This window comes from Litorisediminivivens sp. KMU-197, assembly GCF_056858395.1.
Map to the genome: position 1 here is coordinate 1 of NZ_JBXEQG010000010.1, position 56,511 is coordinate 56,511.

54 protein-coding genes (1 of these 54 only partly in view) are annotated in these 56,511 nt (G+C 66.2%); 31 read left to right on the top strand and 23 right to left on the bottom strand.

The annotated features are described in order from the left end of the window. A partial coding sequence (locus AC04PT_RS16785; RefSeq protein WP_482874885.1) for an extracellular solute-binding protein occupies window positions 1-315 on the bottom strand: 315 nt, incomplete at its 3' end. Window positions 316-422: 107 nt separating this feature from the next. Between AC04PT_RS16785 and AC04PT_RS16790 the strand changes: the two genes are divergently transcribed. From AC04PT_RS16790 to AC04PT_RS16825, 8 genes are all read left to right on the top strand, one after another. Beyond that, complete coding sequence (locus AC04PT_RS16790) at window positions 423-1,598, top strand: ROK family transcriptional regulator (protein WP_482874886.1); 1,176 nt, start codon at window positions 423-425, stop codon at window positions 1,596-1,598. Window positions 1,599-1,606: 8 nt separating this feature from the next. Then, window positions 1,607-3,967 carry a PIG-L family deacetylase gene (locus AC04PT_RS16795; RefSeq protein WP_482874887.1) on the top strand — a complete coding sequence of 787 codons (2,361 nt, stop codon included), beginning with the start codon at window positions 1,607-1,609 and terminating at the stop codon, window positions 3,965-3,967. After that, on the top strand, window positions 3,964-4,836 hold the full coding sequence (locus AC04PT_RS16800) for a DMT family transporter (RefSeq protein WP_482874888.1): 873 nt from the start codon (window positions 3,964-3,966) through the stop codon (window positions 4,834-4,836). Before AC04PT_RS16795 ends, AC04PT_RS16800 begins: the two co-directional genes overlap by 4 nt. A 120-nt stretch (window positions 4,837-4,956) precedes the next feature. Further along, entirely contained in the window at window positions 4,957-6,039 is a 1,083-nt protein-coding gene (locus AC04PT_RS16805) for an ATP-NAD kinase family protein (RefSeq protein WP_482874889.1), read from the top strand. Window positions 6,040-6,060: 21 nt separating this feature from the next. Beyond that, window positions 6,061-7,440, top strand: a complete 1,380-nt coding sequence (gcvPA, locus tag AC04PT_RS16810) for an aminomethyl-transferring glycine dehydrogenase subunit GcvPA (RefSeq protein ID WP_482874890.1) — start codon at window positions 6,061-6,063, stop codon at window positions 7,438-7,440. Continuing rightward, window positions 7,437-8,981, top strand: coding sequence for an aminomethyl-transferring glycine dehydrogenase subunit GcvPB (gcvPB, locus tag AC04PT_RS16815; RefSeq protein ID WP_482874891.1), 1,545 nt, complete (start codon window positions 7,437-7,439; stop codon window positions 8,979-8,981). Before gcvPA ends, gcvPB begins: the two co-directional genes overlap by 4 nt. A gap of 86 nt (window positions 8,982-9,067) precedes the next feature. Then, complete coding sequence (locus AC04PT_RS16820; protein WP_482874892.1) at window positions 9,068-9,292, top strand: type II toxin-antitoxin system Phd/YefM family antitoxin; 225 nt, start codon at window positions 9,068-9,070, stop codon at window positions 9,290-9,292. After that, entirely contained in the window at window positions 9,283-9,717 is a 435-nt protein-coding gene (locus tag AC04PT_RS16825) for a type II toxin-antitoxin system VapC family toxin (RefSeq protein WP_482874893.1), read from the top strand. The genes AC04PT_RS16820 and AC04PT_RS16825 overlap by 10 nt, the downstream gene beginning before the upstream one ends. Before the next feature lie 24 nt (window positions 9,718-9,741). Here the strand turns inward: AC04PT_RS16825 and AC04PT_RS16830 are convergent, their stop codons facing one another. The 8 genes from AC04PT_RS16830 to AC04PT_RS16865 form a co-directional block, all read right to left on the bottom strand. Further along, complete coding sequence (locus AC04PT_RS16830) at window positions 9,742-10,452, bottom strand: SDR family oxidoreductase (protein WP_482874894.1); 711 nt, start codon at window positions 10,450-10,452, stop codon at window positions 9,742-9,744. Next, entirely contained in the window at window positions 10,452-11,234 is a 783-nt protein-coding gene (locus AC04PT_RS16835; RefSeq protein WP_482874895.1) for an SDR family oxidoreductase, read from the bottom strand. Before AC04PT_RS16835 ends, AC04PT_RS16830 begins: the two co-directional genes overlap by 1 nt. Before the next feature lie 57 nt (window positions 11,235-11,291). Beyond that, window positions 11,292-12,209: a dihydrodipicolinate synthase family protein gene (locus tag AC04PT_RS16840; RefSeq protein ID WP_482874896.1), complete on the bottom strand. Its 918-nt coding sequence runs from the start codon at window positions 12,207-12,209 to the stop codon at window positions 11,292-11,294. A gap of 18 nt (window positions 12,210-12,227) precedes the next feature. Beyond that, the gene (locus AC04PT_RS16845) at window positions 12,228-13,625 is read right to left on the bottom strand and encodes an aminotransferase (protein ID WP_482874897.1); all 1,398 of its coding nucleotides are present in this window, start codon (window positions 13,623-13,625) and stop codon (window positions 12,228-12,230) included. A gap of 26 nt (window positions 13,626-13,651) precedes the next feature. Continuing rightward, window positions 13,652-14,761 (bottom strand): ABC transporter ATP-binding protein, encoded by a 1,110-nt coding sequence (locus AC04PT_RS16850; RefSeq protein ID WP_482874898.1) that lies wholly within the window; start codon window positions 14,759-14,761, stop codon window positions 13,652-13,654. A gap of 17 nt (window positions 14,762-14,778) precedes the next feature. Continuing rightward, a complete protein-coding gene (locus AC04PT_RS16855) occupies window positions 14,779-15,606 on the bottom strand; it encodes a carbohydrate ABC transporter permease (protein ID WP_482874899.1) in 828 nt (275 codons plus the stop codon). Beyond that, window positions 15,603-16,520, bottom strand: a complete 918-nt coding sequence (locus tag AC04PT_RS16860; protein WP_482874900.1) for a carbohydrate ABC transporter permease — start codon at window positions 16,518-16,520, stop codon at window positions 15,603-15,605. The genes AC04PT_RS16855 and AC04PT_RS16860 overlap by 4 nt, the downstream gene beginning before the upstream one ends. Window positions 16,521-16,599: 79 nt before the next feature. Beyond that, window positions 16,600-17,937: an ABC transporter substrate-binding protein gene (locus AC04PT_RS16865; protein WP_482874901.1), complete on the bottom strand. Its 1,338-nt coding sequence runs from the start codon at window positions 17,935-17,937 to the stop codon at window positions 16,600-16,602. A 167-nt stretch (window positions 17,938-18,104) separates the two neighbouring features. Between AC04PT_RS16865 and AC04PT_RS16870 the strand changes: the two genes are divergently transcribed. Further along, the gene (locus AC04PT_RS16870) at window positions 18,105-18,956 is read left to right on the top strand and encodes an IclR family transcriptional regulator domain-containing protein (protein ID WP_482874902.1); all 852 of its coding nucleotides are present in this window, start codon (window positions 18,105-18,107) and stop codon (window positions 18,954-18,956) included. A gap of 4 nt (window positions 18,957-18,960) precedes the next feature. Here the strand turns inward: AC04PT_RS16870 and AC04PT_RS16875 are convergent, their stop codons facing one another. Genes AC04PT_RS16875 through AC04PT_RS16885 form a run of 3 tightly spaced genes read right to left on the bottom strand, consistent with a single transcriptional unit; the run spans window position 18,961 to window position 22,654 of the window. Further along, window positions 18,961-20,079 (bottom strand): NAD(P)/FAD-dependent oxidoreductase, encoded by a 1,119-nt coding sequence (locus AC04PT_RS16875; protein WP_482874903.1) that lies wholly within the window; start codon window positions 20,077-20,079, stop codon window positions 18,961-18,963. Continuing rightward, window positions 20,076-21,719 carry an FAD-dependent oxidoreductase gene (locus AC04PT_RS16880; RefSeq protein WP_482874904.1) on the bottom strand — a complete coding sequence of 548 codons (1,644 nt, stop codon included), beginning with the start codon at window positions 21,717-21,719 and terminating at the stop codon, window positions 20,076-20,078. The genes AC04PT_RS16875 and AC04PT_RS16880 overlap by 4 nt, the downstream gene beginning before the upstream one ends. Further along, window positions 21,716-22,654, bottom strand: coding sequence for a 3-hydroxyacyl-CoA dehydrogenase NAD-binding domain-containing protein (locus AC04PT_RS16885; protein ID WP_482874905.1), 939 nt, complete (start codon window positions 22,652-22,654; stop codon window positions 21,716-21,718). Before AC04PT_RS16885 ends, AC04PT_RS16880 begins: the two co-directional genes overlap by 4 nt. Before the next feature lie 84 nt (window positions 22,655-22,738). On the opposite strand from AC04PT_RS16885, the gene AC04PT_RS16890 reads away from it, so the two are divergent. Next, the gene (locus AC04PT_RS16890; RefSeq protein ID WP_482874906.1) at window positions 22,739-23,500 is read left to right on the top strand and encodes an SDR family NAD(P)-dependent oxidoreductase; all 762 of its coding nucleotides are present in this window, start codon (window positions 22,739-22,741) and stop codon (window positions 23,498-23,500) included. Window positions 23,501-23,538: 38 nt separating this feature from the next. On the opposite strand, the gene AC04PT_RS16895 is transcribed toward AC04PT_RS16890, so the two are convergent. After that, window positions 23,539-24,225: a glutathione S-transferase family protein gene (locus tag AC04PT_RS16895; RefSeq protein ID WP_482874907.1), complete on the bottom strand. Its 687-nt coding sequence runs from the start codon at window positions 24,223-24,225 to the stop codon at window positions 23,539-23,541. A 336-nt stretch (window positions 24,226-24,561) separates the two neighbouring features. On the opposite strand from AC04PT_RS16895, the gene AC04PT_RS16900 reads away from it, so the two are divergent. Genes AC04PT_RS16900 through AC04PT_RS16910 form a run of 3 tightly spaced genes read left to right on the top strand, consistent with a single transcriptional unit; the run spans window position 24,562 to window position 27,355 of the window. Beyond that, window positions 24,562-25,068, top strand: a complete 507-nt coding sequence (locus tag AC04PT_RS16900; RefSeq protein WP_482874908.1) for a TRAP transporter small permease — start codon at window positions 24,562-24,564, stop codon at window positions 25,066-25,068. Between the two features lies 1 nt (window position 25,069). Further along, complete coding sequence (locus AC04PT_RS16905) at window positions 25,070-26,341, top strand: TRAP transporter large permease (protein WP_482874909.1); 1,272 nt, start codon at window positions 25,070-25,072, stop codon at window positions 26,339-26,341. Window positions 26,342-26,365: 24 nt separating this feature from the next. After that, the gene (locus tag AC04PT_RS16910) at window positions 26,366-27,355 is read left to right on the top strand and encodes a TRAP transporter substrate-binding protein (RefSeq protein WP_482874910.1); all 990 of its coding nucleotides are present in this window, start codon (window positions 26,366-26,368) and stop codon (window positions 27,353-27,355) included. A gap of 118 nt (window positions 27,356-27,473) precedes the next feature. On the opposite strand, the gene AC04PT_RS16915 is transcribed toward AC04PT_RS16910, so the two are convergent. The 3 genes from AC04PT_RS16915 to AC04PT_RS16925 are packed head-to-tail and all read right to left on the bottom strand — an operon-like array spanning window position 27,474 to window position 30,359. Continuing rightward, complete coding sequence (locus AC04PT_RS16915) at window positions 27,474-28,577, bottom strand: NADH:flavin oxidoreductase/NADH oxidase (RefSeq protein WP_482874911.1); 1,104 nt, start codon at window positions 28,575-28,577, stop codon at window positions 27,474-27,476. Beyond that, window positions 28,574-29,512, bottom strand: coding sequence for a dihydrodipicolinate synthase family protein (locus tag AC04PT_RS16920; protein WP_482874912.1), 939 nt, complete (start codon window positions 29,510-29,512; stop codon window positions 28,574-28,576). Before AC04PT_RS16920 ends, AC04PT_RS16915 begins: the two co-directional genes overlap by 4 nt. A 16-nt stretch (window positions 29,513-29,528) precedes the next feature. Next, complete coding sequence (locus AC04PT_RS16925; protein WP_482874913.1) at window positions 29,529-30,359, bottom strand: sugar phosphate isomerase/epimerase family protein; 831 nt, start codon at window positions 30,357-30,359, stop codon at window positions 29,529-29,531. Window positions 30,360-30,456: 97 nt separating this feature from the next. Here AC04PT_RS16925 and AC04PT_RS16930 point away from each other — a divergent pair, with 97 nt between their 5' ends. The 10 genes from AC04PT_RS16930 to AC04PT_RS16975 all read left to right on the top strand — a co-directional run bounded on the left by AC04PT_RS16930 (window position 30,457) and on the right by AC04PT_RS16975 (window position 41,527). Further along, window positions 30,457-31,575, top strand: a complete 1,119-nt coding sequence (locus tag AC04PT_RS16930) for an NAD(P)/FAD-dependent oxidoreductase (RefSeq protein ID WP_482874914.1) — start codon at window positions 30,457-30,459, stop codon at window positions 31,573-31,575. A 91-nt stretch (window positions 31,576-31,666) separates the two neighbouring features. Continuing rightward, entirely contained in the window at window positions 31,667-33,106 is a 1,440-nt protein-coding gene (locus AC04PT_RS16935) for an NAD-dependent succinate-semialdehyde dehydrogenase (protein WP_482874915.1), read from the top strand. 141 nt (window positions 33,107-33,247) lie between these two features. Then, a complete protein-coding gene (locus AC04PT_RS16940; protein WP_482874916.1) occupies window positions 33,248-34,852 on the top strand; it encodes an ABC transporter substrate-binding protein in 1,605 nt (534 codons plus the stop codon). Window positions 34,853-34,878: 26 nt separating this feature from the next. Beyond that, window positions 34,879-35,856 carry an ABC transporter permease gene (locus tag AC04PT_RS16945; protein WP_482874917.1) on the top strand — a complete coding sequence of 326 codons (978 nt, stop codon included), beginning with the start codon at window positions 34,879-34,881 and terminating at the stop codon, window positions 35,854-35,856. After that, on the top strand, window positions 35,853-36,743 hold the full coding sequence (locus tag AC04PT_RS16950; protein ID WP_482874918.1) for an ABC transporter permease: 891 nt from the start codon (window positions 35,853-35,855) through the stop codon (window positions 36,741-36,743). The genes AC04PT_RS16945 and AC04PT_RS16950 overlap by 4 nt, the downstream gene beginning before the upstream one ends. Before the next feature lie 5 nt (window positions 36,744-36,748). Beyond that, window positions 36,749-37,729: an ABC transporter ATP-binding protein gene (locus tag AC04PT_RS16955; protein ID WP_482874919.1), complete on the top strand. Its 981-nt coding sequence runs from the start codon at window positions 36,749-36,751 to the stop codon at window positions 37,727-37,729. After that, window positions 37,726-38,736, top strand: coding sequence for an ABC transporter ATP-binding protein (locus AC04PT_RS16960; protein ID WP_482874920.1), 1,011 nt, complete (start codon window positions 37,726-37,728; stop codon window positions 38,734-38,736). Before AC04PT_RS16955 ends, AC04PT_RS16960 begins: the two co-directional genes overlap by 4 nt. Next, entirely contained in the window at window positions 38,712-39,860 is a 1,149-nt protein-coding gene (locus AC04PT_RS16965; RefSeq protein WP_482874921.1) for a M24 family metallopeptidase, read from the top strand. The genes AC04PT_RS16960 and AC04PT_RS16965 overlap by 25 nt, the downstream gene beginning before the upstream one ends. A gap of 46 nt (window positions 39,861-39,906) precedes the next feature. After that, window positions 39,907-40,659 carry an SDR family NAD(P)-dependent oxidoreductase gene (locus AC04PT_RS16970; RefSeq protein ID WP_482874922.1) on the top strand — a complete coding sequence of 251 codons (753 nt, stop codon included), beginning with the start codon at window positions 39,907-39,909 and terminating at the stop codon, window positions 40,657-40,659. A gap of 16 nt (window positions 40,660-40,675) precedes the next feature. Continuing rightward, a complete protein-coding gene (locus AC04PT_RS16975; RefSeq protein ID WP_482874923.1) occupies window positions 40,676-41,527 on the top strand; it encodes a 3-oxoadipate:acetyl-CoA acetyltransferase in 852 nt (283 codons plus the stop codon). A 185-nt stretch (window positions 41,528-41,712) separates the two neighbouring features. Here AC04PT_RS16975 and AC04PT_RS16980 read toward each other — a convergent pair whose 3' ends face one another. The 7 genes from AC04PT_RS16980 to AC04PT_RS17010 all read right to left on the bottom strand — a co-directional run bounded on the left by AC04PT_RS16980 (window position 41,713) and on the right by AC04PT_RS17010 (window position 48,286). Then, window positions 41,713-42,105 carry a Na+/H+ antiporter subunit G gene (locus tag AC04PT_RS16980; RefSeq protein WP_482874924.1) on the bottom strand — a complete coding sequence of 131 codons (393 nt, stop codon included), beginning with the start codon at window positions 42,103-42,105 and terminating at the stop codon, window positions 41,713-41,715. Then, complete coding sequence (locus tag AC04PT_RS16985) at window positions 42,102-42,386, bottom strand: K+/H+ antiporter subunit F (protein WP_482874925.1); 285 nt, start codon at window positions 42,384-42,386, stop codon at window positions 42,102-42,104. The genes AC04PT_RS16980 and AC04PT_RS16985 overlap by 4 nt, the downstream gene beginning before the upstream one ends. Continuing rightward, window positions 42,383-42,886 carry a Na+/H+ antiporter subunit E gene (locus AC04PT_RS16990; protein WP_482874926.1) on the bottom strand — a complete coding sequence of 168 codons (504 nt, stop codon included), beginning with the start codon at window positions 42,884-42,886 and terminating at the stop codon, window positions 42,383-42,385. Before AC04PT_RS16990 ends, AC04PT_RS16985 begins: the two co-directional genes overlap by 4 nt. A 1-nt stretch (window position 42,887) precedes the next feature. Further along, window positions 42,888-44,432 (bottom strand): monovalent cation/H+ antiporter subunit D, encoded by a 1,545-nt coding sequence (locus AC04PT_RS16995; RefSeq protein WP_482874927.1) that lies wholly within the window; start codon window positions 44,430-44,432, stop codon window positions 42,888-42,890. Continuing rightward, a complete protein-coding gene (locus tag AC04PT_RS17000) occupies window positions 44,429-44,761 on the bottom strand; it encodes a Na+/H+ antiporter subunit C (RefSeq protein ID WP_482874928.1) in 333 nt (110 codons plus the stop codon). Before AC04PT_RS17000 ends, AC04PT_RS16995 begins: the two co-directional genes overlap by 4 nt. A gap of 1 nt (window position 44,762) precedes the next feature. Then, the gene (locus AC04PT_RS17005; RefSeq protein ID WP_482874929.1) at window positions 44,763-47,645 is read right to left on the bottom strand and encodes a monovalent cation/H+ antiporter subunit A; all 2,883 of its coding nucleotides are present in this window, start codon (window positions 47,643-47,645) and stop codon (window positions 44,763-44,765) included. A 125-nt stretch (window positions 47,646-47,770) separates the two neighbouring features. After that, a complete protein-coding gene (locus AC04PT_RS17010; protein ID WP_482874930.1) occupies window positions 47,771-48,286 on the bottom strand; it encodes a winged helix DNA-binding protein in 516 nt (171 codons plus the stop codon). Between the two features lie 92 nt (window positions 48,287-48,378). Here AC04PT_RS17010 and AC04PT_RS17015 point away from each other — a divergent pair, with 92 nt between their 5' ends. The 8 genes from AC04PT_RS17015 to AC04PT_RS17050 form a co-directional block, all read left to right on the top strand. After that, window positions 48,379-49,344: a TRAP transporter substrate-binding protein gene (locus AC04PT_RS17015; protein WP_482874931.1), complete on the top strand. Its 966-nt coding sequence runs from the start codon at window positions 48,379-48,381 to the stop codon at window positions 49,342-49,344. Window positions 49,345-49,399: 55 nt separating this feature from the next. Continuing rightward, window positions 49,400-49,948, top strand: a complete 549-nt coding sequence (locus tag AC04PT_RS17020) for a TRAP transporter small permease (protein ID WP_482874932.1) — start codon at window positions 49,400-49,402, stop codon at window positions 49,946-49,948. Window positions 49,949-49,952: 4 nt separating this feature from the next. Continuing rightward, a complete protein-coding gene (locus tag AC04PT_RS17025) occupies window positions 49,953-51,248 on the top strand; it encodes a TRAP transporter large permease (protein WP_482874933.1) in 1,296 nt (431 codons plus the stop codon). Then, window positions 51,245-51,973, top strand: a complete 729-nt coding sequence (locus AC04PT_RS17030; protein WP_482874934.1) for a 5-oxoprolinase subunit B family protein — start codon at window positions 51,245-51,247, stop codon at window positions 51,971-51,973. Before AC04PT_RS17025 ends, AC04PT_RS17030 begins: the two co-directional genes overlap by 4 nt. Beyond that, complete coding sequence (locus AC04PT_RS17035) at window positions 51,970-53,016, top strand: 5-oxoprolinase subunit C family protein (protein WP_482874935.1); 1,047 nt, start codon at window positions 51,970-51,972, stop codon at window positions 53,014-53,016. Before AC04PT_RS17030 ends, AC04PT_RS17035 begins: the two co-directional genes overlap by 4 nt. Before the next feature lie 190 nt (window positions 53,017-53,206). Then, window positions 53,207-54,007: an alpha/beta fold hydrolase gene (locus tag AC04PT_RS17040; RefSeq protein WP_482874936.1), complete on the top strand. Its 801-nt coding sequence runs from the start codon at window positions 53,207-53,209 to the stop codon at window positions 54,005-54,007. After that, window positions 54,004-55,353: a sensor histidine kinase gene (locus AC04PT_RS17045; protein WP_482874937.1), complete on the top strand. Its 1,350-nt coding sequence runs from the start codon at window positions 54,004-54,006 to the stop codon at window positions 55,351-55,353. Before AC04PT_RS17040 ends, AC04PT_RS17045 begins: the two co-directional genes overlap by 4 nt. A 27-nt stretch (window positions 55,354-55,380) precedes the next feature. Continuing rightward, on the top strand, window positions 55,381-56,511 hold the 5' portion of the coding sequence (locus AC04PT_RS17050; RefSeq protein ID WP_482874938.1) for an NAD(P)/FAD-dependent oxidoreductase. It continues 63 nt past the right edge of the window; 1,131 of the gene's 1,194 nt are visible here — the first part of the coding sequence; the start codon lies at window positions 55,381-55,383; the stop codon falls past the right edge of the window.

Below are 56,511 nucleotides of genomic sequence, written 5' to 3' on the forward strand. Positions count from 1 at the left end.
CGGTTGGATCAGCTCGGCCTCGACATAATCGTTGAGCCAGCCGTAGAACAGCTGCACCACGTCGGGGCCCTCACCCGCCGGAATCGCGGCAGCGACCTTGGTGCGGTAATCGGCGTAGGGGAAATGGGTCATCTTGACCGTGATATCCGGGTTCGCCTCCTCGAAACTCTCGATCAGCTGCTCCATCGCCGTCACGCGCGCGTCGAAGAAATACTGCCAATATTCGATTTCGACGGCATTCGCCACGGAACCCGCAAGTGCTGCGACGCTGGTGGCCGATGCCAGTGCAACGGCCCTCAATCCTTTGAAATTCATGGTTTTCCTCCCCGGTTGTGTCGTCGGCCGCTTATGTCGAGCCGTTTCATGACTGCGATTAACTCAACTGTATTGAGCTTATAAGTCAAGTGTTGTAACCCGAAAGCATGAATTCCACGTCCGACATTGCCATCGGTGCGAACGCGCTTCGGTCGCGCAGCCACAACCGGCAGGTGGTGCTCGGCAGTATTCGGGCGGCGGGCAAGAGCGGCCGCGCCGAGATCGCCCGCGCCTCGGGCTTGTCGATCCAGGCAGTGTCGAACATCATCGCCGAGCTGCTGGACGAGGGGCTGATCGTGGAGCGGGGCCGGCGGGCATCCGGGCGAGGGCAGCCGCCGGTGCTCTATGCGCTGAATGCGTCGGGCGGCTTCGCGCTCGGGGTCGAGATCCGTCCGGACGCCGTCTTTGCCGCCGTGCTGGACCTTTGCGGCGCCACGATCGCCGCTGAACGCGCCCTCCTGCCAGCCACCGACCGAGCGTCGATCACCTGCGCCGTGACCAGCCTCTGCGACCGGGTGCTGGCGGAGGCGGGGACGCCCAGAGACCGCGTGCTGGGTGCCGGGGTGGTGATGCCCGGGCCCTTCGGCAGCACCGGCATCAGCGGCAGCGGCTCGGAATTGCTGACATGGGACGACATCGCGCCCGAGGACTGGTTCTCGCAGGCGCTCGGCCTGCCGGTGGTCGTAGAGAACGACGCCAACGCCGCGGCGATGCGCGAACGGATTGCGGGGGTCGCGCAGGGGCTCGACACCTTTGCGTTTCTCTACTTCGGCTCCGGGCTGGGGCTTGGATCGGTACACAAGGGCCGGCTTGTCGTCGGCGCCTTCGGCAACGCGGGCGAGATCGGGCACATTCCGGTGCCAGCGCAGGGTGGAACGGCACCGCTTGAGAGCATGGTCAGCCGGCTGTCGGTCCGGCGCGCGATGCAGGCGGCCGGGGTCAGTGTAACAACCGGCACGGATCTCGCCGAGCTGCATGCGCAGCGCCACCCGGCGCTGCTGGCCTGGCTCGATGCCGCGATCGAGCCGCTGTCGGCGGCGGTGACCATCGTCGAGAACCTCTGCGATCCGCAGTGCGTGATCCTCGGCGGGGCGATGCCCGATCCGATCCTCGATCACCTTCTGGCCTCGGTGCGCCTGTCCGACCGGTCCGTGGCCCGGCGCGACGATCGAAGCCACCCGCGGCTGCTGCGCGGTGCCTCGGGCCGGATGACGGCGACGCTGGGCGCGGCGGCATTGGTGCTGAACAAGGCCTTCACCCCCCAGATCGCGGCCAAGATATAGGATTTGCCATGTCCACACCCGAACAGGCCCGCATCGACCTAGACCGTGCCCGCCCGCGGCTGATGGAACTGTGGTGGGCGCTTCGTCCGCTAACCTCGGTCCTCCGCTTCATGCAATCGGGCGCGCATCCAGACGACGAGAAGTCCGACATGCTCGCGGCGCTTGCCTTCCGCGACGGGGTGAACCTGTCCTATGCCTGCTCGACCCGGGGCGAGGGCGGGCAGAACGACATCGGCACCGAGGCCGGCGCGGACCTTGGGGCGCTGCGCACGCGCGAGATGGAGCGCGCCTGCGATATCCTCGGAATGCGGATGTACTGGCACTCGGAAAGCCCCGACGATCCAATCACCGACTTCGGGTTTTCCAAGAGCGGGGTAGAGACGCTGGGGCATTGGCGCCACGACCGCACCTTGGCCCGTTTCGTCGAGATCGTTCGGCGAGAGCGGCCGGACATCCTCTGCCCCACCTTCCTCGACGTGCCGGGCCAGCACGGCCATCACCGCGCCATGACGCAGGCCGCGCACGAGGTCATGGCGGCGGCGGCCGATCCCGGGTTTCCGTCGAACCTGCCGCCGTGGCAGATCGCCAAGCTCTACCTGCCGGCCACCTCCGGCGCGGGGCAAGCCTATGACGACGACGAGCCGCCGCCGCCCGCGACGCTGGTGATCGACGGCGCGGGGCGCGATCCGGTGAGCGGCTGGGCATGGGGCCGGATCGGCCAGCAGTCGCGCGCTTTTCACCGCACGCAGGGCATGGGGCGCTGGGTGGGGCTAGAGGCGTCGGACGACTGGCCCCTGCATCTGGCCGAGAGCCATGTGGAGGGTCCGGACACATCGCTGGCCTCCGGTCTGCCGGCCACGCTGCGCGATCTCGCCAAGGTGCCGGGCGCCGCACCGATCGCCGCCGACCTGAGCGCCGCGCAGGACTCCATCGAGCGGGCCATCGCGGGGTTCCTGGACGGGGATGCGGTGGCCCGGGCGGCACTGGAGGCCTTGAAGGCGATCCGCTCGGCCCGCGCGGCCTGCCCCGAGCCCGCTGGCGACGAAATCCTGCATCGGCTGGACGCCAAGGAGGTGCAGCTGGGCCATGTGATCCGCCACGCTCTCGGTGTCGAGGCGCGTTGCCGGCCCGGCGAGGTCTTCGTCGTGCCGGGGCAGAGCACATCGCTGACGGTCGAACTTGCGACGGGCGCGGCCGATGCCGTGGACGCGGCCTTCGATCTGCCGGCGGGCTGGCGTGTCGAAGACGGGTGCCTCACGATCGCCGCGGAGGCCAGTCCCGGCGATCCCTACCGGAGCTTCTACGACCCCGCCGCGCCGCAGGCGCCGGCCATGGTGCTGACGATCTCGGCGGGCGGCACGAAAGTGCAGGCCCGCGTGGCTTTCGAGACTGAGCCGGTGGTGGTGCCCGCGCGCACTGCCGCGCTGGTGCCGGAGGCAACGGTGCTCAACCTGTCCCGAAGCAGGCGCGCGGTGGAGTTTGCCGTGCGCGAGGTGCGGCCTGAGGGGGCGGAGGTGGACGTTGCAGTGCCGGTGGGCTGGCACATGTCGGCAGAGGATGGCACCGCCTCCATCGTGCTGCCCGAGACTGTCGAGGCAGGTCTTTATGAGCTGCCGGTGCGCGTGGACGGGCAAGACGCCTCTGCGCTGCGCCGCATTATGCACGACCATGTGGCGCCGACGGCGCGGGCGCGCCCGGCGGCACTGCGGCTGCGGGTGCTCGACGCTGCCGTGCCAGCGGTGCGGGTCGGCTATGTCGGGGCGGGCAATGACCGGGTGGATCACTGGCTTGCCGCGCTCGGCGCCGATGTGACCACCTTGCGTGACGAGGACCTCGGGAGTGAGGCGGCGTTGGCGGGGTTCGACGCCATCGTGATCGGTATCTTCGCCATGCGCTTCCGGCCCGGGCTGGCCGCGACCATGCCAGCGCTGCATCGTTGGACCGAGGCCGGCGGCACGCTGGTCACGCTCTATCATCGGCCTTGGGACAACTGGGACCCAGACAGCATCCCGCCCCGGAGGCTGGAGATCGGCCAGCCCTCGCTGCGCTGGCGGGTCACCGATCAGACGGCCGAAGTGCGCCAGATCGCCGAGCATCCTGTCCTGCAGGGGCCCAACCGGATCGGCCCCGAGGACTGGCAGGGCTGGGTCAAGGAACGCGGGCTCTACTTCGCGAAAAGCTGGGACGACGCCTATCTGCCGCTGCTCGAGATGTCGGACCCCGGCGAAGACCCGCATCGCGGCGCGCTGTTGGTGGCCGATGTGGGCGCAGGGCGGCATGTCCACACCTCGCTGATCCTGCACCACCAGATGGAGAACCTCGTGCCCGGGGCCTTTCGCCTGATGGCCAACCTTATCGCGCGAAGATGAGCGCGGCCCCCGCGGCCGACAACCTGCGTGGCGGGGTGTGGCTGCTGGCAGACCTGTCGCTGAACATCTGGGCGCTGTCGATCGTCAAATGGCTGGGGGCGGGCTATCCGGCGACGCAGATCGTCTTCTTGCGCGCGCTGGTGGGCCTCGTGGTGATCCTGCCCTTCGTCTGGCGCGGGCGGGCCGCGTTCCGGCATTTGCGCGACCTCAGGCTGCATGCCCTTCGCGTAGGTTTCGCCGTCACGGCGCTCACCGCCAGTTTCTTTGCCCTGCCCAGGGTGCCGCTGGCGACCTTCACCGCAGTGGGCTTCACCCGGCCGCTGATCACCATGGTCCTGGCCGCGCTGTTCCTGCGCGAGGTAATCGGGCCGCGACGCTGGGCCGCCGCCGGGGTCGCCTTCATCGGCATCCTGATCGCGGTCAACCCGCGCGAGGTCTCGGGGGGCTGGGGCCTTGCGGCAATGGCGGTAGTCGTGCTGTCGAGCTCGGGCGCGGTGATCGCGACGCGCCGCCTGCGTGCGGCGCCTGTCGTGGTGATGATGGTGTTCTACACCCTCGGGCTGATGCTATGCACGCTGCCTTTCGTCGCGCTGAACTGGGTGCCGATCCAGCCCGGCCACCTGGTGCCGTTGCTCCTTATCGGGTGTTTCGCACAGACCGCGCAGCTGTGTTTCCTGAAAGCGCATTTTCATGGTGACGCCGGGTTCCTTGCGGTGCTGAGCTACTTGAGCCTTGTGCTCTCGGTCGGCGTCGGAGTGGCTGTCTTCGCTGAGCGTCCGGAGCCGGGCTTCTACCTCGGGGCGGCGCTCGTGGTAAGCGCGGCACTCTGGGTGACGCGGCGGACACGGGAGGCCGGATCGCAGAGCTAGGGGAGCCTTCGCAACTGAGAACATCTGTTCGGATGATGCGCGATTTTGCTTGCGCGCGCGCCGGGGATTCGGCAAGGTTTCATTATGCGAACAAAAGTACGGAAAAGGTGAGCGCGAGGCGTGGCACGGTTGGGCCTGATCATTAACCCCGTTGCGGGGCTGGGCGGGGCGATGGCGCGCAAGGGCAGCGACGAGCCCGACATCGCCGCGCGCGCCGCCGCCGAGGGCCGCGTTCCACAGGCGCCCCTGCGCGCGGCGCGGGCGCTCGCGGCATTTCGACAGGAATGCGGGGCCGAGGTGCTTGCCGGACCGGTGGTGCCTGCTGCCGGCACCGTGTGGCATGTTGGGCCCGACGACCTGCACGGAACAGCCGAGGACACCATGGCCTGCACGCGCGCGATGCAGGGCGAGGTCGACCTGATCCTCTTTGCCGGCGGCGACGGCACCGCCCGCGATATCTGCGTCGCCAACGAGGGTGGCATCCCGATCCTTGGCATTCCGTCGGGCGTGAAGATGCATTCGGGCGTCTTTGCCCGCAGCCCTGAGCGGGCGGGGCGGATGGCCGCCGCCTTCCTCGCGGATCCGCAGAGGCGCACCGAGATGGTCGAGATCCTCGATCTGGACGAAGCGGCGCGGCGCGCCGGCCGGCTCTCGGCGCGGCTTTTCACCGTGGCGCGGACGCCGCAGGACCGGCAGGGCGCGCGGCAGAACCCGAAGGCTGGCAGCACCGATACGGTGGGCGAAATGGACGCGGCGCTCGCCGCCTATTTGCGCGGCATGGCAGGCAACACGCTTTACGTGCTGGGGCCGGGGGCGACGATGAAGGCGCTGAAGGACCGGCTGGGCGGCGGCACGCTGCTGGGCGTCGATCTGGCCGAGGGCGGGCGCATCACCGGCACCGATCTGGACGAGCGCACGCTGCTGGCGCGGGTTGCGGGGCGCAAGGTGCGGATCGTGCTGACGGTGGTCGGCGGGCAGGGCTTCGTGCTGGGCCGCGGCAACCAGCAAATCTCGCCCGCGGTGCTGCAGGCGGCCGGAATGCCGCCGATCGACGTGATCTGCGACGCGGCCAAACTTGCGGAACTCACACCACAGGAGTTGACGATCGACACGGGCGATCCGGCGCTGGACGGCCGGCTTGCGGGCTATTGGCCGGTGATCACCGGGCCGGGCCGCAAGCAGGTGATGCGCGTGGTCGCCTGAACACAATATGAGGAGAGGGACATGAAAGCACATCCATGGATGGCGAGTTCCGGCGGGACGGCCAAGCAGGAGATGCTGGCGGCGCTGGAGGTGAACTCGGTCGAGGCGCTGTTCGCGCAGATCCCCGAGGATCACCGGATGGAGCGGCCGCTTGACCTGCCGCCGCAACTGACATCGGAAGTTGCGCTGTCGCGGCATCTGGACGATCTGATGGCGGCGAACACGGTGTTCCCGGCCGGGTCCTGTTTTCGCGGCGCGGGGGCGTGGCCGCATTATGTGCCGGCCATCTGTGACGAGGTCGTGGGACGCTATGAATGGCAGACCTCGGTGTTCGGTTCGCCGACGTCGGACCACGGGCGCAACCAGGCCTGGTTCGAGTTCACCAGCCAGATCGGCGCGCTGGTGGAAATGGATTTCGTAGGGCTGCCGGTCTATTCCTGGGGCTGCGCGGTGGGGCACGCGGTGCGCATGGCGGCGCGGATGACCGGACGCCGCCGCGTGGTGGTGCCCGAGGTCATGGACCCCGAGCGCCGGATGGTGCTGGAGACCTATTGCGAACCTACCGAGATGGCGCGGCATATCGAGATCGTGCCGGTGAAGGTCGCAGCCGACGGCTGCATCGATCGCGCCGATCTGCGTGAGAAGATCGAGGGCGCGGGTGCGCTCTATGTCGAGACGCCGGGCTATCTGGGCGTTATCGACGGCGATCCCGGGGAGCTTTGTGCCATCGCCCGCGAGGCCGGAGCGGAGGCCATCGTAGGCGTAGATCCGCTGTCGCTGGGCCTACTCGAAGCGCCGGGCGCCTATGGCGCGACCATCGCCGTGGGGCCGACGCAACCGCTGGGCGTGCACATGTACGCCGGCGGCGGTGTCGGAGGGTTCATCGCGAGCCCCGACGACGAGTGCTATGCGCGGGAATACAACACGCTCAACATCTCGATCTCCGAGACGCGGGAGAAGGACGAACACGGCTTCGGGCTGACGTTGTTTCACCAGTCGTCTTACGGGATGCGCGACGAGGGCAAGGACTGGACCGGCAATTCCGTCTACCTGTGGTCGCTTGCCAACGCGGCTTACATGGCGGCGATGGGGCCCGAGGGCTTTGCCGAGATCGGGCGGCTGATCATGGCCCGCGCCGGGGCGGCGGCCAAGGCGCTGGATGCGTTGGACGGCGCGTCAGTGGACCTCACGCGCCCGGTGTTCAAGGAATTCGTCGTGCAACTCGACAAGCCGGTGGCGGAGGTCAACGCGTCCTTGCGCGCGGCGGGCATCCTCGGCGGCAAGGACCTGACCGGCGAGCCGGGGATCGACGGCAATGCGATGCTGGTCTGCGTGACCGAAGTGCATACCGAGGATGACATCGACCGGCTGGTCGCGGCAATGAAGGAGGCGCTGGCATGACCGCTCCGATCAAGGACTACCTGAAACGCTCCACAGGCTTCCACGCGGCTCGATGGGCGGAACCCGTGGTGATGGAGATGACCGGCAGCGGACGCCGTGGCGTGGTCTTCGACGACGCCCCGGCGCCCGACCTGCCGGGCAAGGCCGCGCGCAAGACCGCGCCTGCGCTGCCCGAGATCACCGAGCATGACGCGCTGCGCCATTACCTGCATCTCAGCCAGATGACGATGGGCATGATGGGGGTGTCGCTGTTTGGCACCTGCACCATGAAATACAACCCGCGCATCGGCGAACGCGCGACGCTGGAGCACCTCAAGGGCCTGCATCCGTTGCAGGAGGCCGAGACATTGCAGGGCGTGCTGGCGCTTTACGACAACTTCAGCGATTTCCTGTGTGAAGTTAGCGGCATGGACCAGTTCGTGTTTCAGGCGGGCGGCGGCGCGGATGCGGCCTATACCCATGCCTGCGTGACCCGGGCCTATCACGCCTCGCGCGGCGAGTTGCAGCAGCGCGACCAGATCATCACCACGATCCAGACCCACCCCTGTTCGCCCGCGACGGCCAACACGGCGGGTTTCGAGGTGATCACGCTGTCGCTGGAAGAGAACGGCTATCCCTCGCTGGAGCAGCTGAAATCGGTGGTCGGACCGCGCACGGCGGCGCTGATGGTGAACAACCCTGACGACATGGGCATCTACAACCCCGAGATAACGGAATGGGTGAAGATCGTGCACGAGGCCGGTGGCCTGTGCTTCTACGACCATGCCAACTTCAACGGGGTGATGACGCGGCTGCGGGCGCGGGAACTGGGCTTCGACGCTTGCATGTACATGCTGCACAAGACCTTCGGCGCGCCCAAGGGCGGCGGCGGGCCTGCCGTGGGTGCCTATGGCTGTGCCGAACACCTTGTACCGTTCCTGCCCGGCCCGGTGGTGGTCAAGGACGGTGACCGCTACAAGCTGGACGACGACCGACCCGAAAGCATCGGCCGGGTGCGTGAATTCTGGGGCAACGCGCCGCAGGTGATGAAGGCCTATGCCTGGGCGCGGGCGATGGGGGCCGAGGGGCTGCGCGAGGCCGCCGATATCTCGGTCCTGTCGAACAACTACATGGACTGGCGTCTGGGGCAGGTGAAGGGCGTGACCCGGTCGAACGCAGGCATCGACGCGCCGCGCATGGAGATGACGCGCCATTCGGTGGAGCAGGTGACGCAGGACACCGGCTGTACGATCTTCGAGATTTCCAACCGGATGACCGATTTCGGCATCGATGCGCTGTGGCTGAGCCACGAGCCCTGGGTGGTGCCCGAGCCGTTCACGCCGGAGGCGGGAGAACTCTGGTCGAAGGAGGACCTCGACTACTGGATCGACGTGCTGGAGCATGTGATCGGCGAGGCCTACGAGGACGCCGAAATCGTCAAGACCGCGCCGCACAACGGGCCGATCCACGCGCTGACCTCGGCGCTGGACGAGCCGGGGGTCTGGGCGACGACGTGGCGGGCCTATCAGCGCAAACATTTGAAGACGCTGGCGGCGGAGTAGGGCACTGCGCTCTTGATAAACCGCATGGCGCGGACTAACTTGGTCCAATACCTGGACCAACCGGGTTCCGGGCCGGGAGGTGCGCCATGCAGATGAACATCGCGGAAGCCAAGGCAAAGCTGTCCGAGCTGATCGCGGCCGCCGAACGCGGCGAGGACGTGGTGATCGCGCGCGGTGGCAAGCCGATCGTGCGGTTGGTGTCGGCCAAGGCGCGACCGGCGTTCCGCATCGGCATCGCCGAGGGCACGGTGAGCGGGGTTCCCGATTTCCTTGAACCGATGCCGGACGACGAGACCGCCTTGTGGAACTGAGCACGATCCTGCTCGACACCCACACCTGGGTCTGGAGCCTGTTCAAGCCCGCCGAGTTGTCCGACGTGGCGCGCGACGTGATCGGGCGAGCGAAGACCGTCTATGTCCCGCCCAGCACCTTCCACGAGATCACGGCCAAGCACCGGTCAGGGAAGTGGCCCGAGGTGGGCGAGATTGTCACGCGCCTGCCGCATCTGCTGCGGGCGCAGGGAGGCCTCGTCGCGCCCTATACCGCCGAGATGGCGGTGCTTTCGGGCGGTATGGACTGGGCGCACAAGGACCCCTTCGACCGGATGATCGCGGCCACGGCCATCGAACTTGCCTGTCCGCTGGTATCAAAGGACACGGCGTTTGACGGCTTGCAGGAGTTCCCGGGCTGGGTGGGGCGCGTCTGGAGCGAGGCGCCCGACACAAGCGAGCCATAGAGGTTCGCTCGTATCGGGCCGCGCTCAGATCGTGCTTTCCAGCCGGGTGTTGGCGACGATTTCCGGGATACTGGCCTGGTTGGGCAGGCTCAGCACCAGCGACACGATCGCGGCGACGTCGTCGGGTTGCAGGCGCTCGGCCTTGGGCGTGACGCCTGGAATGCCGTCGATCATCTCGGTGTCGATGGCGCCGGGGCAGATGGCGGTGCCGCGCAGGCCCTCGTCCCAACCGGCAAAACGCACCGCATGGGTCATGGCCAAGAGCGCCTGCTTGGTCATCACGTAGCCCAGCGAGGTGGTGGCATCGCGGTAGCGCTTGGCGTCGGTCGAAGCGATGTTCACCACGCGACCGTTGCCAGCGGCCTTGAGGTGGGGCAGGGCGGCGCGGATCAGGCGGAACGGGCCCTTGACGTTGACCTGCCAGAGTTGGTCGAGGTCGGCCTCGTCGCCACGGGTGAAATCGACCATCTTGAGGATGCCGGCGTTGTTGATCAGCGCGTCGGGCGGACCCATCTGCGCCACCGTGGCATCGACCCAGGCCTGCGCGGTCTCAGGGTCCTCGGCATCGAAACGATGCGCGGTCAGCCGGTCCGGGGAGGTCTCGGGGAAGGTATCCGCCACCATCTCGGGGCGGCGCACCCCGATGGAAACCCGGTGACCATCGGCAAGGCAACGCCGCGCGATGGCGGCGCCAAGGCCGCGCGCCGCGCCCGAGATCATCACGATGCGCGACATCAGAACAGACCCTGATAGACGCCGCCGTCGTTGATGATGTTCTGCCCGACGATGAAACCCGCCTGCTTTGAACAGAGGAAAGCGACAAGATCGCCGCATTCGCTGGGATCGGCAAAGCGTCCGGCGGGTACGCTTTGCAGGCGGTTCTCGACGATGGCCTCATAGGTGGTGTTGCCGCGCCGGGCGTGGTTGTGCAGGTTGGTGTGCAGCGCGTCGGTATCGAAGAAACCCGGGCAGACGGTGTTGATGGTTACGTTGTCGCGCACGGTTTCCTTGACCAGCGAAGCGATGGCCCCCGACAGCGCCAGACGCGCCGAATGGCTGTGTGCGAAATGCGGCTGCGGGAACTTGATGAAGCTGACCGAGATGTTGACGATGCGGCCGAACTTGCGTGCACGCATCCCGGGCAGGACGCCGGTGATCATTTCCAGCGAGGAAAAGAAATGCGCGTTGAACCATTCGTCCCAATCGGCGCGTGTCCAGTCTTCGTATTCGCCGGGGATCTGGCGCACGCCGGGGTTGGTGACGAGGATGTCGGTTTCGCCCGCCTTGGCGAGGATCTCGGCGCGGCCCTCGTCGGTGTTGAAATCGGCGGCGACGGTGGTGACGTGCACGCCATGTTTGGCGCGGATCTCGTCTGCCGTGGCGTCCAGCGCGTCGGCGCTGCGGGCATTCATCACCAAGTCAACGCCCTCGGCGGCCAGCGAAAAGGCGCAGGCGCGGCCGAGGCCTCTGCTGGCGGCGGAAACGATGGCGCGACGGCCTTTCAAACCCAAGTCCATGCGGGGTCCTTCCTTGGAATGTCTTGCGGTTGGCGCGTTACCGGCGCCGGCGTGGTGTCAGGCCGCGTTTTCGGCCTGTTTGAGGATGCGGTCCAGCCCCCTGTGCAACCCGGCCAGCGCCTCGCCGGTGAGCGGTTGCAGCGGCGCGCGCGGCAGACCGCCACCGGGCAGGCCGAGGTAGTCCATCGCAGCCTTGGTGGCAGGATAGAGCGTTCGTCCCTCGGTGACGAAAAGATCGGTCAACTGCTGGCCGCGGGTCTGCAGCGCCCAGGCGGCCTCGGATTCGCCGCGCTGGATCATCGGCCAGACGTCTAGCAACCCGGTCCAGACGTTGGGAAAACAATCGACCAGACCATCGCATTGCGCCAGCATTGCCGGCACGCCGATGGTCGAGGACGGGCCGCAGAACACGCGGATACGGTCCTGGGCGACGGCCAGCGTGCGGTGGAAGTTCAGCCAGTCGCCGGAGCTTTCCTTGATCGCCACCACTTTGTCGAGATCGGCCAATTCGTCCACGATCTCGGGTGTCAGCGCGTTTCCGGCATTGCCGGGGATGTTGTAAAGCATCACCGGCAGGGGTGCCGCGTCGCAGACCGTGCGGAAATGTGCGACGACCTCTTCCCGCGACAGATGCGCAAAAAAGGGAGGCATCACCAGCGCTGCGTCGGCGCCTTCGGCCGCGGCATCCTCCATCGCGGCGATGACGTCGCGCGGGGTAATCCCGGCGGCGCCGACGATGGCGGTGCCCTCCTTGCCCACGGATTTGCGGGCGGTGGCATAGATCTCGCGGCGTTCCTCGGGCGAAAGCGCCCAGAACTCGCCGGTGCAGCCCGCAGCGACGATGCCGGTGGCGCCGGCCTGCATCAGACGGCGGATATTGGCGGCCATCGCATCGTGATCGACCGCGTCGCCCTGGGTGAAGGGCGTGGTGATCGCAGGCATCGCGCCGGACCAGGTGATGGAATTTCTGTCCACTTTGGTATCCTTCGTCAATTACAGGGGCGCGAGCGCGTCTTCGGTGCGCAGCGCGTCGCAGACCGTCCCGGCGGCCTTGCGGACGGTCGAGACGGCGATGTCGATCTCTTCCGGGGTGACGGTGAAGGGCGGCGAGAAGCTGACCGCGTCGCCGTTGGGCAACGCGCGCGAAATGACGCCGTCCTGAAGTGCGGCGCGGATGATGCGAGGTCCGACCTGAAGCGCCGGGTCGAACCTTTGCCAGCCCTCGCGCGAGGGGCGGGCAAATTCGACGGCTGCCATCAGGCCCCTGCCGCGCACCTCGGCCACGATCGGCAGATCGTCGAAGGCCTTGGCCAGCGCGGCGTTGAGGTATTCGCCCATGCGGCCCGCGCGCTCGACCAGGTTCTCCTCTTCCACGATGTCGAGGTTGGCAAGCGCGGCGGCGGCCGTCACCGGGTGCGCGGTGTAGGTATAGCCGTGGCCGAATGCGCCGTACTTGGCCGCGCCTTCACCCGACACCACGTTCCAGACCTTTTCACCGACAAGAACACCCGACAGCGGCGCATAGCCCGAGGTGATGCCTTTGGCGACCGACATCAGGTCGGGCTGCATCGCCACGCTCTCCGCCCCGAACCATGTGCCCAGACGGCCAAAGCCCGAGATCACCTCGTCGGCGATCAGTAGAACATCATGGCGATCGAGCACCGCGCGGATGGCGGGGAAGTAGCCATCGGGCGGCACGATCACGCCGCCCGCGCCCATCACCGGCTCGGCGATGAAGGCGCCGACGGTCTCGGGGCCCTCGGCGAGGATCAGGTCCTCAAGCTCCTGCGCCATGCGGGCCGAAAAGGCGGCGTCGTCCTCGTCCGCCGTGCGGGTCCAGATATTGTGCGGCGCCGAGACGTGGCGGATCATCGGCAGAGGCAGATCGAACCCGGCGTGCAGGCCGGGCAGGCCGGTCAGACCGCCGGTCATCACCGTGACACCGTGATAGCCGCGGTCGCGCGCGATGATCTTCTTCTTGTCGGGCAGCCCGCGGGCGTTGTTGTAGAACCAGACCAACTTGGCCTGGGTGTCGTTGGCATCAGAGCCGGAGGCGCCGAAGAAGACCTTGGAAAAGCCTTGCGGAGCCTTCCCGATCACCCGTGCGGCAAGCACTGCCGCGGGCTCGGTCGCCATCGAGCTGAAGCCGTGGAAATAGGACAACTGTCGCGCCTGATCGGCCAGCGCATCGGCGATACGTTCGCGGCCATACCCCACGTTGACGCACCACAGCCCGGCCATGGCGTCGAGATAGCGCTTGCCGCTGTCGTCGGTGATCCAGCAGCCGTCAGCGCTTTGCGCCATCATCTGCGCGCCGCTCTGTTCGTGGGTCTGCGCCATGCTGAAGGGGTGAAAGACATAGCGCCTGTCCAGATCGCGGGGATCGCTCATGCCCGGCCTCCTTTCTGTTTTCGCTTTCATTTGGACCGCAGCGGGATCACCGAGGCGGGAGGTTCATCGAGATTGAGCCGCGCGCCGTTCTCGCTGGCCTCGAAAAGATGGATCGCGGCAGGATCAAAGCTCAGCGCGACCGGCTGCCCGACGTCGAGCCGCCGGGCGGCATCGACCCGCGCGGCGATGCGGCTGTGATCTGGCAGTTCCAGCGTCACGATGGTCTCGTGGCCGGTGTTCTCGGCCAGCCGCACGGTGGCGGGCAGGCCTTCGCCACTGCCGATGGTGACGGCCTCCGGGCGCACGCCCAGCACGGCGGGGCCATTGTCCAAGGCAGCGGAAAAGCTCGCGCGGTCGATCGGTATCCGGTGCCCGGCGATCAGGAAATCTTGCCCGTCCACCGTGCCGTCGATCTGGTTCATCGGTGGGGTGCCGATAAAGCCCGCGACAAAGCGGTTGGCGGGACGGTTGTAGATCGCGTCGGGCGTGTCAAACTGCTGGACGAGGCCGCCATGCATCACCGCGATGCGGCTGGCCATGGTCATGGCTTCCAGCTGGTCGTGGGTGACATAGACCATCGTCTTGCCCAGCCGGCGGTGCAGTTCGATCAGCTCGGCGCGCATGTAGCTGCGCAGCTTGGCATCAAGGTTCGACAGCGGCTCGTCCAGCAGGAAGACCCGCGGCTCGCGTACCAGCGCGCGGCCCAGCGCAACGCGCTGCTGCTGGCCGCCGGAAAGCTGTTTCGGCTTGCGGTCGAGCAGAGCCTCGAGTTGCAGAAGTTCGGCGGCCTTCTGCACCGCATCGGCGCGGGCCTTGCCCTTGATGCCGCGTTTCTTCAGCGGATAGCCGATGTTCTCGCCCACCGTCATGTGCGGATAGAGCGCGTAGGACTGGAACACCATGGCGATGTCGCGCTTGCCCGGCGCAAGATCGTTGACCACCCGGTCGCCGATCATGATCTCGCCGCTAGTCGGAAAATCCAGACCCGCCAACATCCTCAGCGTGGTGGACTTGCCGCAGCCCGAGGGCCCCAGCAGGGCGACGAATTCGCCGTCGCGGATATCGAGGTCCAGCTGTTCCAGCGCGACATAAGTGCCGAAGCGTTTGTGGACATTGCGGAAGGTTACATTGGCCAAAGGTTGGCTCCTTTTCGTCAGCCCTTGACGCCGCCGGCACCGAAGCCGCTGGTCAGGTAACTTTGCAGGAAGGCGAACACGACGATGAGCGGCAGGCTCATCATTACCGAGGCCGCCATGAGCAGGGACCATTCGATGTTGAACGCCGAGATGAGCATGGACATCACGCCGGTGGTCAGCGGGGCCACAGCCTCGGAATTCACCAGCACCAGCGCGTAGAGGTATTCGTTCCACGACAGGATGAAGGTGAACAGCGCGGTCGAGATGATGCCCGGCAGAAGCTGGGGCAAGATCACGTCGCGGAACGCGCCCAGCCGAGTGGCGCCGTCGACCAGCGCGGCATTTTCCAGATCCTCGGGGATGCCCTCCATGAAGCTGCGCAGCAGCCACAGCGCATAGGGCAGCGCAAAGGTGGTATGCGCAAGGATCAGCGAAAACAGCGTGTTCGACAACCCCAGCGACACCATCATCAGATAGAGCGGGATGATCAGCACCACCGAAGGCAAGAGGTAGGTGAAGAGCACCAGCATCGCCAGCGTTTCACGCCCACGGTACTTGAACCGCACCAGGCTATAGGCGCCCAGCGTGCCCAGCACCACGACGAACAGCGTCGTCGTTGTCGCCAGCACCACCGAATTGCGGAAATAGCGCAGAAAGGGCGTTTCGGTCAGCAGCCGCCAGTAGTGTTCAAACGTGACGTTTTCGGGGATCCATGTGGGCGGGATGCGGAACAGTTCGGTCTGCGGCTTGACCGAGGTGACGATCATCCAGACCAGCGGAAAGGCGATCAGCAGCACCAGCGACCAGGTGATGAGGTTCAGAAGGATGGGGCGCATCAGCTTCATGCCTGTTTCTCCCGGGTCTGGCGGATGTAGAGCACCATGAAGACCAGCATCACCAGCATCATGCCGACGGAATAGGCCGCGGCCTGGCCCATCCGGTTCAGCCCGAAGGCCTCTTGGTAGACCAGCAGAGACAGGGTCTGGGTCGAGGTCACCGGCCCGCCGCCAGTGAGCAGAAAGATCAGGTCGAATTCCTTGAAGTCCCAGATGGCGCGCAGAAGGATGATGACGGTCAGCACCGAGCGCAGCTGGGGCAGGGTGACGTCGAAGAAGCGGGCCACCGGGCCGGCGCCGTCGATGCGGGCGGCCTCATAGAGGTTTTCCGGAATGGTTTGCAGACGCGCCAACACGGCGATCACCACGAAGGGGAAGTATTTCCACGCGCCAACAAGGATAACCCCAATCATCGCATTGGGCATCGAGCCCAGCCAGTCGAGCGGCATGTCAATGATGCCAAGCTGCATCAGCCCGTGATTCAGCGCGCCGTAGAGATCGTTGAACAGCCATTTCCAAACCAGGACCGCCACGACGGTGGACAGGAAATAGGGAAACAACACCAGGCTGCGCGCCAGCGACCGGAACCAGATGTTCTGGTGCAGGAGCAGCGCCAGTCCGACGCCCGCCACGATCTGCAAGGTCAGCGTGCCGACCGTCCAGATCAGGGTGACGCCGAGCGAGTTCCAGAACGCCTTGCCGGTCAGAAGCTCGATGTAATTTCCGGCGCCGACGAAATCACCTTGCAGCGTGGGGGTGTAGATCGAAAAAACCGACAGATAGATCGCCGCCAGCAGCGGATAGACGATCACCAGACTGAACACGAGGATCGTCGGCGCGATCAGCAGCACGCCGAGACGCGCGTAGGCGCGTTCCAGCGGCGAGGCCGTGTTGCGGGGCATGTTGGTGGTGAGTGCGGTCATGGAAGGTCCTGCAACGAAGGGTCGCCCGGCGGCATACTGGAGACAGCCGCCGGGCGGAGGTATGGCGAGGCCGGGGAGGTCAGCCCGCCATGATGTCCTCGATGCGCTTGGCGGTCTCGCCCAGCACCGCATCGACGTTTTCGTCATTCAGCACGACACGTTGCACCATCTCGGCGATGACGCCCGAATTGACGATCTCGCCGGCCTTGACGTTGGGCTTGTGCGCCGTGCTTTCCCACCCGAGGTTGAAGCCGTTGGCCGCGGCGGCGGACATCTTTTCGACCTCTGCGGTGTATTTGTCGATGATGTCATTGTTCTGGTAGGCCGGGTCCTCGGCAATGGTGTGCAGCACCGGCAGAACGTGGCCCGGCGCGGCGTGCAGTTGCTGGATGTAGCCTTCGGGATCGTAGAGAAAGGCCGCGAACTGCTTGGTCGCCTCCATGTTGCTGGCCGCCTTGGGGATGAACACCGACGGGAAGTCGTTGAACGTCCAGGGTTCGATGTCGGCCGATTTCGTCGGATAGAGATCGCAGGTCACGTGATCGGCGATCGCCGGGTTCTGGTTGTTGACGTTGATCAGCACGCGCCCGGTATAGATGCCGGTGGCGCAGGCGCCCGAGACGAAGGCCGTCAGGCTGTCGCCCCAGCTATAGTTGGTGGCGCCCGGCGGGCAGAATTCGCGCATCGCCTTGTAGAATTCCAGCGCGTCGCGCGTCTCCTGGCTGTCGATGGCGACCTCCAGATCGGGCGAGAACACCATGCCGCCGGCCTGGTGAATGACGCCGATGAAGATCAGCGAGGTCATCGAATTGCGGCCGTAGGGCAGGGGCGCGCCATAGATGCCGCCGCCCTGCATTTTCTGCACAGCGGACAGAAGTTCGTCCCACGTGCGCGGGTTCTTGTCGATGCCGGCCTTCTCCATCAGGTCCTTGCGCAGCCAGATCACGTTGGCGGCCGAGTTGCCGATGCCGGTGCCGGCATACTGGCCTTTGTCGATCTCGTAGATCCGGTTGGCGCCGTCATAGAACTTTTCCGGCCCGATCATCTCGATCACGTCGTTGAACGGCTCGAGCAGCCCGTTGCTCCAATAGTTCGACACGGCGAAGCTGGGCAGGTGGGTGACGATGTTGGGCACGTCGCCGCTGGCGAAAGCAGCCGCCAGTTGCGGCGCATAGCCTTCGTCAGAGGTCTTTTCGAAGACCACCTTCACATTCTGATGCAGGGCTTCGAAGTTAGCGATCTGGGTCTTGTAGGCTGCAAGCTGCTCGGGCGAGGACTGCGGTGACCACCAGCGCAGGGTGATCTGCTCTTGCGCCATCATGCGGCGCGGCATGAGGGCCGCAGCGCCCGCCGCGGCCATCCCGGTCAGAACTGAGCGACGCGGCAGGCCCGCGTTCATCCATTTTTTGGTGGTCATGTGACACTCCCTGTTGGCAATGTTCGCATATCGAACATATGTTCGTATTATTGACGTGCTAAATTTGGAATCGCAAGCGTTTTTTGGATGCCTCCAGTGTTTAAGATGGCTTCCGCTTGCAGATTTGCGATGATAGTTCGGATCGCGCACACCAGAAGGGAAGTCAGATGGCGAAACCTGTGAAGACCAAACCCGTTCAGGCCACCAGCGACACGCGCCTCGGCACGGTCGCCCCCGATGCGGGCGACGAGCAGGACAAGCTGTCGAGCCGGGATTTCGTCAGTTCGCTGTCGCGCGGGCTGGAAATTCTGTCGAGCTTCAGCCGGACCTCGCGAAAGATGACCCTGTCGGAGGTCGCCGCCGAAACCAACATGAGCCGCGCCACCGCGCGCCGGTTCCTGCTGACACTGGTCAAAGAAGGCTATGTCGTGACCGACGGCAAGCTGTTCGACCTGACCCCCAAGGTGCTCGACCTCGGCTTTTCGGTGCTCTCGAAAATCGGCATCTGGGATCGCGCCCGCCCGTTTATGGAGCGGTTGTCCGAACAGACCGGCGAAAGCTGCACCGCCGCAATTCTCGATGGACTGGAAGTGGTCTATGTCGCGGGCGTGCAGGCACATAACATCATCAGCGTCGGCATCACCGTCGGATCGCGGCAATCGGCCTTCTACACGGCCAACGGACGCGTGCTGCTGGCCTCGCAGCCGGAAGAGAACTGGGATGGCATCATCGCCAATGCCCGGCTGGTGCCGCGCACGCAGCGCAGCGTGACCAACAAGGCCGAGCTGCGCGGTATTCTCGAAGAAGTCCGCGATCAGGGCTGGGCGCTGGTCGATCAGGAGCTGGAAGAGGGGCTGCTGTCGATCGCGATCCCGCTCAAGTTCCGCTCGGGCGTGCTGGCGGGGTCGATCAACATCGCGGTCCCCTCGATCAGGGCGACGCGAGAGACGATGATCGGGACCTACCTGCCGAAGTTGCAGGAGACCGCCGAAGATATCCAGATGTCACTGGCGCATTAGGCGCTCAGTCCCGCCAGCGAGAAGGGCTGTAGGGCGCGGGGTCGATGGGCGGTTCCGTTCCAATGGACAGCGCGGCGGCCGTGCGGCCCACCACCGGCCCCAGCGTATAGCCCGCGTCGCCCGGCAGGGCGAGGAAGACACGGCTCCCGTCACGCAGAGGCCCGATGGTGGCCTTGCCGTCCACCGGCGTGTTGTAGCCCGCCCAGGTTCGAAGCACCCGCAGCCCGCCGATCCCCGGCGCGATCCTTGCAGCAAGCGCGACGTTGCCCAAGAGGCTGCTGCGGCGGTTTCCCGGCGCGCGGACCTCGTCCTGCGCCAGTTCCGCGTCCCAGCCGCCGCCGATCACCACCTGACCAGAGCGGAACTGCTTCAGCGTGATCGGCCGTTCTGCATGCTGGACGAGGTGTTGGATCTGGTATGCGCCGGGCTCGGTGATGTTCATGTGCAGCGGCTCCGGCGGGGTCCTCAGCGTCAGCCCCAGCGGCGCGGCCAGTGCCTCGGCGCCCCAGGCAGCGGCGATCAGCACGGCGTCGGCCTTGTATTCGGCTTGGCCGTGGGCCGTCGGGCGCGAACCGTCCTCGATCCGGCAGATGCGGTCATGCAGGGTCTGCACACCCAGCCGGTCCAGTTCCGCCCGCATCTTGCGGTTGGCCACCAGAGGGTTCAGCTTGCCCTCATCGCGGCAAAGCTCGGCGCCCGTGATCTTCGGCGAGAGCCAAGGCGCGATGGTTTGAAGGTCGTCACGGGTGAGGATCTCCACCTCGAGCCCCTTGCGCGCCTCGCGCTCGGCCTTCTGGTGCAGGAAGTCCACCTGCGCGTCGGTCTCCGCCAGCATCAATCCGCCCTCCCGGGTCAGCTCGACACCGCCGAGGCGGGCGTCCAGCGTCTCCCACTCCGAGACCGCCGAGAGGTAGAGCGGCAGTGAGCTTTCGAGGTTCTGTGCGAGATGCGGGTTCAGGCGCAGGAAGCGGCTCTGCATCTGGACGTGCAGGCTGCCGGCATTGGCGTGCGAGCCGGCGTTGCGCGCGGCATCGACGATGGTCACGCGGGCACCGGCCTCGGCGGCGGTAAGGGCGGCGACCTGCCCGGTGATGCCGCCGCCGATGACAAGCAGGTCGGTCATTCGCCCTCGTCCAGCAGCGCTTCGGCGGCGGTGATGGCGGCAATGTCGACCGGCTTGATCGGCACTCGGGGGGCGAAGTAGGACAGATCCTCCAACGGACGGCCCTGTCGGCGCGCCATGATCCCGGCGACGGCGGGCGCACAGTAGCGGCCCTGGCAACGCCCCATGCCGATCCGCGTGGCACGTTTCAGAGCACCGATATCGGTCGGATCGTCGGCCAGCGCGGCGTCGAGCGCGGCCTTCGTGACTTCCTCGCAACGGCAGATATGCGTTTCGGGCGCGGCGCTTTCAGGCAGCGGCAGGTCGGCGGCGTAGACTCGCCACAGCGCCTGTTGAAAGGCGCGGTGCCGACCGAGTTCGGCGTGATCCTCTGGCCGGTGCACTGCGCCTGTGGCGGCGCGGCCCGCTATGCGGCCCTCGGTGACGGCCGCGGGCGCGCCACCCAGCCCGCAGCAATCGCCGATGGCATAAACGCTGGGCACGGAGGTCTCGCAGGTCTCGGACCTCGTGACGCGCAGGTGATCGAACTGCGCATCATAGGTCATCTCGGTGCCCAGCAGGCGCAGGATCTCGTTCTGTGGCTGGAAGCCGTAGTTCAGGCAGACGGCGTCAGCGTTAATGGTCCGGTGCTTGGTGCCGGTGGTGTAAGTCACCTCGAGCCCCGCGTCGGTCTGGCGGATCGCCGTGGGCAGGGTTTCGTGAGAGGTGCGGACGCCATGCCTGCGCAGCTCTGCCAGCATGGCGATCCCCTTGCGTGCGAGCGCGCCATCACGCCGAAGCATGTCGAGCGCGGGCAGGGGGCGCATCCAGGGGGCGGGCGCGGCCTCACCCAGCATGACGACCTCGGCACCGCCCTCGGCCAGTTCCAGCGCCACCTGCGCTACCAGCGGGCCGTTGCCGAACAGCGCCAAGCGCTTGCCGGGCAGCGTGCGATAGCTGCGCCACAGGGTCTGTGCCGCACCCACGGTCATCACGCCGGGCAGGGTCCAGCCGGGGATCATCGCAGGGCGTTCATAAGCGCCGGTGGCGATGATCAACGTGCCGGGCGCAATGGCATAGACGGCGTCGGGGGCGGTCGCCATGATCTCGGGGCCATCGAAGGCACCCCAGACCTCGGTCTGGCTCAGGATCGTGACGCCGGCGTCCCTTGCGGCCTGCACCAGCGCCCGACCGTCGGCCTGTTGCGTGTCCAGCGGGTCGGCGCCGGGATCGGCGGACTGCTTGTAGAATTGGCCGCCCGGCACCTTGCGTTCGTCCAGCAGCACCACCTCGGCGCCGCTGTCGCGCGCGGCAATGGCGGCAGAAAGCCCGCCGGCGCCGCCGCCGATGACCAGCACTGAGGGGGTCAACCGCCGTGCCGCCAGATCGCGCGGCGTGGGCGGTATGAGCGGCGGGCGCGCCGCCTGCGTCGCAACCTCGGCGCCGTCACGCACCGGGGTCATGCAGGCGCGTTGGTTCGGGCGGCCGTCGACCGTGACGAGGCAGTCCTGACAGACCCCCATGCCGCAGAAGATGCCGCGTCGCGCGCCAGTGTCGGTTTCGCGAAAGGCGCGGTGTCCGGCGGCGGTCAAGGCGGCGGCGATGGACGAGGTGTCGGGACAGGTGATCTCCTGCCCGTCGAAGGTGAAGCGAAGGGTCATGCGCCGCCACCCTTGAGGATTTTGCGGCGCGCGTCCAGCAACCGTGCCAGCGCCGCTTCGCGCCAGGCGCGCCGGGCGGGCAGGTCGGTCTCGGGCAGCACGGCGCGGCGCTCGGCCTCGACCTTGTCCACCAATGCCGGGGGCCAGTCGGGCGCATGTTCTCCCCGGTCGCGGCCAATGGCGGCATAGGCCGGGCCAAGCCGCTCGGCATGGCCGCGGACGCCGCCGGCGGTGTTGAGATCTGCGGTCTCAAACGGGCCGGAGAGCGCCCAACGCGGGCCCAGCCCGTCGCGCACCAGCCGGTCCAGCGCGTCGACCCCGATAACGCCTTCGTCCACCAGCCGGTAGGCTTCGCGCAGCAGCGCGCTTTGCAACCGGTTGAAGACAAAGGCGGGCACCTCGTGGCCGAGCCGCGCGGGATCGAAACCGGCCTGCCTGAACAACGCCTCGGCGCGGTCAAGTGTCTGCGGCGTGGTGCCGGGGGCGGGCACGATCTCCAACACCCGCAACAGGCTCGGCGGGTTGGCGGGATGCGCGACGAGGCAGCGGGCCTGATCCTGCGCATCGGGCAGGATCTGCGAGACCGGAATGGCGGAGGACGCGGTGGCAATCACCGTGTCGTTGCCGCTTCGCGCCAGAAGCGCGCGAAAGAGCCCCTGTTTCGGCTCAAGCCGTTCCGGCCCCGCCTCGATCACCAGTGGCTGCGCAATGTGTGCCGGCAGCTCCGCGACGACTTCCGCCTCGGTTTGCGGCACCGGCAGGCCGGCCAGCTTCATCGCGGCGGCCTGGCGGGTGATCGCACCGGGGGCATTGGCGCGGGCCGCCTCCGCCGGGTCGCAAAGCGTCACCGTGAAACCCGCGGCGAGACAGGCGGCGGCAAAGCCGCAGCCGATCGGGCCAGCGCCGAGGATCAACACCGATTGCGCCTCATTCATGTTGCCCGACTCCCTCTTGTTCGTTATGTGAACATTTGTGCGAATTATGCCAAGGCGTCAAGTACGCGGTGAAGGAGAAGGTGAATGTTGCAGGGCAAGACAGTGCTGGTAACCGGAGCGTCGAAGGGGATCGGGCAGGAGATCGCCCGCGAGGCGGCGGTGCAGGGCGCGCGCGTGGTGGCGCATTACGGCAGCGACCGGGTCGGCGCCGAGGCGGCGCTGGACGGCGTGCCGGGCGCGCGCGCGATCCTGCTGCAAGGCGACCTTTCGGCCAAGGGCGGGGCCGAGGCGATGTTCGCCGAGGCCGTGGAACTGACCGGCGGACTGGACGGCGTCGTGAACAACGCGGCGGTGATGCGCTTTGCCGGCGGCATCGACGATCCGGAAGAGGACTGGGATCGGGTCTGGGAAGAAACCTTTCAGGTCAACGTCTTCTCGGCCTCGATCCTGCTGCGTTCGGCCGTGCGTCATTTCCGCGAACGCGGCGGCGGCGAAATCGTGGGGATTTCCAGCTGGGCGGCGCAGAAGGGCGTGACCAACCCGCAAACCATCGGTTACGCGGCCTCCAAGGCGGCGTTCAAGGCGGCGCTGCAAACCGTGGCAACGGGCTATGCGCGCGACGGCATCCACACCTACATCATCGCGCCGGGTGTCGTGGACACCAAGATGAGCCGCGATTTCGCCGAGAGCCAGGGCGGGCGACACGTGGTCGAGGATCGGTTGGCGATGGGGGAATTCGTGCCGCCGTCGGATATCGCGGCGCTGGCAGCCTTCTGCCTGTCGGGGCGGTGCCGGCATCTGTCGGGCGCGACGCTGGACGTCAACGGCGCGAGCTACATCCGCTGACGGCGGGGGCGCCTCCGGGGGACGGAGGCGCCGCTTGGTCACACCGGATCGGGCGCGAAGATCTGCGGATAGAGCGAGCGCATGGCGATCTCGTCGAACTCGGGCTTGAAGGTATGGCGCTCTTCCAGCGCATGGGCCCGCTCCGCGGCCGGCCGTGCCTCAATGGCCTTCATCATCCGGTCGAGGTTGGGGTATTTCCGCATGATGTCATCGTCGCCCAGCATGTAGGTCAGCCGCGAGCCCCAGCCCCAGACCGCCATGTCGACGATGGTATAGTCGCCGCCCATCATCCATTCGCCCTGCGCCAGCCTGTCGTCGACGATCTGCCAGTGGCGCCGCGCCTCGTAGTCGTAGCGCTTGACGGCATAAGGCGGCTTCTCGGGCGCGAAGTTGCGAAAGTGGACTGCCTGCCCGGAGAACGGGCCAAGGCCGGACGCCACGAACATCATCCACGACAGCAACTGGCCGCGCTGATCGGCCGACGGCAGGAACTGGCCGGTCTTGTCCGCCAGGTAGAGCAGGATGGCATTGCTGTCGAACACGACGGTTTCGCCATCGGTCAGAACGGGCAACTTCGAGTTCGGATTGAGCGCGCGGAAGGTCTCGCTGTGCTGCTCTCCCATGCGGGTCTCGATCGGCACCGGCTCGTATTCAAGCCCCGCCTCTTCGAGGAAAAGCGCCACCTTCATCGGGTTTGGCGCCATGTTGTAGAAGAACCGGATCATCGTCTGCCTCCTGTTTGCGCGCTTGATTTTGCAAGCACGCACCTGTGCGAAATGTGAACTCTTGTGCGCAAAGTGCTTGGGATACCTCGCGATGTCAATTGCCATGGGGGCGGCTGATCCCCACGCGCATGCCAAGCCAGCGCGCTTACAGTCGTGCGATTACAGCATATCTCGCCAAGAGACCCCTGAATTACCCCAGCCCAAACAGCCAATTGCCATTTGTTCACTAAGCGAACAAAAATTTGCCTTGCGAACATCTGAAAAATACAACAGCATTGCCCGAAGACCGCTGAAAGCGACCGGGGAGACGGACGATTGCGACAATTCCTGCACCTCATGGACTGGGTGAACCGGGCGGTGACCGCCCTCGTCGCCCTGCTTCTGGCGGTTGTGGCAGTGGCGGTGATGGCGCAGGTGACGGTGCGTTTCGTGCTGACCGCGCTCGATATCAACATCTCGGCGCCCTGGACCGAGGAACTGGCCCGGTATGTCCTGATCTGGATGGTGTTCCTCGGCGCTGCGGTCGGCGTCCGCCACGCCCGCATGATCGCACTGGAATTCGGGGTCCGGTCGCTGCCGGCGCAGCTTGGCGTGCCGCTGCGCTATGCGGTGATGGTGCTGAGCGTGGCCTTCTTCGCCCTGCTGTTCTGGGTCGGGCTGCAATTCATCGATCTGGGCCGCACCGAAACCAGCCCGGTGCTCGGCATCACCAAGGACCGGGTCTATTGGGCAATGCCGGTGGGCATGGTGTTGATGATCCTCAACTCGATCGCGCTGATCGTCGAGACGCGCCTCGAGGGGCGGGACATCCGTTTCGCCTCGGACACCGCGCCGGAGCTTTGACATGATCCTGCTCGTTCTCGTCCTTCTCGGCCTGTTCGCGGCCAGCGTGCCGATCGCCATGGCGCTCGGGATCGCGTCGATCTCCACCCTCGTGGATCGCAACATTCCCTTCATCGCCATCCCGCAGGTGGTCTTCGAATCGCTCGACAGCTTCGCGCTGATGGCGCTGCCGCTCTACGTGCTGGCCGGTCGGCTGATGCAGAACGGCGGCATTGCCAGACGTTTGATCGACCTGGCCAAGGCGCTGGTCAGCTGGATCCGCGGCGGGCTGGCGGCGGCCGTCGTCATGACCTCGATGCTCTTTGCCACGATTTCCGGGTCCTCGGCAGCGACGGTTGCGGCCATCGGATCGATGCTGATCCCGGAGATGGAAAAGCAGAAGTATCCGCGTCCGTTCAGCGCCGCCACCACGGCGGCCTCGGGTGAACTGGGCGTGATCATCCCGCCCTCGGTGGCGATGGTGATCTATGGCGTGATCACAGGCGTGTCGATCACCGACCTGTTTATCGCGGGCTTCCTGCCCGGCCTGATGGTCGGCGGCTCGCTGATGGCGGCGGCGATCCTGATCGCCTGGCTGCGCGGCTACGGCGAGGTGGAGCCCTTCCGCCCCGGACCCTGGGCGGCAGAGGTTGGCGCGGCGCTGTGGCGCGCATCCCTGTCGCTGCTGATGCCTGTGATCATCCTCGGAGGCATTTTCGGCGGCATCTTCACCGCAACCGAGGCGGCGGCCGTGGCGGTGGCCTATGCGCTCTTCCTCGGCGTCGTCGTCTATCGCGAGATCGGGTTGCGCGACCTGCCGCGGATTTTCGCGGCAGCGGCGATCACCTCGTCGGTGGTGATGATCATCGTGGCCTTCGCCGCCATGTTCGCCTTTGCGCTGCACCTCCTGCGCGCGCCGCAACAGATCGGCCTGTTGCTCACCACGGTGACCGACAACCCGGTCTACTTCCTGATCCTCGTCAACCTGTTCCTGCTGGTCGTCGGCATGTTCATGGAGACCTTCGCCGCCATCGTCATCCTCGGCCCGATCCTCGCCCCGATCGCGGTGGGCTACGGCGTCGACCCGGTGCATTTCGGGCTGATCATGATCGTCAATCTCGCCGTCGGCATGGTGACCCCCCCGGTCGGCGTCAACCTATTCATCGCCTGCGGCATTGCCCGCATCAGCATGGAGCAGCTGATGCGGCCGCTGGCGGTGTTCCTCGGGGTGCTGATCGTCAACCTTCTGATCATCACCTACGTCCCGGGCATATCGCTTGCCTTGCTCCGATAACCAGACAACAGGGAAATCCGAAAGATGATCAAGCAAACCTTCATGGCCGCGGCAACCGTGGCACTGTTCGGGGCAGGCGCAGCCAGCGCCCAGACCTACGAAATGACGCTGGCCCACGTGCTGAGCGACAAGAGCCCGTACCAAGTGACGCTCGAAGAGTTCAAATCGCTGATCGAGGAACGCTCGGGCGGTGACATCGCGGTCGAAATCCAGTGTTGCGGTCAGGCCGGCAACGAAGGCCGGGCGATCCAGTCGATGCGCACCGGCATCCTGACCGGCGGCTTTGTCGGCGGCTCGACGCTGGAAACCGTGGTGCCGGCCTACCGGGCGCTGTCGCTGCCCTACCTGTTCGAGGACAAGGCACAGGCCTACGGTGTGCTGCAATCCGAAATGGGCCGCGAAATGCTCGACCTGCTGGACGATTACGGCATGCACGGGCTTGGCTTCGGGTCGATCTACGAACGCTCGGTCGCGGCCAAGGCACCGGCTGGCGTAAAGACCATCGACGACATGCAGGGCCTGAAGATCCGCGTGCTGCCGACCCCCGGCTTCGTCGAGGCTTACAAGGCGATGGGCACGCAGCCGACGCCGATGAGCTATGGCGAGCTGTTCATGGCGATCCAGAACAACGTGGTCGACGCGCTGGAAATCTCGCCCGATGCCATCGTGGCGGACGGCTTCTACGAGGCGGTCGACAGCTACACCATGACCAAGGCGCACCAGTCGACCACGGTCTTCGTGCTGTCGAAACCCTTCTGGGACGGGCTGCCCGGCGATGTGCAGGAAATGATCCAGGCCGCCGCCAACGATGCCATCGCGGTCGGGATCGAAGCGCATGACAAGCTGGCCGACGAAGGGCTGGAGACCGCCGCCGCCGCCGGCGTCGAGATCATCGAGCCGGACCTCGCGCCGTTCATGGAAGAAGCCCGCAAAAGCTGGGACGTAATCCTGACCGACCAGCCCGAAGCGACCGATTTCAAGAACCGCTTCGAAAAGCACATGTCGTCGAACTGAGCACGTCGCGGTGCGCCGCCCCGCGCGGCGCGCTGCAGACAAAAAGAAACGGCCCGGCACATCGCAGTGCCGGGCCGCTTTATATGGGGCCGTCCGGCGGTGCCAGACAGCCCGCGCCTCAGGAAGCAAGCTTGAGATAGAAGGCGTAGAGCTTGGGCAGGATCGAGGCAGGTTCCGGATGTCCCAGATCCTGCGCGGCGTGATAGGGCCATGCCGGATCGCGCAGCATCCCACGGGCCAGAGCCACCAGGTCGGCCTTGCCCTCGGCGATGATATCGTTGGCCAGCCCGGCCTCCGTGATCATGCCGACGGCGACGGTGGCCAGACCGGTGTCACGTTTTATGCGCTCGGCGAAGGGCACCTGGAAACCGGCTTCCGGCTTCTGCGCCGCCAGCCGCATCCCGGCCGGAATGCCGCCGCCCGACGCATCGATCATGTCGACACCCTCGGCCTTCAACGCATGCGCCAGCGCCACGGTGTCATCCAGCGTCAGCCCGCCGCCTTCGCCATCGACGCAGGAGGCGCGATAGAGCAGGGGCACGTCGTCCGGCAGGGCGGCGCGCACCGCGCGCGCAACGCGGACCGGCAGGCGCATGCGGTTTTCGACAGCGCCGCCGTAGTCGTCGGTGCGCCTGTTGGAGAAGGGCGACATGAATTCGTGCAGAAGGTAGCCGTGCGCGCCGTGGATCTCGACGCCGTTGAAACCGGCCTCCATCGCGCGACGCGCGGCGGCGGCGAAGTCCTCGACGATGGCATCCATCTCCGCGACCTCTAGTGCGCGGGGCGTGTGCCAGCTTTCACGGGCGGGCACGGTCGAGGGCGCAACGGTGGGCCAGGGCGGCTCGGCGCTGCCCGGCTCCAGCGGTCCGGCCCCGTCCCAGGGCCGCATGGTGGATGACTTTGCCCCCGCGTGATTGATCTGCACGAAAATCGGGATGCCCTGTGCGCGGTAAAGATCTGTGATCTCGCGCCATGCGGCAACCTGTTCGTCATTGTAAATGCCGGTGCAGCCGGGGCTGATCCGGCCGTTGGGGCTGATCCCCGTCGCCTCGACCACGACAGAGCCGACGCCCGAGGTGGCATAGCGCCCGTGATGCGCCCGGTGCCAGTCGTTCGGCACGCCGTCGATGGCCTGGTACTGGCACATCGGTGCCAGCATGATCCGGTTCGCGAAGGTCACGCCACGCAAAGTAAATGGGGTGAAAAGCGGAATATCAGTCATGCTGCCTTGCTTTCCAGTTCATCCATCAGGACGTCAAGCTGATCCATGATGCCCTTGAGCTTTTCGGCCTTCGCCAGATCATCCGCGCCCAGCGAGGCGAACGTCGTCAGCGGCGGGCGCACGTCGCCCACGGGATAGCCCGCCTTGGCCGCGAGCGCCTTGGAATAGCACTGGTGGCCATAGGTCGGATGGCCTTCGGCGATGACATGCTCGATCACGGTGATATGGCGCTGGATGCGCTTGGCATCCTCGATCCGGCCAGCCTCGAGCAGATCCCAGATCCGGGTCGATGCGCGGGGGATATAGTTGCCGAAGGGGTTCACGTAGCCCACGGCGCCCAGCAGGAAGCTCTCGACAATGCGCTCGCCCGCGAAGACGTTCATCATCCCCTCGGTTTCCTCGACGATGTCATAGACACGGGCGACGTCCATCGACGCCTCCTTGATATAGCGCACGGTGTCGAATTCGCGGGTCAGCCGACCCACCAGCTTGGCCGACATGTCGACGTTCGACGTCACCGGGTTGTTATACAGCATGATCGGCAGATCGCAGGTTTTGGTGATCGTGTCGTAATAGCCGACGATCTCGTCCTCGGTGGGGGTGTAGTAATAGGGCGGAATGATCATCAGCCCCTGCGCCCCGGCCTCCTCTGCCTCACGCGCATAGCGGGCGGCGGTGGGGCTATGGGCGTTGGACGCGCCGACCAGCACGTCGATCCGCCCGTTCACATGCGCCACCGTGTCCTCGACAAAACGACGGCGCTCATCGTCCGACACGGTCAGGAACTCGCCCGTCGTGCCAAGGATGATGACACCCGGCACGCCCTGTGCGATCTGCCAGTCAATGAAGCGGCGGTTGGCGGCAAGGTCGATGTCGTCACCGCCCTCGGTAAAGGGGGTGACGTTGACGGAATAGCTTCCGCGGAACTCTTTCATCGGGTCTCTCCGGGGGTTACAGCGCCGCCCAGCCGTGATCGGCAAGGATGGCGTGGGATTTTCGGATGTCGCCGTCGGGGTCGGCGGCGGGATCGTTGGCGTCGGTAATGATCTCCAACACCGTCATCTTGTCATAGCCGATGTCCTTCAGCGCCTGCATCGCGGGGCCGGGATCGACGATACCGGTGCCGAGCGCGTCATGTTTGAACACATCCGCCGGGCTGTCCGAGATATGCACATTCTCGACCAGATCGCCCAACATCCGGATTGCTTCGCCCACGTCTTCCTTGATGTAGGCCGAATTGCAGACGTCGAAGTTGACGCCGACATCGCCGATCCGGTCGCAGAGATCCTTCATGTCCTGCGCCGAAGGCCGGTGGGTGAACGGCACGTTTTCCAGCAGGACGCGGATGCCGGCGCCCTTGGCGTGTTCGACGACCTTCTGCGCGCTCTCGACGAACCAGTCGTCCAGCCAGTCCTTCGGTGGGTCGATCAGCCCGCCGTAGACGCCGGGGATCATCACAACGTAGGGGCAGTTCAGCTCCGCCGAGAGGTCGATCGCCTCGCGGTAGCGGTCGAGCGTGTATTGCCGCATATGGCGGTCGGGCGAGTTCGGGTTGTTGTCGATCAGCGGATAGCAGAACGAGGTGATGCTGGTGCCCTCGCCATTGAGCCAGGCCTTGTACGCCTTCACGTCGGCCTCGGACAGTTCCGAGGGCCAACAGTGCGGCGGAAAGATCATCAGCTCGAACTTGTCGTAACCCATGCCGTGCAGATGGCGCAGGGAATCGAGCCCGGATTTTGAGTAAAGGTAAGGAAAGGTGCTGGCTGCGACCTCAAGTGCCATCGGGGAATCCTCCGTGTCGGTAAATTCGCTATGTTCATTATGCGGACAAAAGTTAGTATAGCGAACACAAGAGGCGGTTCAACGGGGTTTTTCGCGTATGCGCTATGATCTGGCAATTATCGGCGGCGGGCTGGCGGGCACTGCCACCGCCTATTACGCGGCCAAGGCTGGCGCGCGGGTGGTTCTGCTGGAACGGCGCGACATCAACCTTGGCGCGTCGGGGTCCAACGCCGGGTCGATCCATGCACAGATCGCCTTTGATCCGTTTCGCCACTTGGGTCCGACGTGGGCGCAGCGCTATGCCGAGGTGCTGCCGCTTTTCATCGAATCAATCGGCCTCTGGGCCGGGCTTGAGGCCGAGCTGGGCGGCGACCTCGGGTATTCTGCCAAGGGCGGGCTGATGGTGGCCGGGTCCGAGGACGAGATGGAGATGCTGCGCGTCAAGGCGGGGATCGAGCGCGACGCGGGGCTGCGGATCGACCTCTGGGATGGTGCTGACCTCGCGGAGCGTGCGCCGTTCCTGACCAGCGGCTTTCCCGGCGGCGCCTTCTGTCCGATCGAGGGCAAGGCCGATCCGTTCAAGGTGACGCCGCTGTTCCTGCGCCGCGCGCGCGAGGCTGGGGCGGAGTTGCGCCGCAATGCGCCGGTGACGGCAATCGATCCCGAGCCAGGCGGTTTTGCAATTATGACGGGCGGGCAGGTGATCCACGCGGCGCGCGTGGTCAATGCGGCCGGAGCGCAGGCGGCCGATGTTGCGCGGATGCTTGGAGTCGTGGTGCCGATCGAGGCACATGCGATCCAGGTCAGCGTCACCGAAAAGCGGCCGCCGCTTTTGCCATGGCTGCTCTATTTCACCTCCGAAAAACTGACGCTGAAGCAGGCGGCGGAGGGTGGCTTCCTGATCGGTGGCGGCTGGCCGGCACGGATGCGGGGCGGGCCGGTGGTCGATCACCGTTCGGTGCTGCGCAACCTCGCGCTGGCGCAGCGGCTCGTGCCGGGCTTGGGCGCGGTACAGATCGTGCGGACCTGGGCAGCCGTGGTCAACGGCACGCCGGATTGGCGCCCGGTATTGGGCGAGGTGCCGCAGGTGCCCGGCTTCTTCCTCAACCTCTTTCCCTGGATGGGGTTCACCGCCGGGCCGTTGGTGTCAAAGGCCATCGCGGCGATGGCGCTGGGGCAGGAGCCCGAGGTCGATCTAACGCCGTTTTCTCTCTGACAGCCGCGCATTCCGCGAAGATCAGTTGCCATTTTCGCGAATCGTACGCTATACGAACAATTGTACGGAAAATTCGGAAAGGGAGATATGGATGTCGGATCTGCTGCGTGAGGCCAACCTGATTGCCGGCGATTGGGTCGGCGCGGACAGCGGCGGTGCGATCGACGTCACCGATCCGTCGAGTGGCGACATCATCGGACAGGTGCCCAACTGCGGGGCCGATGAGACCCGCCGCGCAATTGACGCCGCCCACGCGGCCTTTCCCGGGTTCGCCGCCAAGACCGTCACCGAACGCGCCGCCCTGCTGCGCGCTCTGGCGGCGGAAATCACCGCGAATGCCGACGCCCTCGCCCGCATCCTGACGATGGAGCAGGGCAAGCCGCTGGCGGAATCGAAGGCAGAGGTGCTGTCGTCCGCCGCCTACGTACAGTGGTTCGCCGAAGAGGTCCGCCGCGCACGGGGCGAGGTGATCCCCTCTCCCTGGCCCAACCGCCGGCTGATGACCACCAAGCACCCGGTCGGCGTGGTCGCCGCGATCACGCCGTGGAATTTTCCGTCGTCGATGCTGGCGCGCAAGCTGGGCCCGGCGCTGGCGGCCGGTTGCCCGGTGGTGGTGAAACCGGCGACCGCCACGCCCTTCAGTGGCCTCGCCTGGGGAGTGCTGGCCGAACGCGCGGGCTTCCCGCCCGGCGTGGTCAACATCCTCACCGGATCGGCCCGCGCCATCGGTGGCGAAATCATGGAGAACGACAAGGTCCGCAAGGTGACGTTCACCGGCTCGACCGAGATCGGCAAGCAGCTGCTGCGCGGCGCCGCCGGCACCGTCAAGAAGGTCAGCATGGAGCTTGGCGGCAACGCGCCCTTCATCGTCTTTGACGACGCCGACATCGACCGCGCCATCGACGGCGCAATGATCGCCAAGTTTCGCAACGCCGGCCAGACCTGCATCTGTTCGAACCGGGTCTACGTGCAGGCGGACATCTACGACGCCTTCGTCGAGCGGCTGGCCGAGCGGGCCAAGGCGCTCAAAGTCGCGCCCGGGCTGGAAGAGGGCGCCGAGCAGGGGCCGATGGTGGACGCGCCGGCGCTGGCCAAGATCTCCGAACTGGTGCAGGACGCAGTAGACAAGGGCGGCCGCGTGTTGGCCGGCGGCGCACCGCACGACCGCGGCGGGCTGTTCTATGCCCCCACTGTCATCGCCGGCGCCACGCCCGAGATGCGCGTCACGCAAGAAGAGATCTTCGGCCCCGTCGCCCCGGTCTATTGCTTCGAGACCGAGGAAGAGGCCATCGCCCTGGCCAATGACACCGTCTACGGCCTCGCCGCCTATGCCTATACCGCCGATCTCGGCCGGGCCTTCCGGCTTCAGGACGGGCTGGAATACGGACTGATCGGCATCAACGAGGTGCTGATCGTCGCGCCCGAGATACCGTTCGGCGGGCTCAAGGAATCCGGAATGGGCAAAGAAGGCGGCTGGCAGGGACTCGATGACTATCTCGAGACACGCTACACCTGCATCGGCGGTATGTGAACGTAAGTTCGCTATGTGAAATTTCTGGACAGGTCGGTCCGAATGAAGTAAAAATTTTTTACAACGCGAGCGGATCGAACCGTTCCACACCACAGGGCGTCGCGGTCGCGGTGCCGTCACCCGACAAGGAGATGATCCATGATGAAATGGATGACTGGCGCTTTGTGCGCCACAATGATGACGGCTGTGCCGGCGCTGGCGCAGGAGGTGTTGACCATCGGCGTCCGGTCCGAGGCCAGTTCGCTTGATCCGCACTGGACGCAACTGTCCGCCGACGTGCAGGTGCACGAACATATCTTCGAGAAGCTGGTGGCGCTGGACAGCGCGTCGCAGCCGGTGCCCGGCCTTGCGGTGTCCTGGCAGCCTGTGGACGAGACCACGTGGGAATTCAAGCTGCGCGACGGCGTGAAGTGGCACGACGGCGAGGATTTCACCGCCGACGACGTCATCTTCACCTTCGACCGGCTCAAGGCCGGCATTTCCGGCGCGCCGGCCTCGCCCGCCTTCCAGCTCGACAAGGGCAGCAAGCAGTGGAAAAAGGTCGATGACCTGACCGTGCACATCACCACCGACGGGCCTTACCCGACCGTGGCCGAAGACCTTGCCATGCTGCCCATCGTGGCGGAACACGCTGCCAAGGGCGCGACCGAGTCAGTGGACTACAACAGCGGCAAGGCCACCGTGGGCACCGGCCCGTTCAAGTACGACAGCTTCAACCCCGGCGACAGTGTCACTGTTGTCAAGAACGACAACTGGTGGGGCGGCGACGTGGAATGGGACGAGGTGGTCTTCAAACCCGTCACCCAGGATGCCTCGCGTCTCGCGGCGCTGCTAAACGGCGACGTGGACATCATCGATTATCCGCCCACCGTCGATCTGCCGCAGCTGGTCGAGAACCCTGATTTCACCGTCTCGACGATCCCCTCGGACCGGCTGATCTACCTGATGCCCGGCTACAAGCACGTCGAGCCCTTCATCACCGACAATGACGGCAACGTCATGGTGCCCAACCCGCTGCGCGACTGGCGCGTGCGCAAGGCGCTGAGCCTCGCCGTCAACCGCGAAGCCATCCGCGACCGGATCATGGGCGGCGCTTCGCTGCCCGCCAAAAACATCGTGCCGCCGGGCTTCTTCGGCTATGTCGAAGGGCTCGAGGCCGATGCCTATGATCCCGAGCAGGCGCAGGCGCTGCTGAACGAGGCCGGCTATGGCGCGGGCTTCCGCATCACCCTGCACGGGCCCAACGACCGCTACATCAACGACGCCCGCATTCTCGAGGCGGTGGCGCAGATGTGGTCCCGCGTGGGCATCACCACCGAGGTCGACGCCATGCCGCGCAACATCTTCTTCTCGCGGCTGATCCGTGGCGACGAACTGTCGATGCCCGGCTTCGACGTGCCGGAATTCTCGATGTCGATGACCGGCTGGGGCACCGTGGCGGGCGAGGCGACCTATACCGTCTCGGGCACGCTGGAAACCTACAACGCCGCGACTGGTGGCGGAAACGGCAACTTCGGCCGCTACTCCAACCCGGAAATCGACGCGCGGTCGGTCCTGGCCAAGCGCACCGTCGACACTGAAAAGCGCCGCGCGCTTCTGGAAGAGGCGATCCGCATCGGCATGGGCGACTACGCCTATATCCCGCTGCATTTCCAGGTGAACTCCTGGGCGATGCGCAAGGGTCTCGAACACCAGCCGCGCACCAACGAGCGCACGCTGGCGACCGAGATCAGCCGCGTCGAGTGACCTGAAAGCGGACGAGGCGAACCGATATGGCCGAATACATTTCAAGGCGCGTGCTACAGGCGCTGCTCGTGCTGATCGTCATGACGATGCTGGTTTTTTTCGGCGTCAACGTGATCGGCAACCCAGTCTATATCTTCGCCTCGTCCGAATGCGATCAGGCCTGCCTGAATGCAATCATCGCCGATCTCGGCCTCGATCAGCCGATCTGGCGGCAATACCTGACGTTCCTTGGCAATCTGTTGCAGGGCGACATGGGCAACAGCTTCACTCACGGAATCCCCGCCCTGCAACTGATCTTCGAACGTCTGCCCGCGACGCTGGAGCTGGCCTTTTCGGCGCTGGTCATGGCGCTGGTGGTGGGCTTGCCGATGGGCATTTACGCCGGGCTGCGGCCCGATGGCTGGAGCGCGAAGCTGATCATGTCGTTTTCCATGGTCGCCTTTTCGCTGCCGGTGTTCTGGATCGGGATCATCATGATCCTGACCTTCTCGGTGCAACTGGGCTGGATGCCCTCGGTCGGGCGCGGTGATACCGTGGACCTGGGCCTTGTCGAGGTCTCGTTTCTGACGCTGAACGGCTTGCACCACCTGGCCATGCCCGCCTTCACCCTGTCGCTGATCATGATGGCGATGGTGATCCGGCTGGCCCGCGCCGGCATGCGCGAGGTCATGTTCACCGATTACATCAAGTTCGCCCGCGCCAACGGCGTGCCGGAACGGCGCGTGTTGGGGGCGCATGCGTTGAAAAACATCCTGATCCCCATCGTCACTGTGCTGGGGATGGAGTTCGGCGGTGTCATCGCCTTCGCCGTGGTGGTCGAGTCAATCTTTTCATGGCCCGGCGTCGGCAAGATGCTGATCGACGCCATCGCCGTGCTCGACCGGCCCTTGATCGTGGCCTACCTGATCTGCGTGGTCTTCATGTTCGTGACCCTGAACCTGCTTGTCGACATCCTCTATTCCCTGCTCGACCCGCGCATCCGTCTGGGCGGGGGCCGGGCATGAGCCTCGCCGCCAATCCCCCGGCCGCCGGGTCGGCCCGCGACCTGACGCAAAGGTTCCTGAGCGATCCCGGCGCGATGATCGCGCTGGTGGTGTTCGCGGGCTTCTGCATCGCCGGGTTTGGCGCGCCGTGGATTGCGCCGCAAAACCCCTATGACCTGCGGCAGGTCGATATCCTCGACAGCCTGATGGCGCCCGGCAGCGAAAGCTTTACCGGCATGACCTACTGGCTGGGCACAGACGGGCAGGGGCGCGACATGCTGTCGGCCATGCTTTACGGCATCCGCATTTCGCTGATCGTCGGGCTGGCATCGGGGCTGTTGGCGCTGGCCTTCGGCACGCTGGTCGGGCTGATCGCGGCCTACCGGCGCGGATGGGTCGATACGGTGCTGATGCGCATCGTCGATCTGCAACTGAGCTTTCCCACCATCCTCGTGGCGCTGATCCTGCTGGTGATCCTCGGGCGCGGGGTCGACAAGATCATCTTTGCGCTGGTCGTGGTGCAATGGGCCTATTTTGCCCGAACCGTGCGCGGCGTGGCACTGGTGGAAGGCGCGCGCGACTACGTAGAAGCGGCGCGGGGCCTGCGGCTTGGCGGCATCCGCATCCTTCTGGGGCATATCTTGCCCAACTGCCTGCCGACCATGCTGGTGGTGGCGACGATGCAAATGGCGGCGGCCATATCGCTCGAGGCGACGCTGTCGTTCCTCGGCCTCGGCCTGCCGCCGACGCGGCCCTCGCTGGGGCTGCTGATCGCCAATGGCTTCGACTACCTGCAATCGGGCCGCTACTGGATCTCCGTGCTGCCGGGGCTGGTGCTTCTGGCGATCATCATCAGCGTGAACGTGCTGGGCGACCGCCTGCGCGACGTGCTGAACCCCAGATTGTGAGGCCCATGATGACCCCCGTTCTGGAACTCAAGGACGTGCAAACCAGCTTTGTCACGCCCGGGCTCACCCTCCACGCGCTGCGCGACCTGTCGCTGTCGGTGACGCGCGGCGAGATCCTCGGGCTTGTGGGGGAAAGCGGATCCGGCAAGTCGCTGACCGGCTTTTCCATCAACCGCCTGATCAGCCCGCCGGGTCGGGTGACGGCGGGCGAGGTGCGGCTGCACGGGCAGGACATCCTGCCGCTGCCCGAGGCCGAGATGCGCCGTCTGCGCGGGCGCAAGGTGGCGATGATCTTTCAGGATCCGATGATGACCCTGAACCCGGTGCTGCGCATCGGCACCCAGATCCGCGACGCCCTGCTGGCGCATGAGAAGCTGTCCCGCAAGGCGGTCCGCGCCCGCGCCATCGCCGCGCTGGACGAGGTCGGCATTCCCGCGCCGGAAGAACGTCTGACGGCCTATCCGCACCAGCTTTCCGGCGGGATGCGCCAGCGGGTGGCGATTGCCATCGCGCTCTTGCATCAGCCCGAACTGGTGATCGCGGACGAGCCCACCACCGCTCTCGACGTCACCATCCAGGGCCAGATCCTCGCGCTCGTGCAGATGCTCTGCCGCGAGCGTGGTACGGCGCTGATCTGGATCAGCCACGACCTGTCGGTTGTGGCCGGCCTCGCCGACCGCATCGCCGTGATGTACGCCGGGCGCATAGTCGAGGAAGGCCCGGTCGATGCCATCCTCGACGCGCCCGCGCATCCCTATACCGCCGGCCTCATCGCCTCGGTGCCCGTTCCGGGCCAGCGCGGCGGGCGGCTGCGGCAGATCCTCGGACGGATGCCCACACTCACCGATCTGCCGCCGGGCTGCGCCTTCGCGCCACGCTGCGCGCGCGCCACTGAAGCCTGCGGCGTCATGCCGACGCTGGAGTCCGACGACGCCGGGCGGTCCGTACGCTGCTTTCACCCGCTGACACGAGGGGCCATGGCATGAGCGATCCTGTCCTCTCGGTCCGCAATCTCGGCCGCCGCTTCGGATCCGAGGGCGATCTGGTCACGCGCGGCCTGCGCCGACTGGGCCTCGCGCCGCCGCCCTCGGTCGTACGCGCGGTCGAGGATGTGAGCTTTGACCTCTATGCCGGCGATGTGCTGGGCGTCGTGGGCGAGAGCGGCTGCGGCAAGTCCACGCTTGGCCGCATGGTGGCAGGCCTGCTGGAGCCTTCGACCGGCACCATCACCCGTCCGGATGCCAGCGGCGCGGCACTGCTCATGCAGATGATCTTTCAGGATCCGTTTTCCTCGCTCAACCCGCGCAAACGGGTCAAGTCGCTCATCGGCGAGGCCCCTCGCGTCCATCGCATCGCCGCTCCGGGCGAGGTCGAGACCTACGTCGCCGACCTGATGGAGCGCTGCGGCATCGATCCCTCCTATGCCGACCGCTTCCCGCATGCCTTTTCCGGCGGCCAGCGGCAGCGTGTCGGCATTGCGCGCGCACTTGCGGTCAAGCCCGAAGTCCTCGTCTGCGACGAGGCGGTCAGCGCGCTCGACGTCTCGATACAGGCGCAGATCGTCAACCTCTTCATGGACCTGCGCGACGCGCTGGGCCTGACCTACCTGTTCATCAGCCACGACCTTGGCATTGTCGAACATATCTCGGACCGGGTTCTGGTGATGTATCTCGGACGCGTGGTCGAACAGGGGCCGGTAGCGCAGATCTTCGACACGCCCGCCCATCCCTATACCCGCGCGCTGATCGAAGGCGTGCCGCGGCTGGACCGTCGCCGCGCCGTCTATGCGCCGATCAAGGGCGACATTCCTTCACCGCTCGACCCGCCTTCGGGCTGCGCCTTTCACCCGCGCTGCCCGCTGGCGACCGATATCTGCCGGGCCAGGACGCCCGCGCTGCGCGACATGGGCGACGGGCGTCAGGCCGCTTGTCACCACGCTGAAACCCTGACCAAAGAAGGAGAGCCCCCTTGGCCAGTTACTCGGACCGGATGACCCGGTTTTGCAACAGCATCGACGGCAAGGCCGACCTGATCTTTTTCCCCATCGGGACCGATCTGGACTACCTCACCGGCATCCACCGCGACATTCCCAACTATGGCCGCAACCTGCATCCCGGCCACTGGCTCGAAGGCATGTGGATCGCGCCGGGCCGCGAACCGATCCTGACGCTGCCGCGCATGACCGCCGAATTCGGCAGCGCCGGCGGCATCACCGGTGTCGATCTGCGGGTGCTGGGCGACTGGGACGATCCCGTCGAAATGGTGCAAGGCATCCTCAAGGATCTCGGTATCGGCGAAGGTGCCACCGTCGCGGTGTCCGAGGATGGCGAGGCCGAGGCGCTGATGCAGTTGCAAAAGCTGATCCCCGGCGTGCAATTCGCCAACGGCACGGCGCTGTTACGCCCGATCCGCGTGATCAAGGACCAGGACGAGATCGACCTGCTGCGCCGCGCCGGCGAGATCACCGAAAAGGCCTTTGCCGCCACGGTGAAGAACCTGCGCTTCGGCATGACCGAGCTCGAGATCAGCTCGGAAATCGACTACCAGATGAAGGCGCATGGCTCGCTGGGCCCGTCCTTCACCACCTCGCTCTACAACTCCGGCCCGGACCATCCGCTGCGCTTCAGCGACAAGCTGGGCACATGGCCGCGCAAGCTGGACAAGCCGGTGTCGGTGAACTTCGATTTCGGCGCGGTTCTGGATGGCATGTGCTATGATTTCGGCCGCACCGTGGCCTTCGGCGCCCCGACCGAGGAACAGCGCCTGGTCCACAAGCTGGTCATGGAAAGCCAGGCCGCCGGCATCGCAGCGCTGAAGGCGGGTGAAGTCACCTGCGAAGAGGTCGACAAGGCCGCCCGCGACGTGCTGGAGGACGCCGGCTTCGGAAAGGACTTCCGTCACCGATTAGGCCACGGCATCGGCTGGGACGTGCACGAACCGCCGTTCCTGACCAAGGGCGACACGACCACCGTGCGCGAAGGGATGGTCTTCACCATCGAGCCATCGATCTTCCGCGACATGGATTTCAGCGCGCGGGTCGAGGATTGCATCGTCGCCCGTCCCGGCGGCGGCGAAGCGCTGACCTCGGGCTTCAAGGACCTGATCGTTATCGAATGAAAGGCACGTGCCTCCATCCCGGGGGCGCTTCACGTGAGAGGCTGCAATGATCGACCTGACCGGCAAGAAAGCCCTGGTGACAGGCGGTGCCCGTGGTCTGGGCTTCGCAATTGCCCGGACGCTCGACAGGGCAGGGGCCGACATCTGTGTCCTTGATCTTCCGGCGGCACTGGAGGCGGCCGATCTGCCCGCAGGCTGGCACCGCCTGCCGGTCGATCTGACCGCACCGGACGCCGAGGACGCGCTGAATGCAGGGCTTGCGCCTCTGGGCCAGCTCGACATCCTGATCGCGAATGCCGGACGTGTGCCGCCCTGGCGCAGGATCGAAGCGCTGGACATAGGCGAATGGGACGCGGTCTTCTCGCTCAACGTGCGCGGCGTCGCGCTGAGCCTCAAGGCGGCGGCACCGCACCTGAAGAAGACACGCGGCGCGGCGGTACTCATGGCCTCGATCAACGGTTATGTCGCGCATCCCGACCAGTCGCTCTACACCGCCAGCAAGCACGCGGTACTGGGGCTGGCCCGTGCGGCCGCGCTGGACATGGGACGCGACGGGGTGCGCGTCAACGCGCTGGCACCGGGGCCGATCCTGACGGATGCCCTCCGCGAACGCATCGACAGCCGTGCGGCGCAAGGCGGCACACCGGCCGAACAGGCCATCGCGGCGCTCGAAGCCCAGACCGCGCTGGGCCGTCTGGCAACCGAGGCCGACGTGGCCCATGCCGCCTGTTTCCTCGCCTCGCCGCTGGCCGCCGGGATCACCGGCGTGTGCCTGCCGGTCGAGGCCGGACTTGCCTGACCATCAAGAGGACCTCATGACTGCAACGAACCCCGCGATCATCTGCGTCGCCATCACCGGATCCCTGCCGACCAAGTCCGACAACCCCGCCGTGCCGATCACTGTCTCCGAACAGGTCGAAAGCACCCACGCCGCCTTTGAGGCCGGCGCCACCATCTGCCACGCACACGTTCGGGGTGACGATGGCGCGCCCAGCTCGGACCCCGAGCGTTTCGCGCGGCTGAAAGAGGGCATCAAGGCACATTGCCCCGGCATGATCCTGCAATTCTCCACCGGCGGGCGCTCGGGTGCCGGGCGCGCCCGCGGCGGCATGCTGTCCCTGCGGCCGGACATGGCCTCGCTTTCGGTCGGGTCGAACAATTTTCCCACCCGCGTCTACGAGAACCCGCCGGATTTGGTGGCCTGGCTCGCCGGCGAAATGCTGAAATACAACATCAAGCCCGAGATCGAGGCCTTCGACCTCAGCCACATCTTTCAGGCCCGCGCCATGGCCGACCGCGGCGAACTGGCGGCACCGCTCTACATCCAGTTCGTCATGGGGGTGAAGAACGCCATGCCCGTGGACCGAGAGGTCTTTGATTTCTACATCCGCACCGTCCGCCGGCTGTTCGGCGACGTGCCCTGGTGTGCCGCGGGCATCGGTCGCCATCAGGCTGAAGTCAACGCCTGGGCAGCCGGGGCGGGCGGGCATCTGCGCACCGGGCTGGAAGACAATATCCGGCTGGACAAGCACAGCCTCGCCCCGTCGAACGCGGCCCTCGTGGAGCGCGCCGCAGCGATATGCGCCGAGGCCGGCCGCCCGGTCGCAACCGTCAGACAGGCCCGCGCGATCCTGGGTCTGCAGTGCGAGGACGCAGCTTCTGCTTGAACACCACAAGGTCCGCCCGAGCTGGCGGTGGTCGACTCCGAACGCTGAAAAACGCGGGTTGTCTCGATTTCTCCACTAGATAACCCGTTGGTTCCTAAGAGAAGTGGCGCCTCAGGGTAGCGGGCACCCCTTCACACAGCCCCAACGCGGAATCGGGGTTATGTTGTCCCAAGGCCGCCCCGCGCCTAGGGCGATTTCGGGGCTTCCGCCTCATCCGAGGGATCATCGGGCGCGGCCAGCGTCGCCCAAGTGGTGTCTTTCGGCGGCTCCGGCGGGGTCTCGCAGGACCGGCGGTGGATGATCACCTTGGCGATGAAATTGGCCGAGATCGGCGCCGTGACGAACAGGAAGGCCATGATCAGCGCCTCATGCAGAGAGACCTCGCCCAGCACCCACGAATGGATCATCGAGGCCAGCAGCAGCGCCCCCACCCCGACCGTGCCAACCTTGGTCGGCGCGTGCATCCGCGTCATCGAGTCGTTGAACTTGAGCAGCCCGATCGAGCCGACCAGCGAAAACACCGCTCCGACAAGCAGCCAGAAGGCGACGGCGAGCATGGCAAGCGTTTCCAAGGTCATTCGATGATGTCCCCCCTCAGCACGAAGCGCGCCAGCGCCACCGTCGACACGAAGCCCAGCATGGCGATGATCATCGCCACCTCGAAATAGACCTGCGTGCCCTGCGCGACACCGACCAGCACGATCAGCCCGATGCTGTTGATCACCATGGTGTCCAGCGCGAGAATCCGGTCGCCCCGGTCCGGGCCGATCAGCAACCGTATCATCGCCATGATCTGCGCCAGTCCCACCGCGACGAAGGCCACGATGACCGAGATATCCATGAGGTCTGCAGGGGTCATTGCGCGAATATCTCCTTCAGACGGCGCTCATAGCGCTGTTTGATCTGGTCGCGCACCGCGTCGGGGTCAGGGGCGTCCAGCGCATGTACCAGAAGGCTGTGGCCCTCGTCCGACAGGTCCGCGGACACCGTTCCCGGGGTCAGCGTGATGGTCCCCGCCAGGATCGAGATCGCCTCGGGCTGGCGCAGGTCCAGCGGCACGATCACCCAGGCCGGGCGCAGCGAGGCGTTGGACCGGGTCAGCACGATCCACGCCACCTGGATGTTGGCGACAAGGATGTCCCACAGCACGATGATCGTATAGAACACCATCCGCCACGCCTTGATGTTGTCGGGCCGCTCAGGCCACCACATTGCCGTGGCGCGCGGGATGATGATGCCGAGGATCAGCCCGAAGATCACCATCCCGGCAGACACGTCGTTCTGCAACAGCACCCAGATGCCGGTCAGCAACAGCGTCAGGATCGGATGCGGGAACAGCCAGTTGTAGGCACGGATCATCTCAATGGTCCCCTTCCGTCGGTTTGCTCAGCTTGCCCGGCGTCTCGAGCACGGTCTCCTTGTAGGCATCCGGCGCGAAAAGCTGCTGCGCCGTGCCGATCATGTAGGCGTGGATCGGCCCGGCAAGGACCGTATGCGCCACCAACAGCGCGATCAGCCCCCCGGTCGCGACATAGGACAGCACCGCCGGAGGCGGCGGTGTGACGGCCTCATCGGCGCGGGTCACCGCCTCGGACTTCCAGAATATCACGCTGCCGGCGCGCGAAAAGCCGACGATGCTGACGAGGCTGGCGCTCAGCACGATGGCCCATGTCCAGACCACCAGCGGCGAGCCGAAGGCAGCATCGAGGATGAGCAGCTTGCCGACGAACCCCGACAGCGGCGGCAGGCCGACCATGGCGATCGCTCCGGTAAAGAACAGCCCAGCGGTCAACGCCGCGCCCGACACCTGCGGCATCGCCGCCAGATGCAGGCTGTCGCGGCCCGAGCGCACCAGATCGACCACAAGGAACAGTGCGCCTGCGGCCAGCGTCGAATGCACGATGTAATACAGCGCCGCCGCGATGCTGGCGGGCGTGAAGAGCGAGATCGTGACCAGCACCATGCCCATCGACCCGATGACCGCGAAGGCCACCAGCCGGTCGAGCCGTTTGGCCGCCAGCACGCCCACCATGCCTATGGCCAGCGACAGCAGCGCGGCGGGCAGCAGCCACACCTGGTAGAGCCCCGCCGTCACCTCCAGATCCGGCGGAAAGATCATCGTGTAGACCCGGATGATCGCGTAGGCGCCGACCTTGGTCATGATGGCGAACAGCGCCGCCACCGGCGCCGGTGCCTCGGCATAGGACGACGGCAGCCAGAAGTGCAGCGGCACCAGCGCCGCCTTGACCGCGAACACCAGCAGCAGCAGCACCGAAGCGACGCGGATGCCCGCCGTGCCCTCGGGTCCGATCAGCGCCACCCGCTCGGCCAGATCGGCCATGTTGAGCGTGCCTGTCTCGGCGTAGATCGAGCCCAGCGCAAACAGGAACAGCGTCGATCCAAGCAGGTTGTAGAGCACGTATTGCACCCCGGCCCGCAGCCGCGCATTGCCGCCGGCATGGATCATCAGTCCATAGGACGCGATCAGCAGCACCTCGAAAAAGACGAACAGGTTGAACACGTCGCCGGTCAGGAAGGCGCCCATGATGCCCATTAGTTGAAACTGGAAAAGCGCGTGGAAGTGCCGCCCGCGCGTGTCCCAGCCTGAACCGATGGAATAGAGCAGCACAAAGAACGCCAGCACCGCCGTCAGCAGCACCATCAGGGTCGACAGCCGGTCGCCCACCAGCACGATGCCGAAGGGCGCGGCCCAGTCGCTCAGCTGGTACAGCGCCACCGTCCCGTCCGAGGCCTGCCACGCCAGCCCCATCGCTACCGCGATCAGCGCCACCACGCCGGCCAGCGACACCGTGCGCTGGATCACGATGTGATGCCGCGCGGCCAGCACGATGAAGGGCGCCAGCATCGCCGGCAGCACCACCGGCAGGATAATCCAGTGCATCATGCCGCGTCCTCCGGCACGTCGTCGACATGGTCGTCGTCCGACCCGAGGAAGGCCCCCAGCGCGATCATCACCACCACCGCCGTCATCCCGAAGGAAATCACGATGGCGGTCAGCACCAGCGCCTGCGGCAGCGGATCGGTATAGGCCGCGGCGTCGCCCAGGATCGGCGGCGCCCCCACCGTCAGCCGGCCCGAGGCAAACAGGAACACGTTGACCGCATAGGTCAGCAGCGACACGCCCATGATGACCGGAAAGGTCCTCAGACGCAGCACGAGGTAGAGGCCGGCGGCGGTCAGCACACCAATGGCCGAGGCGACAAGCACTTCCATATCAATGCCCTCCGCCGCGGAACGGGACGTCTTCGGGGTCTATCCTGTTTTCGCGGGACGGGTCGATATCCATGGGATGCTCGCTCTCCTTCATGTTGGCGCGCCGGGCCAGCCGCGCGAAGCTTTCCAGCGACAGCATCACCGCGCCGACCACGGCGAGGAACACGCCCAGATCGAACAGCGCGGCGGTGGCCAGTTCGAACTTCTCGAACGGCGGAATGCGGACATAAGTGAAATCCGAGGTCAGGAACGGCTTGCCGAAGAACCACGACCCGATGCCGGTCAGCCCGGCCACCAGAACGCCGGCGCCGATGATTCCGTGATAGGGATAGCGCAGCCGCGCCGAGGCCCAGGCGAAACCACTCGCCATGTACTGCATGACCACCGCGATCGACACGATCAGCCCGGCGATGAAGCCGCCGCCGGGCTCGTTGTGGCCCCGCAGGAAGATGTAGAACCCGACCAGCAGCGCCACCGGCATCATCACCCGCGTCAGCACCACCATCATCATCGGATGCTTGTCACCGGCCCGCGGCTGGTCCGGCAGCCAGTGCAGCAGCCGCGCGCGCACCGGTCCGGCCAGCAACGTCTCGGTCAGCGCATAGATCAGCAGCGCCGCGATCCCCAGCACGATGATCTCGCCGAAGGTGTCAAAGCCGCGGAAGTCCACGAGGATCACGTTGACGACGTTGGTGCCGCCGCCGCCCTTGTAGGAATTGGCGAGGTGGAACTCGGAAATCGGCGTCGTCACCGCGTCGCGCAGCAGGTAGTGCATCGACAGGAAGGTCACCACCACGCCGCCCGCCACGGCGATCACCGCATCGCGGGTCCGTCGCAGCACCGTGCTTTCCACCGGCGTCGCGTTGGGCAGGAAGTTCAGCGCCAGCAGCAGCAGGATGATCGTCACCACCTCGACCGTGATCTGCGTCATGGCAAGGTCCGGGGCGCTGAAGAACACGAACCCGACCGAGACCATCAGCCCGACGATGCCGATCAGGATCAGCGCCAGAAGCCGGTTGCGGTGGAAGAACACCAAACCCGTGGTCGCCGCCACCAGCATCAGCCAGCCCGCCACCGCGATCCAGTTGGCGGGCTGGATGGCCCGCGTCGAGCCGCTGACGGTTCCGGTCATCCAGGCGTGGACACCCGCCGCCACCACCGCCGCCGACAGGATGGCCGCGTAGCGGGTGAAGGCGCCGTCATGCAGCGGCTGGATCACCCCGCGCGCCAGACGCACGGCGGCACCGATCACCCGGTCGAAGATATCCTTGGCCTCGGGGCGGGGCGTCGCGTCCCATGCCCGGAGCGCCGGCTTGTAGACGGCCACCATCAGCAAACCACCGACGACCGCCACGATCGACATGTAAAGCGCCGGCACCAGCCCGTGCCAGATCTTGATATGGGCGTCGGGCATCTCGGCCGTTCCGCGCAACACCGCCTCGGTCACCAGCCGCACGTAGGGTTCCGCCAAAAAGGGCGCCACCCCGATCACCACCACCAGCACCACGAGGAACGCGGGCGGCAGCCACATGCCCGCGCCCGGATCATGCGGCTTCGAGGGGTAATCGTCGCGCACCGGCCCGAGGAAGACATGCCCGATCAGCCGGAAGCAGTAGGCAGCCGAGAACAGCGAGCCCACCAGCGCCAGCGCAGGCAACAGCCACCAGATACCGAACAGCTTGGTATGCAAAGCCTCCTCGAGCATCATCTCCTTCGACAGGAAGCCGTTCAGCAGCGGAATCCCCGCCATCGACAGCGCCGCCAGGGTGGCGATCACGAAGGTCACCGGCATCAGCTTGCGCAAGCCGCCCAGGCGGCGGATGTCGCGGGTATGCGCCTCGTGGTCGATGATGCCAGCCGACATGAAGAGCGCCGCCTTGAAGGTGGCGTGGTTCAGGATGTGGAACACCGCCGCCATCGCGCCGAAGGCGGTGCCGGTGCCCAGCAGCATGGTGATCAGCCCCAGATGCGACACCGTCGAAAACGCCAACAGGGCCTTCAGGTCGTGCTTGAACAGCGCGATCACCGCGCCGATCACCATGGTCACTGCCCCCGCCGTGGTGACAATCGCGAACCATTCGTCCGTGCCCGACAGGGCCGGCCACATTCGCGCCATCAGGAAGATCCCCGCCTTCACCATTGTCGCCGAGTGCAGGTAGGCCGAAACCGGCGTCGGCGCGGCCATGGCGTGCGGCAGCCAGAAATGGAACGGGAACTGCGCCGACTTGGTAAAACAGCCCATCAGGATCAGGATCAGCGCGGGGACATAGAGCGGCGAGGCCTGTACCATCTCGCGGTTGTCGAGGATGACGCTCAGGTCATAGCTGCCCACGGTCTGGCCCAGCATCAGCATCCCGGCGATCATCGCCAGCCCGCCCATGCCGGTCACGGTCAGCGCCATTCGTGCGCCCTGCCGGCCTTCGGGCAGGTGTTTCCAGTACCCGATCAACAGGAAGGACGACAGCGAGGTCAACTCCCAGAACACCAGCAGCAGCAGGATGTTGTCGCTCAGGACGATGCCCACCATCGCGCCCTGAAAAAGCAGCAGATAGGTGAAGAACTCGCCCATGTTGTCGTCGCGCGACAGGTAATAGCGCGCATAGGTGATGATCAGCAGGCCGATGCCGAGGATCAGGCTGGCAAAGAAGAACCCCAGCCCGTCCAGCATCAACGAGAAGTTCAGCCCAAGGTGCGGCAGCCACTCGACCCGCTCCAGCACCACGTCGCCCCGGATCACTGCCGGCAGGTTGGTCATCAGCCCGACGAAGGCGGCAAGCGAGACCAGCAGCGTGACGCTGGCGCAGGCCTTGCGCCCGGCCGAATTCATCAGTCCGGGCAGAAGCGCCCCAAGAAACGGCAGAAGAACGATGAGGAAGAGGGTCACGCGAACTCCTGACCTTGTGGGCATTCGTGCCAAATTGCGTCAAATCCGGCCGTTGCTCAACGGTTCTATGAATTTGCGCCCGGATGGCAAGGCCCGGATCGTCCCACCGGTCGGAAACCGATGCGTCAGAGCGACGCCGCCGCGCGGCTGGCCTGATCGTATTGCCCCGACAGCGCCCGCAACCGGCTGGCGAACTCGCGCAACTCGGCGCCTTCGACTTCGGGCAGCCCGTCAAGCAGGCATTGCTGGCGCACCTTGCGATAGGCTTCGCACAGGTCGCGCCCGGCCTCAGACGTGGTGTAGAACACTTCCTTGCCGCGCTTCTCCGAAATCAGCAGCCCGGCCTTCATCAACTTGCGCAGCGCATAGTTGACCGTGTGCGTGTCCTCGATGTTGAGCAGGAAGCAGATGTCCGACAGACGCTTGTCGCGGCCCCGGTGGTTGACGTTGTGCAGGATCAGGATCTCCAGCGGCCCCAGATCGTGCTGCCCCGCCGCCGTCATGCAGCGCGTCATCCAGCGCGAAAAGGCGTTGAACACGATGATCAGCCCGAACTCCAGCTCCGACAGTTCCCACCCCGGCCCCTCGGCCAGATGGCGCGACGACACGATGCGACGGTTGGCAGGGGTTTGCTCGGACATGGCGGGTCTCCCTTTCGCCCCACTCTCACAATTCGTTGACAATTTGTCAACGTTCTGCAAGTGTCGCCCCACAAATCAGGGAGCCATATCCAATGAAACTCACACGATTCGCCGGAATTGCCGCCGCTGCCGTCCTTGCCACGCATGTTCAGGCCGAAACCTGGGACATGCCGACGCCCTACCCCGACGCCACCTTCCACACCGCCAACATCCACCAATTCGCCAAGGATGTGTCCGAGGCCACCGATGGCGCCCTGGAGATCAAGGTCCATTCCGCAGGCTCGCTCTTCAAGCACCCCGAGATCAGCAAGGCCGTGCGCTCGGGCCAGGTCCCGGCGGGCGAATTCTTCCTGTCGCTTCTGGCCAACGACAACCCGGTGTTCGGCGCCGACAGCCTGCCCTTCCTCGCCACCAGCTACGAAGACGCCGAAAAGCTCTGGGCCGCGCAGAAGGACGTGATCTCGGGCCTGCTGGACGAACAGGGCATGATGGTGCTCTACGCCGTGCCGTGGCCGCCGCAGGGGCTCTACACCACCAAGGAGATCACCTCCGTCGATGACCTCGCGGGCCTCAAGTTCCGCACCTACAACGCCACGCTGGAAGAATTCGCCAACCTCGCCGGCGCCGCGCCGACACAGGTCGAGGTACCGGACATTCCGCAGGCCTTCTCGACCGGCCGGGTCGAGGCGATGATCACCTCGCCCTCTACAGGCGCAAATTCCAAGGCTTGGGATTTCCTGACCCATTACACCGATATCCAGGCCTGGCTGCCCAAGAACATCGTGGTGGTCAACAAGCGCGCCTTCCGCCGCCTTGACGAGGACACCCAGACCGCCATCACCGAAGCCGCCGCCGCCGCCGAACAGCGCGGATGGGACATGAGCATGGCCGAGACCGAGGAAAAGGTCGCGGTGCTCAAGGAAAACGGCATCACCGTGGTCGAACCCTCCGAGGAACTGATGAACGGCCTGCGCGAGATCGGCGCCGAGATGGTCGAAAACTGGAAGGCCGAGGCCGGCGCGGACGGCGAAGCCCTGATGAACGCCTACAAGCAATAAACCCCTGCCGGGTGCGCCTTCGCGCGCCCGGCGTCCTCAACGAGGGGCCAGCGACATGCGCCGCACACTCGACCTGATCTACCGCGCCGCTGGTGGCGTCGCGGCCCTCTTCATCCTTGCCATCGTGGTGCTGGTTGCCGCGCAGGTCTGCCTGAACCTCGCCGACAAGATCGCCGCCGCCGTCACCGGGCGCGGCATCGGGCTGACCATTCCCTCCTACGCCGATTTCACCGGCTTCTTCCTCGCCGCCTCGACCTTCCTCGCGCTGGCCTATGCGCTCAGGGTCGGCGGCCATATCCGCGTCACCCTGCTGATCACCCGCCTGCCCGACCGTGCGCACCGCGTGGTCGAAATCATCGTCGTCGCCATCGCCCTCGCGATGAGCGCCTACGCGACATATTACATCGCCCTGCTGGTCATCGAGAGCCATGAGTTCGGCGACCGCTCTTCCGGCATGGTCTCTCTGCCGCTGTGGATTCCGCAGCTTCCCGTGGCCCTCGGCCTCGCCATCCTCACCCTTGCTCTTGCCGACGAACTGGCGGGCCTGCTACGCGGCCGCCCGGCCTCGTGGGACGGCAAGGGCGAAAACCTGCTGAGCGAGTAAGCCCATGTCCGTCGCCGTCCTGTCGATCATCCTGCTGGTGCTGCTGTTCGCCTTCCTCGGCGCCGGGCTCTGGGTGGCCTTCGCGCTCTTGGGCGTCGGCATCGCCGCCATGGCGCTGTTTACCGACGCGCCTTTGGGCCTCGTCATGGCCACCACCATGTGGGGGCATTCGAACTCATGGGCGCTGGCCGCGCTGCCGCTGTTCATCTGGATGGGCGAAATCCTGTTCCGCTCGCGCCTGTCCGAAGACATGTTCACCGGCCTCGCGCCGTGGATGAACCGCCTGCCCGGCCAGCTTCTGCACGTCAACGTCTTCGCCTGCGGAATCTTCGCCGCGGTCTCCGGCTCTTCCGCCGCTACCGCCGCAACCATCGGCAAGCTGTCGATCCCCGAACTGTCGCGCCGCGGCTACCCCGAGCGTCTGGTGATCGGCACGCTGGCCGGATCGGCCACCCTCGGCCTCTTGATCCCGCCGTCGATCATCCTGATCGTCTATGGCGTTGCCACCGAACAAAGCATCGCCCGCTTGTTCGTCGCCGGTGTCCTCCCCGGCATCCTGCTGGTCACGCTCTTTGTCGGCTATGTTGTCGGCTGGGCGCTGCTCAACCGCGCCAGCCTGCCGACCGAGGACATCTCGGCCACATTCCGCGAAAAGCTGAAGCGCTCCCGCCGCCTTGTCCCGGTGGTGCTGCTGATCCTCGGCGTCATCGGCTCGATCTACGCCGGTATCGCCTCGCCCACCGACGCCGCCGCCGTGGGCGTCGTGCTGGCGCTGGTGCTGTCGTGGTCGTCCGGCAGCCTCACCCGCAAGAGCTTCGTCGACGGGCTGATGGGGGCCACCGTGACGTCCTGCATGATCGCCTTCATCCTCGCCGGAGCGTCCTTCCTGACCGTTGCCATGGGCTTCACCGGCATCCCCCGCATTCTGGCCGAATGGATCGGCTCGCTGGGCCTGTCGACCTTCACCCTCTTGGCGGCGCTGACAGTGTTCTTCGTCATCATGGGTTGCTTCCTCGACGGGATTTCTGTCGTGGTGCTCACCGCGTCGGTCATCATGCCGATGGTGCTGCAAGCCGGGATCGACCCGCTTTGGTTCGGCATCTTCCTCGTCATCGTCGTCGAGATGAGTCAGATCACGCCGCCCGTCGGCTTCAACCTCTTCGTGCTGCAATCGCTCACCGGGCGCGACATCCTCACTGTGGCACGCGCTGCGCTGCCGTTCTTCGTGCTGATGATCGTCGCGCTTGTCATCATCGTCATCTTCCCGCAGATCGTCACCTACCTTCCGGAGCAGATGTGACCGACTATCCCCTCCTGCGCACCGCCGGTGTCTCCGGCATGCTGGTCAGTTTCGCCGCCGCCCTCAGCGAGCCCGCCAATCGCGCCGCGCTGGCCTTTCGCGCGGCGGTGGACAGCCAAGGCTGGGACGGCGTCGAAGAGACCTCCTCCTCGCTCATTTCCACCTTTGTCCGCTTCGACCCGCTGCACCTGCCGCACGACACCCTGCGCGATCGCCTGACCGACCTGCTGGAAAGTCAGGACTGGTACCAAGCCCCCCTGCCCCGGGGCCGCAAGCTCTGGCGCATCCCGGCGGTCTTCGGGACCGACCTTGCGCCGCAACTGGATCAGGCGGCCGAGGCCGCGGGGCTGACGCGGGACGAGGCGATCGCATCGCTCACCACCTCCCGTGTCCGCGTCCAGACCATCGGCTTCGCACCCGGCCAGCCCTATCTCGGCGAACTGCCCGAGCACTGGAACATCCCCCGCCAGTCCGAGCTGACCACCCGCATCCCGCAGGGCGCGCTGGCCGTCGCCATCCGGCAGCTTGTGCTGTTCTCTGTGCCCACGCCCACCGGCTGGCAGCACGTCGCCCAGACCGCGATCCGCCTGTTCCGGCCCGACAGCGACACCCCCTACCTGCTGCGCCCCGGCGACGAGGTGCAGTTCACGCAGGTCGACCCCGAGACCCTGTCCAACATGAAAGACGATCCCGACGGCGGCGCCACCAGCGAGGTGCTGGCATGAGCGCGCATCTCAAGATCCTCCGGGCCGGACCGGGCCTCACCGTGCAGGACATGGGCCGCAGCGGCCACATTGCCCAGGGCCTGTCGCGTGGCGGCGCCGCCGACCGCACCGCGCTGCACGAAGGCGCCGCCCTGCTCGGCCAGCCTGCCACCCTTGCCGTGATCGAGATGATCGGCATGGGCGGCGAGTTTCAGGCCAGCCACGATCTCCGCATCGCCCTGACCGGTGCGCCGATGACGGCCACGCTCGATGGTGCGAAACTCGCCTGGAACGCAAGCCACCTTCTGCCCGCCGGGGCGCGGCTTGCCATCGGACCGGCGCTCAAGGGCACCTGCGGCTATCTCCATGTCGGCGGCGGGCTGGACACGCCCGAGGTCCTCGGCGCTCGCTCCGCGCACCTCGCCGCCGGCATCGGCCAGCCGCTTGAGGCCGGCGCCAGCCTGCCAGTCGGCGACGACACCGGCACCCGCACAGGACTGACCTTCACCCCCGACAATCGCTTCGACGGCGGGGCGGTGCGCCTTGTCGGCAGCGCCCAGACGCGCCTGTTTTCCGACGACGCCATTGCCCTCCTGCAATCCACGACGTTCCGCAAGGACAGCCGCGCCAACCGTATGGGCGCGCGGCTCGATCATGACAGCGCGGGTTTCGCGCTCGACGGCGGCCGCACCGTGGTGTCCGAAATCATCACCCCCGGCGACATCCAGATCACCGGCGACGGCACCCCCTTCGTGCTGCTCTGCGAGGCCCAGACCACCGGCGGCTATCCCCGCATCGCCTCGGTCCTGCCCTGCGACCTGCCGCGTGTCACCCAATCGCCCGCCGGCGCGCCGCTCACCTTCCGCCTGATCGACCTGGACGAGGCGATCCAAGCCGAACGGCTTGAGGCCAAACGCATCGCCGACCTCTCCCGCCACCTGCGCCCGCTGGTGCGCGATCCGCAGGATATCCGCGACCTGCTGTCCTATCAGCTGGTCAGCGGGGTGACTGCCGGAGACGACGCGCCCGGCACGTCGCAATCGCCGTCCCGGTCCCGGACCTGATCCGGGACCTCCACGCCTGCACTCGGACCGCCTTGACGAACGCGATTTGGGCCTGATTCAGGCCCGCATCGGCCGCCTCGGGGGATGAATCCGGGCTTTCCCCCGTTGCAACGTCACTGCCATCTTGTCAGCACGCCTCTGGTGTCGTTTTCTGCAATCTGCGAATGGACCCCTTCCAAGAGGCACGCCCATGATCGAGCAGCGCAATAATGTCGTTATTTCCGGCAGTTCCGACGGCCGACCCCTGGTCTTCGTGCATGGTTTCGGCTGCGATCAGACGATGTGGAAACAGGTGAGCACGGCCTTCGAAAACACCCATCGCATCGTTGGCTACGACCTGACAGGCATGGGAAAATCCGACCTTTCGGCCTATGATCCGAAGCGCTACGACAAGCTTCAGGCCCATGCCGACGACCTCGTGGCCATAATCGACGATCTCGGCCTCGCCGATGCCGTCCTGATCGGACATTCCGTCGGCGCGACCATCGCGCTTCTGGCCGCCAACCAGCGCCCCGAGGCGGTCACCCAGCTTGTTCTCGTCTCGCCCTCGCCCTGTTTTCTCGATGTCGGCAGCTATCACGGCGGTTTTCCGCCCAGCGATCTCGAAGAGCTTGTGGCCTTCCTCGACGAAAACCACCTCGGCTGGTCGCAGCAGTTGGCGCCCACCATCGCCGGTCAACCGGCGGGCGAACCTGCGACCGAGGATCTGACCCGGGGCTTCTGCCGCACCGATCCCGAAATCGCCAGCCACTTCGGCCGCGTCACCTTCTTCTCGGACCACCGTGCCGATTTCGAACGCGCGGCCCGGCCCTCGCTGATCCTGCACTGCGACGACGATGCGCTGGTGCCGATGGAAGTGGCCGAATGGATGCGCATGCGGGTGCCGGGGGCGCGGCTGTCGGTGCTGCGGGCCACCGGTCATTGCCCGCACATGACGGTGCCGCATCAGGTCATATCGGAGATCCGTCCTTGCCTCGGGCTGGCCCGGTGAAACGCAGCGACGCCACCGAACAGGAGATCCTCGCCGAACTGATCGAGGACGCGCCCTGCGGCATCGTGGTGACCGACCCCGACGGCCACGTGCTCTACGTCAACGACACTCTGCAGCGCTGGCTTGGGGCCTCGCTCAATCCGCGAGGTGGCAAGATCTCGGACCTGCTGACCCTGCCGGGCCGGCTGTTCTACGAAACCCACCTCGCGCCGATGATGCGGCTTCAGGGTTTCGTGCGCGAGATCTCGTGCTCGCTGAAGGACGAAGAGGGCAAGCCCTTCCCGGTGATGCTCAGCGGCGTGGCCCGCACCGACGACTCCGGCGCCCTGCTGCGGCTGGATTACACCATCTTCGATGCCCGGGAACGCCGGCTCTACGAGGACGAACTGCGCGACGCCCGCCGCAAGGCCGACGAACTGGCCGCCATCGTCCGGTCGTCTCCCAACGCGATCCTGCGGGTCGATCCGCAAGGCCGCATCGTGACCTGGAACAAGGGCAGCGAACCGCTGTTCAACACCGACCCGGGAAATGTGAAAGGGCGCCCGGTGCAAGAGGTCATCGCCCTTTCCGACCGGCCCGGATGGTTCGACAAGGCAGTCGCAGACTGCGCCGACGACGCCGAGGTGACTTTCACCGCCGCGCTCGGCCCGGACCGCAGTTACGAGGTCACCCTTGCCCCGATCGACGAACACCGACGCTTCGACGAAGGCCACAGCTGGTCGGTGATCATGCGCGACATCTCGGCCAAGACCCGGGCCGAGACGCTGCTGCAACTGACCATGGACGAGATGCGGCACCGGGTGAAGAACACCCTCGCCGTAGTCGCCGGCATCGCCCGACAGACCCTGACGGATGGGGCCCGTGACCGCTTCCTGTCGCGGCTGCACGCCCTGAGCCGCGCGCATGACACGCTGACGCCCACCGGGCTCAACCACACCGATCTGCGCGAACTGCTGACCGCCTCGGCGGAAGAGGCCGGGGGACAGGACCGTTTCCGCATCACCGGCCGGGGCGCCGTGCACTTGACCCCGCAACAGGCAACCTCGCTGTCGATGGCCCTGCACGAACTGACCACCAATGCGCTGAAATACGGCGCGCTCTCGGGACCGGGCGGCCATGTCGAGATCGACTACGCGCGCGAGGCCGACGGCCCTGTGCGGCTGGTCTGGCAGGAACACGGAGGCCCCCCGGTCGAACCGCCGCAAAGCACCGGCTTCGGCACCAAGATGATCGAGGTCGTGGTCCGCTTTGAGCTTTCCGCGGAGGTCGAGATGACCTACGATCCGAAAGGGGTGCGCTGCGAAATCGCCTTCACCCCGACCGAAGCCCCGGAGACGCCCGCGTGACCCGACGCGACCCGGCGGGCGCCTGACATGACCGAGGTTGCAATCATCGGTGCCGGCGTCGTCGGCCTCTGCACCGCGCTGCGGCTGGCCGGCGAAGGCCATGCCGTCACGCTCTTCGACCCCGAGCCGCCCGGCTCCGGCGCGTCTTACGGCAATGCCGGTCAGGTGGCCGATTACGCGGTGGTGCCGGTCGGCACGCCGGGCGTGCTGCGCAACCTGCCATCGCTGCTCCTGGACCGCGACAGCCCCTTCGCGCTGCGCTACGGCGCCCTTCCGTCGCTCGCGCCCTGGCTCGCCCGCTTCGCCTGGGAGTGCCTGCCGCGACGGGCCGCCGCCAATGCCCAAGCCCTCGCCGATCTGCTGCACGACGCGGCGCCGCTCTGGCTGGAATTGGGCCGCGCGGCCGGCTTCTCCGACCTGCTCCGCCGCGACGGGGTGCTTTACCTCTACGAAACCGCCACCGCCTTCGATGCAGCCCGCGCCGACCGCGCCCTGCGCCGCAAGCTCGGGGTGAACATCGACGCCCTCGACGCCTCGGAAGTGGCCCAGATGGAACCCGCCCTGCCGCTGATCGAGGGCGGCGCGCACTTCTTCCCCGACGCGGTCCACCTGCGGGATCCCGGCGTGGTTATGTCCCGTCTGGCCGACGCGGTGCAGGCGGCAGGCGTCACCTTCGTGACCGAAAGGGTGGCACGCCTCGACCGCCGCGACGGCCGGGTCACCCTGACCACCGCACAGGGAACCCACCGGCCCGAGGCCGTGGTGATCGCCGCCGGCGCCCATTCCCGCGCGCTCGCCGCACAGGCCGGCGACCGGGTGCCGCTGGATACCGAGCGCGGCTATCACATCGAATACGACATGCCCGAGCCGGTGTTCCGCCGTCCGGTCGCGTCCGGCACCAAAAGCTTCTACGCCATCCCCATGGCCGGGCGCTTGCGCTTTACCGGCACCGTCGAGATGGCCGACCTGCGCCGTCCCCCCGACCCGCGCCGCTGGGACCTGCTCGAACGCAACGCCGCGCACTTCCTGCCCGGCCTCGGCGCACCCGCGCGCAAATGGATGGGCTTTCGCCCGTCGGTCCCCAGCAGCGTCCCGGTGATCCGCGCGTCGCGCGGCGGCGGCAACGTGATCCTGGCGTTCGGCCACGGCCATCTCGGG

Bases quoted from the DNA above. Each gene is read 5' to 3' on its own strand.
- AC04PT_RS17025 (WP_482874933.1), top strand. From the start codon at position 49,953: ATGTCCGTCGCCGTCCTGTCGATCATCCTGCTGGTGCTGCTGTTCGCC.
- AC04PT_RS16950 (WP_482874918.1), top strand. From the start codon at position 35,853: ATGAGCCTCGCCGCCAATCCCCCGGCCGCCGGGTCGGCCCGCGACCTG.
- AC04PT_RS16800 (WP_482874888.1), top strand. From the start codon at position 3,964: ATGAGCGCGGCCCCCGCGGCCGACAACCTGCGTGGCGGGGTGTGGCTG.
- AC04PT_RS16945 (WP_482874917.1), top strand. From the start codon at position 34,879: ATGGCCGAATACATTTCAAGGCGCGTGCTACAGGCGCTGCTCGTGCTG.
- AC04PT_RS16845 (WP_482874897.1), bottom strand. From the start codon at position 13,625: ATGAGCGATCCCCGCGATCTGGACAGGCGCTATGTCTTTCACCCCTTC.
- AC04PT_RS16860 (WP_482874900.1), bottom strand. From the start codon at position 16,520: ATGACCGCACTCACCACCAACATGCCCCGCAACACGGCCTCGCCGCTG.
- AC04PT_RS16855 (WP_482874899.1), bottom strand. From the start codon at position 15,606: ATGAAGCTGATGCGCCCCATCCTTCTGAACCTCATCACCTGGTCGCTG.
- AC04PT_RS16880 (WP_482874904.1), bottom strand. From the start codon at position 21,719: ATGACCCTTCGCTTCACCTTCGACGGGCAGGAGATCACCTGTCCCGAC.
- AC04PT_RS17000 (WP_482874928.1), bottom strand. From the start codon at position 44,761: ATGGAAGTGCTTGTCGCCTCGGCCATTGGTGTGCTGACCGCCGCCGGC.
- AC04PT_RS16970 (WP_482874922.1), top strand. From the start codon at position 39,907: ATGATCGACCTGACCGGCAAGAAAGCCCTGGTGACAGGCGGTGCCCGT.
- AC04PT_RS16885 (WP_482874905.1), bottom strand. From the start codon at position 22,654: ATGAATGAGGCGCAATCGGTGTTGATCCTCGGCGCTGGCCCGATCGGC.
- AC04PT_RS16990 (WP_482874926.1), bottom strand. From the start codon at position 42,886: ATGATCCGTGCCTACAACTGGCTGTTCCCGCATCCGATCCTGACGCTG.
- gcvPB (WP_482874891.1), top strand. From the start codon at position 7,437: ATGACCGCTCCGATCAAGGACTACCTGAAACGCTCCACAGGCTTCCAC.
- AC04PT_RS16830 (WP_482874894.1), bottom strand. From the start codon at position 10,452: ATGTCGCGCATCGTGATGATCTCGGGCGCGGCGCGCGGCCTTGGCGCC.
- gcvPA (WP_482874890.1), top strand. From the start codon at position 6,061: ATGAAAGCACATCCATGGATGGCGAGTTCCGGCGGGACGGCCAAGCAG.
- AC04PT_RS16875 (WP_482874903.1), bottom strand. From the start codon at position 20,079: ATGACCGACCTGCTTGTCATCGGCGGCGGCATCACCGGGCAGGTCGCC.
- AC04PT_RS16790 (WP_482874886.1), top strand. From the start codon at position 423: ATGAATTCCACGTCCGACATTGCCATCGGTGCGAACGCGCTTCGGTCG.
- AC04PT_RS16980 (WP_482874924.1), bottom strand. From the start codon at position 42,105: ATGACCTTGGAAACGCTTGCCATGCTCGCCGTCGCCTTCTGGCTGCTT.
- AC04PT_RS16925 (WP_482874913.1), bottom strand. From the start codon at position 30,359: ATGGCACTTGAGGTCGCAGCCAGCACCTTTCCTTACCTTTACTCAAAA.
- AC04PT_RS16910 (WP_482874910.1), top strand. From the start codon at position 26,366: ATGATCAAGCAAACCTTCATGGCCGCGGCAACCGTGGCACTGTTCGGG.
- AC04PT_RS16940 (WP_482874916.1), top strand. From the start codon at position 33,248: ATGAAATGGATGACTGGCGCTTTGTGCGCCACAATGATGACGGCTGTG.
- AC04PT_RS16865 (WP_482874901.1), bottom strand. From the start codon at position 17,937: ATGACCACCAAAAAATGGATGAACGCGGGCCTGCCGCGTCGCTCAGTT.
- AC04PT_RS16795 (WP_482874887.1), top strand. From the start codon at position 1,607: ATGTCCACACCCGAACAGGCCCGCATCGACCTAGACCGTGCCCGCCCG.
- AC04PT_RS16985 (WP_482874925.1), bottom strand. From the start codon at position 42,386: ATGACCCCTGCAGACCTCATGGATATCTCGGTCATCGTGGCCTTCGTC.
- AC04PT_RS17035 (WP_482874935.1), top strand. From the start codon at position 51,970: ATGAGCGCGCATCTCAAGATCCTCCGGGCCGGACCGGGCCTCACCGTG.
- AC04PT_RS16905 (WP_482874909.1), top strand. From the start codon at position 25,070: ATGATCCTGCTCGTTCTCGTCCTTCTCGGCCTGTTCGCGGCCAGCGTG.
- AC04PT_RS17010 (WP_482874930.1), bottom strand. From the start codon at position 48,286: ATGTCCGAGCAAACCCCTGCCAACCGTCGCATCGTGTCGTCGCGCCAT.
- AC04PT_RS17040 (WP_482874936.1), top strand. From the start codon at position 53,207: ATGATCGAGCAGCGCAATAATGTCGTTATTTCCGGCAGTTCCGACGGC.
- AC04PT_RS16835 (WP_482874895.1), bottom strand. From the start codon at position 11,234: ATGGACTTGGGTTTGAAAGGCCGTCGCGCCATCGTTTCCGCCGCCAGC.
- AC04PT_RS17020 (WP_482874932.1), top strand. From the start codon at position 49,400: ATGCGCCGCACACTCGACCTGATCTACCGCGCCGCTGGTGGCGTCGCG.
- AC04PT_RS16820 (WP_482874892.1), top strand. From the start codon at position 9,068: ATGCAGATGAACATCGCGGAAGCCAAGGCAAAGCTGTCCGAGCTGATC.
- AC04PT_RS16895 (WP_482874907.1), bottom strand. From the start codon at position 24,225: ATGATCCGGTTCTTCTACAACATGGCGCCAAACCCGATGAAGGTGGCG.
- AC04PT_RS17015 (WP_482874931.1), top strand. From the start codon at position 48,379: ATGAAACTCACACGATTCGCCGGAATTGCCGCCGCTGCCGTCCTTGCC.
- AC04PT_RS16890 (WP_482874906.1), top strand. From the start codon at position 22,739: ATGTTGCAGGGCAAGACAGTGCTGGTAACCGGAGCGTCGAAGGGGATC.
- AC04PT_RS16975 (WP_482874923.1), top strand. From the start codon at position 40,676: ATGACTGCAACGAACCCCGCGATCATCTGCGTCGCCATCACCGGATCC.
- AC04PT_RS16915 (WP_482874911.1), bottom strand. From the start codon at position 28,577: ATGACTGATATTCCGCTTTTCACCCCATTTACTTTGCGTGGCGTGACC.
- AC04PT_RS16870 (WP_482874902.1), top strand. From the start codon at position 18,105: ATGGCGAAACCTGTGAAGACCAAACCCGTTCAGGCCACCAGCGACACG.
- AC04PT_RS16920 (WP_482874912.1), bottom strand. From the start codon at position 29,512: ATGAAAGAGTTCCGCGGAAGCTATTCCGTCAACGTCACCCCCTTTACC.
- AC04PT_RS16960 (WP_482874920.1), top strand. From the start codon at position 37,726: ATGAGCGATCCTGTCCTCTCGGTCCGCAATCTCGGCCGCCGCTTCGGA.
- AC04PT_RS16995 (WP_482874927.1), bottom strand. From the start codon at position 44,432: ATGATGCACTGGATTATCCTGCCGGTGGTGCTGCCGGCGATGCTGGCG.
- AC04PT_RS16955 (WP_482874919.1), top strand. From the start codon at position 36,749: ATGATGACCCCCGTTCTGGAACTCAAGGACGTGCAAACCAGCTTTGTC.
- AC04PT_RS16935 (WP_482874915.1), top strand. From the start codon at position 31,667: ATGTCGGATCTGCTGCGTGAGGCCAACCTGATTGCCGGCGATTGGGTC.
- AC04PT_RS16930 (WP_482874914.1), top strand. From the start codon at position 30,457: ATGCGCTATGATCTGGCAATTATCGGCGGCGGGCTGGCGGGCACTGCC.
- AC04PT_RS16900 (WP_482874908.1), top strand. From the start codon at position 24,562: ATGGACTGGGTGAACCGGGCGGTGACCGCCCTCGTCGCCCTGCTTCTG.